Below are 57,125 nucleotides of genomic sequence, written 5' to 3' on the forward strand. Positions count from 1 at the left end.
TCCGCTGATCGAAGGCTACGGACTCACCGAGGCGACCTGCGCGAGCGCGCGCGGATTCCTGGACCTGCGCCGCCCCGGATCGGTCGGACAGCGCCTGCCGTACCAGCGCCTCAGGATCGGGGACGGGCTGCCGCCCGGCGAGATCGGCACCGTCCACATCGGCGGCCCCACCGTGTTCCCCGGCTACGTCGAGGGCCGCGACGCCGACGGCCACCGGATCAGTGCACAGGGCAGGGTGACCGACGGCTGGCTGGACACCGGCGACCTCGGATACCTCGACGAGGACGGCTTCCTCCACCTCACCGGACGCGCGAAGGACCTCATCATCCGCGGCGGCCACAACATCGACCCCCGGGTGATCGAGGACGCGCTGCTCGCGCACCCGGCGGTCACCGGCGCCCAGGCCGTCGGCCAGCCGGACGAGCGGGCGGGCGAGGTGCCGGTGGCGTACGTGACCGTCACCGACCCCACGGTCGGCGAGGACGACCTGCGGGCCTGGGCCGCCGCGCACGTCGGTGAACCCGCCGCCGCCCCCAAGGCCGTCCGCGTCCTCGACACGCTCCCCGTCACCTCGGTCGGCAAGCCGTACAAACTGCCGCTGCGCGCCGACGCCACACGACGGGTGCTGACCGAACTCCTCGCCGACCTCGACGACGTCCAGGACATCCGGACCGAGGCCGACTCGGGCACGGTGACGGCCACGGTCGCCCTGCGCGCCGGAGCCACCACCACGGCCGAAGTGGAGCGCCGCGTAGGCAGGTTCGCGGTGGCCTGCCGCGTCGTCGCACCGTAGCGCGCGCAGGACTGACGTGCCGGTGGCCGCCCTCAGCCGGTGCCGGGCTGGACGAGTCTGAACAGCAGGCGGGCGGCGACGCGGCGGACGGACCGGCGCGGATCGGCCGAGGAGGGCGCCGGGGCGGGCGCCCGGCCCAGGCGCGGGAAGAGCGCCTCGGCGTTGGCGCGGTTGACGGCGGTCAGCGTGGCGGCGTCGAGCTCGGTGTCGAGGCCGCTCGCGAAGTACTGGGCGGCGATCGCGGGGGCGAAGGGCCAGTCGCTGCCGAAGAGGACGTGCCCGGGGCGGGCGAAGGCGAGCAGGCTCGGCAGGGCGGCCGGGCTGGAGGACAGGGCGGTGTCGTAGTAGAAGGACCGGAAGTCGTCCAGGACGTCCAGCGGGCTGCCCCCGGTCTCGCCGGCGATCGCGACGGCCATGCGGTGGGAGGCGTACGGCACGAAGCCGCCCGCGTGGCTGAGGACGAACCGGATGTCCGGGTAGCGGCGGGGGACGCCGTTGCGTACGAGGAGACAGGCAGCCCGGGTGGTGTCGAGGAGGAAGTCCGCCGCAAAGGGCGGGATGTTCTCGACGGGCGGCGCCGGGAGTTCGGCCGGGTGGACGAAGACGACGGCGCGGCGGTCGTTCAGCGTCCGCCACAGCGGATCCTGGCCGTCCGCGCCGAGATAGGTGCCGTGCGTGTTGGCGAGGAGGGTGACGCCGTCGGCGCCCAGGGTGTCCAGGGCCCGTGCCGCCTCGGCCGCGGAGGCCGCGGTGTCGGGCATGGGCAGGGTCGCGAAGTACCCGAAGCGGCCCGGGTGTTCGGCGGCCAGGGACGCGGAGAAGTCGTTGAGCCGCCGGGCCAGGGCGGCGGCCTCGGCCGGGTCGGTGAGGAAGCCGGTGCCCGGGGTGGAGACGGACAGGATCGCGGTGGCCGTGCCGAGCAGGTCCATCAGCTCCAGCGCGCCCTGCGGGCTCCAGTCGGGCAGCGCGCGGCCTCCGGCCTCGGCGATGCCCGCCTTGGCGAGCAGATCGCGGTAGAAGGGCGGGACCAGGTGCTGGTGGACGTCGACCCGGCGGGGTGCGGTGGTCATGAGGAGCTCTCCTGGCGTCGTGAGATCGCCGCGTCGTGGACGAGGCGGGCGTGCAGTTCGAAGAGGGCGACCAGGTCGACGCTGTCGCCGGTGATCTCGCGGTGGACGAACAGCCCGTCGGCGCCCGCGACGGCGTAGGTGGTGAGGGTCCGGACGGCCTCCTCGTCCAGCCCCGGGAACAGCGTCGTGACCACTTCGGCGATCTTCTTCCGGGAGATCTCGCGGACCTGGAGGAAGACGGTGCGGCCGCGGGGTTCGGTGGGCCGTCGTTCCAGGGCGAGCATCAGGCCGAGGCGCAGGAAGTCGGGTGCGTCGATGAGTGAGCGGGCGATGTTGGCGGCCATGAGCGTGACCCGTTCCAGGGGGGTGCCGGCGTCCTCGCCGGGCAGTTCGACGGCTGCCAGCCAGGTCTCGAAGCTGCGCTCGATGACGGCGGCGATCAGGTCGTCCTTGTCCTTGAAGTGCCAGTAGATGGAGCTGGCGGGCAGTCCGCACTTGGCGCTGACGGCCGCGATGGAGGTGCCGTCGTAGCCGCGCTCACCGGCGATCTCCACGGCCGCGTCCAGGATGCGCTGCCGCGACTCCACCCCGTTCGCGCGCTTCCTGCGCGGCGCCTGCGCCCTGGTCATACCGATGTCCCTCCTGCTCTTGACGGCCCTCGACGAGATCCTTACCGTAGCGCTCATTCCAATTGGAGTAAACGCTACAGCAAGAGCCGTGCGACACCCAGGGACGACAGTGAGGTGGCCTGATGAGCGAGATCAGTGCCGGGAAAAGGGCCGACGACGACACCTACGACGTGGCCGTGATCGGCTACGGGCCGACCGGTGTGACCGCAGCGAACCTGCTGGGCGCGACGGGCCTCAGGGTGGTCGTGCTGGAGCGCGACGCCGACGTTTTCGCACGGGCCCGGGCCATCTCGACCGACGAGGAGGTCGTACGGATCTGGCAGCGCGCAGGTCTGGCCGAGCGGCTCAAGCAGGACATGCTGGCCGAGCGCCCGCTGGACTTCGTCGACGCCCGCGGCCGTGCCTTCATCAGCGCCTGCCCCACCCCGCGCGGGCACGGCCATCCGCCGCAGATGTTCATCTACCAGCCGGCCCTGGAACAGGTCCTGCGCGAGGGCGTCGCCCGCTACCCGAACGTGGAGGTGCTGCTGCGCCACGAGTGCCTTCGGCTGCGCCAGGACACCGAGGGCGTGGAGCTGACGGTGCTGGCGGCCCCGGACGACTCCGTACGGCGCCTGCGCGCGAAGTACGTCATCGCCGCCGACGGCGGCTCCAGCCTCACCCGCGCGCAGCTCAACGTGGGCTACGAAGGACGGACGTACGAGGACCGCTGGGTCGTCATCGACACCGAGATGCTCAGGCCCTGGCCCGACCACGACCGGCTGCGCTTCCGCTGCGACCCGGCCCGCCCAGCGGTCGACTGCCCGACCCCGCTCGGCCACCACCGCTGGGAGTTCCCGATCCTGCCGGACGACGACGAGGCGTATCTGACCACCGACGAAGCGATCCTGCGGATGGTGTCCCGGTACGGCATCGGCCGCGACCAGATCAAGATCCTGCGCGCCACCGTCTACAGCCACCACGTCCGCTTCGCCGCCCGCTTCCGGGTGGACCGCGTCTTCCTGGCGGGGGACGCCGCCCACGCGATGCCGCCGTGGATCGGCCAGGGCATGGCGGCCGGGGTGCGCGACGCGGCCAACCTGTGCTGGAAGCTGGCCGCCGTGCTCCGCGGCGAGCTGCCCGGATCGGTGCTCGACAGCTACGAGGCCGAACGCAAACCGCACGTCAAGGAGGTCACCAAACGGGCCGTGTTCGTCGGGCGGATCATCACCGAACGGCGGCGCGCGGTCACCCGGTTCCGTGACTCCGTGGTGCCGGTCCTGACCCGGGTCAAGGGCGTTGCCGACTGGCTCCAGGACTCCAACTGGATCCCCGTCGCCCGCTACGCCGACGGCCTCCAGGCCCGCCCCCGCACCAAGGCCTCCGGCCACCAGATCCCCCAGCCCCGGGTCACCGCACCCGACGGCGAACGCCTGCCGCTGGACGACGTACTCGGCACCCGCTGGCTGCTGCTGCACGCCCGCACCGCCACGGCCCAGCCCGCCTGGGACGTCCCCTCGCTCACCGTCACCCCGGCCGGAACCCGCCCCGCCGAGGGCACCCTCGTCGACAGCGACAACGTCCTGCTGCCCTGGCTCGACCGGCACCACGCGGCCACCCTCGCCCTGCGCCCCGACGGCTACGTCTACGCCGCCGCACCCCAGGGTGCCCAACTCCCCCCGCCGCCCGCCGGATTCGTTCCCGCCCCTGTGAGGACCCGATGAGCACCAACACCGCACTCCCGTCGATGCAGGAGTCACTGCTCGACATCGACGGCAGGACGATCTTCGTCGCGCAGACCGGCGACGGCCCGCCCGTCCTGCTCCTGCACGGCGGCGGCCCCGGCGCCTCCGGCGTCTCCAACTACACCCGGAACATCGGGGCCTTGGCCAAGGAGTACCGGGTCATCGTGCCCGACCTGCCCGGCTACGGCCGCAGCACCAAGGGCGTCGACGGCACCGACCCCTTCGGCCACCTCGCCACCGGCATCCGCGGGCTGATGGACCGACTCGGCGTGGAGCGGGCCCACTTGGTCGGCAACTCCTACGGCGGCGCCTGCGCCCTGCGCCTCGCCCTGGACACCCCGGACCGCGTCGACCGCATGGTCCTGATGGGCCCCGGCGGCATCGGCACCACCCGCGCCCTGCCCACGCCCGGCCTCACCAGCCTGCTCAACTACTACAGGGGGGACGGCCCTTCGCGGCCCAAGCTGGAGAAGTTCATCCGCCAGTACCTGGTCTTCAACGCCGCCGACGTACCGGACAGCGTCATCGACACACGCTACCGGGCCAGCATCGACCCGGAAGTCGTCGCGGCCCCGCCGCTCAGGCGCCCGAAGTCGCTGCGCACCGTGTGGAAGATGGACTTCACCCGCGACCCGCGCCTGTCCCGGCTGCCCGTGCCCACGCTGGTGCTGTGGGGCGCCGCCGACAAGGTCAACCGGCCCTCCGGCGGCCGCATGCTGGCCGAGCGCATGCCCAACTGCGACCTGTACGAGGCCGCCAACACCGGGCACTGGGTCCAGTTCGAACGCGCCGACCTGTTCAACCGCCTGTGCGCCGACTTCCTGACGGGCCGCCGATGAACAGCGACCTCTTCGGCTCGGTCCACCTCGGCCACATCGTCATCGAGACCAACCGCTTCGCCGACTGGCGCCGCTTCGGCACCGACGCCATCGGCATGCACCACGACGCCCTCTCCCGCGACCTGATGCGCTTTCGCCTCGACGACCAGGAGTGCCGCTTCCTGCTGCGGCGCGGCCCCGCCGAGGACGTCGTCGCCACCGGCTGGCACATCGACGACCACGCCTCCTTCGAACAGATCGAGGCCCGCCTCCGCGCCCACGGCGTCCCCGCGGTCCAAGGCACCGCCGAGGAAGCGGAGTTGCGCGGCGTGGAACGCCTGCTGCGTTTCCCCGGCCCCAAGGGCATCACGCAGGAGATCTACACCAACCCCGTGACCTCGGCGAAGCCCCTGCGCATGCTCGCCTCCGGCTGGGTCACAGGCGACTCCGGCCTGGGACACATCGCGCTCACCTCCACCCGGCCGGCGCGGATCCGCGGCTACTTCGACACCGTCTTCGACGCCCGCCTGACCGACTTCATCGACGAGACCATCAGCGGCGTCAAGCTCAAGATCCGCTTCCTGCGCGTCAACGAACGCCACCACTCCCTAGCGATCGCCGCCACCCGGGGCCTGCCGCTCGACCCCGTCCGCACCCGCGTCCAGCACCTCAACATCCAGGCCGCCACCCTCGACGACGTGGCCCGCAGCTACCAGCGCGTGCACGAACTCGGCTTCCGGATGGCCCTGACCGTCGGGCAGCACACCAACGACAAGGAACTCTCCTACTACGCCCGCACCCCCTCCGGCTTCGAGTGGGAGGTCGGCTGGAACCCGATCGTCATCGACGAGAGCACCTGGGAACCGAGCACCCACCAGGGCATCAGCATCTGGGGCCACCTGCCGGTCGGCCGGACCATCGTCGACAAGCTCGACCAGTTCCGCCAAGGCGCCCGCTCCCTGGCCCGCCCGGAGGACACGGTCCCCGCCCTGAGCGGCAGCACTACCCGGAGGTAACCCGCATGCCCCACGCATCCGCCGTGGCCGACGTCCTGGACGAGGCCACCCGCACCGGCATCCCCTGCCCACCGGTGCGCTCCCTCCTGCCCGAGGGGGACATCGAGGCCGCCTACGCCGTACAGCGCCTGTACGTCGAGCGAGGCCTCGCCGCCGGCCGGCGCCCGGTGGGCCGAAAGATCGGCCTGACCTCACCCGCCGTGCAACGCCAACTCGGCGTCGGACAGCCCGACTTCGGGGCCCTGTTCGCCGACATGGCGGTGCCGGAGGGGGAGCGGATCGCCCCCGGCCGGCTGCTGCAGCCGAAGATCGAGGCCGAGGTCGCCCTGGTGCTCGGCGCCGATCTGCCGCACCGGGACCCGACCGTCGCCGACCTGCTTCGGGCCACCGCGTTCGCCCTGCCCGCGCTGGAGATCGTCGACAGCCGCATCGTCGGCTGGGACATCTCCATCGTCGACACCGTCGCCGACAACGCCTCCTGCGGCCTGTTCGTCCTCGGCGGCACCCCCGTACCGCTCGACCGGGTCGACCTGCGCGCCGTAGGGATGACCCTCACCAGGAACGGCGAGACCGTCTCGCGGGGCACCGGCGCCGACTGCCTGGGCAGCCCGCTCACCGCCGCCCTCTGGCTCGCCTCCGCCCTCGCCGGACTCGGCGACCCGCTGCGGGCCGGCGACATCGTGCTGACCGGAGCGCTCGGCCCGATGGCGGTCGCCGCCGAGGGCGACACGTTCACCGCGCACATCGAAGGACTGGGCACGGTCACCACCGTGTTCGGCACGGAAGGAGCCACGGCATGACCACCAAGGTCGCCGTCATCGGGTCGGGCAACATCGGCACCGACCTGATGATCAAAATCCTGCGGCTGTCGGACTCCCTGGAGATTGCCGCCATGGCCGGCATCGACCCCGGCTCGGACGGCCTCGCCCGCGCCCGCCGACTGAAGGTGGCGACGACCCACGAGGGCGTGGACGGCCTGGTGGGGCTGGACGAATTCGCGGACGTGTCCCTCGTCTTCGACGCCACCTCCGCCGGCGCCCATCGCCACCACGACGAGGTCCTGCGCGCTCTTGGCCGCACGGTCGTCGACCTCACCCCGGCCGCGCTCGGCCCCTACGTTGTCCCGCCCGTCAACGGCGACGCCCACCTGGGCGCGCCGAACGTCAACATGGTCACCTGCGGCGGCCAGGCCACCATCCCGATCGTCGCCGCCGTCAACGCCGTGACCCCCGTGCACTACGGCGAGATCGTCGCCTCCATCTCCTCGCGCTCGGCGGGCCCCGGAACCCGGGCCAACATCGACGAGTTCACCGAGACCACCTCCGCCGCCGTCGAGAAGGTCGGCGGCGCCGCCCGCGGCAAGGCGATCATCGTCCTCAACCCCGCCGAACCCCCGCTGCTCATGCGGGACACCGTGCACTGCCTGGTCGGCGACTGCGACGAGGCCGCGGTGACCACCTCGGTGGAGGAGATGGCCGCCCGCGTCCAGGCCTACGTGCCCGGCTACCGCCTCAAGCAGAAGGTGCAGTTCACCCGCGTGGAACCCGACGACCCGCTGCTCAGGGCCGGGGGCACCGTGAAGGTCTCCGTCTTCCTCGAAGTGGAGGGCGCCGCCCACTACTTGCCCGCCTACGCGGGCAACCTCGACATCATGACCTCGGCCGCACTGCGCACCGCGGAACGCATGGCCGCGCACGCCACGGAGGCCATCGCATGACCACGGTGTACGTCCAGGACGTGACCCTCAGGGACGGCATGCACGCCGTCCGCCACCGCTACACCGTCGACCAGGCCCGCACCATCGCCGCCGCCCTCGACACCGCCGGCGTCGCCGCGATCGAGATCGCCCACGGCGACGGCCTGGCCGGCTCCAGCATCACCTACGGCGTCGGCGCGCACACCGACTGGGAGTGGATCGAGGCGGTGGTGGACGTCGTACAGCGGGCGGTCCCGACCACCCTCCTGCTGCCCGGCATCGGCACCGTCCACGACCTCAGACAGGCACACGCCCTCGGCATCCGCTCGGTACGCGTCGCCACGCACTGCACCGAGGCCGACATCTCCGCCCAGCACATCGCGGCGGCACGGGAGTTGGGCATGGACGTGTCCGGCTTCCTGATGATGTCCCACCTGGCCGAACCCGCCGAACTCGCCCGCCAGGCACGCCTGATGGAGTCCTACGGCGCCCAGTGCGTGTACGTCACCGACTCCGGCGGCCGCCTCACCATGGACGGCATCCGCGACCGAGTCCGCGCCTACCGGGACGTCCTGGACCCGGCGACCCGGCTGGGCATCCACGCCCACCACAACCTGGGCCTCGGCGTCGCCAATTCGGTCGTCGCCGTCGAACACGGCGTCACCCGCGTCGACGCCTCCCTGGCCGGCCAGGGCGCGGGCGCCGGCAACTGCCCGCTAGAAGCCTTCGTCGCGGTCGCCGACCTCATGGGCTGGCGGCACGGCTGCGACCTGTTCCCCCTGATGGACACAGCGGACGACGTCGTACGGCCACTGCAGGACCGCGAGGTGCGCGTGGACCGCGAGACCCTCACCCTCGGCTACGCGGGCGTGTACTCCAGCTTCCTCCGGCATGCCGAGACCGCGGCGCTCCGGTACGGGGTCGATGCCCGGGCGATCCTCGTCGAGGTGGGGCGGCGGGGGCTGGTCGGGGGGCAGGAGGACATGATCGCGGACATCGCGCTGGACCTCGTGGGATCCCGGGGGCGGTGAGTCGTCCGGCTCCGGCTCGACGGGGGGCCGTTGGAGCCGGTTCCAGGCCTCGTTCGCCAGGAGGTGCAGGACGTTGACGGTGACGATGGCCGGGGCGACGATGGCCACCGTGCGCGGAAAGGCCGGCTTGAGGGACAGGGCCAGGACGACGGCCGTCACGCCGTTCTGCTGGCCGATCGCCAGGGAGACTCGGTCGAAGTGGTCCAGGTTCCGGGCGATGATCCAGCCCACGATCATCTGCGCGACGAAGGCGGCCACGCCCAGCGCGATGCCGGGTCCTGGCTCCACGCCGTCGACGAGCAGCATGCCCAGGCCCAGCAGCGCCGCGTAGTAGGCGGCGCGCAGCATCCAGTCGAGAGCCGCGAGCAGCACGCGCGGGCGGTAGAACAGACCGACGACCGCCACACCGAGCATCCACCCGTACGCGGTCGCCGCGGCGAGGATGCCGCCGAGCAGCACGAGGGAGGCGCCGGTCCGCCACCAGGAGTCCGCCCGGCCGTCCCGCCGCGGCCGCAGCACGAACCAGGCGAGCGCGGCCACCACGACCAGGCCCGCGTTCCCCACCGTGGTCAGGGCGTACGAGCCTGCCGACACGGGCAGTTCGGAGGAGTCGGCGCCGCTGTCCAGGGCGCTCAGCGCCACCGGCGCCAGATAGGCGGTGAGCAGGACGGTGACCGGATCGTCGAAGGAGGCCCAGACGGACAGCACCGTCTTGCCCCGCTCGGACATCCGGGACCGCGCCCGCAGCGCCGCCACCGAGAGCGGATCGATCTGGGCGACCGTGATCGCCAGCAGGACGTACGCCGGTTCGTCGACGGCGAGCCACAGCACCGGAACGATCAGCGCCGCCTTGGCGAGCACCCCGACGGTGACCGCGAGGAGCAGCGTGCGCAGATCGTGGCGCGCCTCGTCGAGATCGATGCCCGAGGTCGATCCGAACAGGCCGACGGCGAGCAGCGCAGCGATGATCAGCGGATAGGCCGCGGTGTCGGTGAGGGCGTCGAGCCCCGTGACGGCGGACAGGCCCCAGCCGACGCCGAGCACCGCGAGCATGACCCATAAGTGACGCGCGGCTTTCAGCGTGCTGGCCATGGCTCGCTCCGATCCGGCCGACTCCCAACGGCGATGAGCATCCCAGCTGTGGGCGCGCGCCGGGACCGAATGCGCGCGGTTCGCACTTGCGGCATACCCGCGTGAGCGTTTGGTCACCCACGGCGACACAGTTCAGAGGATTTCGTCCGGTTCCTCGCCTGTCGTGGCCGACACGCTGTGCACGAGCCGGTTCATCTGCCGGTCGGCCAGTGCCACTTGGCTCTGGTCCAGGGTGACGCCCAGCAGGAAGTGGCCCTCGTCCCGGTCGACGTAGAACAGGGCACCCTCCTGCACGTCCAGTACGACGCGCTTGAGCTGCCCCGGCATCACCGCGCGCAGGGACTGGTTCAGCCGCGCCACCACATAGTGCAGACGTTCGCCCAGTTCCGCGTAGCGGGTGCGGCGCTCGTCGCGGGTGAGGCCGCCGAAGAACCGGGACAGGTCGGGATGGTTGAAGGAGTCCGCGCTCAGGTGGCCGCTGCCCGGCGCGAAGTAGCCGGCGTAGTGCAGTCCCTGCGCGGACACCGCATCGCGGCAGTGGGTGAGCACGGGGGGATCCGACTCTCCCCACACTCCCTCCCTGACCATGTGCGGCTTCTTGGAGGGGACCCACGGCTCCGTCACCGGAAGGGACGACTCGGTCAGGAAGCCGCCCGGGTTCGGATTGGGGACGCCGATCCGCTCGTTGAACGCGCCCAGGAGGCCGGCCATCGCCCGGTCGCCCGCCTCCACGGCGTCCGCGCCGAGGGAGACACCGGTGAGGTAGTCGTCCGCGCGGAAGTAGTAGTGAAAGACCGCGCCGTCGCCGAACTGGAGCACACTGCGGATGAGCCGGCCGCTGTCCACCGAGCGCAGCACATGGTCCATGCAGCCCAGGATGTAGTGGAGCTGGCGGCCCAGACGGGTGAACATCTCCCGCCGGCCCTCGTTCTCCGTGCCGCCGAACCCGCTGCCCGCGTCCGCGGGCAGCCGGTCCAGGATGTCCGCCGAGTAGTTGAAGACCCCCCAGCGGTACTCGGCGACATGGTGGAGCCCGCTCTCGCTCAGCGCATCGGCGCACAGCCCGATGTACGCGTCGGCGTCGTCGGTCACATGAGCCGCGCGGCGGACCTCCGGCGGCGCCGCGGAAGGCCGTCGTTCCCTGTCATCACTCATCTCGCCCCCATGAGCCGTCGTTCAGAACGTCCGGCCACAGTGCCAGCAACCGCTCGCACAAGGCCTCAAGCAGTGGACTTGCCGTGCGCTCCGGCAGCCGCCCCTGGGCGACGGTGTCGGCGGCGCTCCGGTCGTACGGCAGCCGCATCAGCGCGGGACCGGCCCCGGCGGGGTCGGCCGTCGTGGGCTGCGCGCCGTTCGGGCTGTTGTACACCCAGCCGAGCACCTTGCCGCCGAGGCCGTGTTCCGTCAGCCAGGACACGAGCCGGGCGGTCTCCCCGCCGCCCTCCGGCTCCGACTGGCCGACCACGATGATGTGTTCGAGCCGGCGGCACACCTCCAGCGTGACCGGCGTGCGGTCGGCGCCGCAGTCGACGATCAGACAGCCCTGAATCTCCACGAGCCTGGCGAGGGCGGCACCGACGACCCCCGGGAGGGCCCCGTTGACCAGCGGGAGCTCGCCCGGCCTGCCGTCCGGCCCGAGCGGGAAGAGCGCCATGTCCCGGCGCCGCGGATCACCGGTGTACACATGGCGCATGTACGGGAGCACGGAGCGGTGGGCCAGGCCGATGCGGTCCCGGGCGAATCCCAGCAGACCGTCCACGTCGGTGGTGGACACCGTTTTCCAGAACTGGGTCAGGTCGGTCAGCCCGCCGCCCCCGGTGTCCGCGTCCATCAGGATCACGGACTGCCCGACGCGGCCCACCACGTCGTCAATGAGCAGACCGGCCGCCGCCGTGAGCAGCGTCGCTCCGCTGCCGCGGGTGGTGGAGAGCACCGCCACCTCGTGCGGGACGCCGATGGACTTCGTCCGCGGATGCGACATCGGATCCTCCTTGCGCCGTGCGGTTCCCTCAGATGGAGGGGATGTCCAGTTCGATGCCGATACGGCTGTCCGGGCGCGCCCGGCCGGACGTGCCCTCCCGCAGGCCCAGATGCCCGGCCACGATCAGCGTGAGGGGATGCTCGGGGCCGAACTTCTCCAGCAGGCCTCGGTGCGTGTCCTCGTCGAGCTCCCGCGCCGCCCCTGAATCTCCCGCGAAGACCAGCATGTTGGCGTGACACACGGCCGCCGTCAGGATCAGCGGATGATGCGGGTCGACGGGCAGGATCTCGCGCAGGCCGCGCAGGCCCCGCTCGCTGTACTCGGCTGCGGTCTCGTCATCGGCGTCGCGCAGGCACAGGGCCAGGTTCACCTCGCAGATACGGGCGAAGAGATGGTCCTCGCGCCACTCGCGGTACGCGGTGAGGTTCCGCTGGGCCATCGCCGTCGCGTCGCCGGTCTGGTGCCGGAGTCGCAGGTCGGCGGCGTGCCCCACGCGCGCCTGCAACGCCTCGTGGTGCCCGGCACCGCCGTATGCCTCGAAGCCCTCCGCCGCCCGCAGGTCGTTCATCCGGGCGGACTCCGCCTTGCCTTCCCGCTCGCCCGGGGTGAGCCCGGGAGCGAGCACGGCGATGTGCCGCAGCGTCGAGCCCAGCGCCCGGGCCGTGCGCAGGGTCGTCAGATCGGCCGGGCCGAGGTCGCCGAGTATCCTGATCTGCCGCCTGACCTCCTGCAGACGGCTCAACGACGCCTCGAACAGGCCGACTTCACGCAGCCGGTTGCCCACGTTCACCGAGGAGCGCAGGGTCAGCGGATGCTGCTCGCCGTGTATCCGCAGTCGGCGTTCGTGGCTGTCCTTGTGCTGCTCCAGGGAGTCCTGGGAGAGCCCCACCATGGCCAGGGACAACCCCAGGTTGCTGCCCGCCATGAGCGTGAAGTGGTTGTCCGGGCCGTACTTGGCGCGCAGCACCTCCCGGGTCGCCTGTTCCTCGGCGAGCGCCTCCTGGGGATGCCCCAGGGCGCGCAGCTGGGCCCCCCGCGACAGCGCGCTGCGCAGGGTGAAGTGGCCGTCCAGCCCTTGTTCCAGGCGCAGTTGGTCCAGCGTCGCCCGGTTGATGCGGTCGGCCTCCGGGAACCGTCCGGCGTCGGTGTGGATGTTGGCCAGCTCGATCCGCAGGCGCAGCAGGAGGAGTCTCCGGGGGTCTCCGACGACGTCGGTGGCGGCCGCCCGGGCGGCCCACGCCGGCTCCAGTCGCAGTGCCAGGCCGAGGGCGGCCTCCAGACGCTGGTTGCGCCGCCGGTAGCGGACCTGGTTGACCAGCCAGCGGCCCACTTCCAGGTCGTCGTCCTGCTCCGCTCCCGAGGGTTCGACGTGGCCGTCCAGCTCCGCGTACCGCGGGACCATGTCCTGGTCGTCGACGCGGTCGTCCGGGGGCGCGTACGCGGCCAGGACGCGACGGACACCCGACGCGAGCTCCGCCGTCTGCCGGGGCGTCAGGTCCCGGCGCTGCGCGGCGAGGTTCATCCTGGCCGCAGTCAGCCGCCTGCCGTTGTCGCAGACGCGTGCCTGGGACCGGCTGACGAGCCCGCCGGCCGCGTAGCCGAGCTGCCGCCTGCCCTCCTCGCCCTCGGGCAGCCCCAGGAACTCCAGGGCGGCCGGCGACTCCAGCAGATCCCAGCCCGTTCCCTCTGGGGACAGCACCGACATCATCTTCAGCAGGTCCAGAGAGGCCGGACGCTCCTTGCCCAGGTCCTCGACGACACAGCTCCACACCGCCAGCGCGTCCTCCTGGCCGACGGTCTGCCGGCTCGTGATCGACTGGACGAGCTCGGCCACCACCTCCTCGGGCGGGCGTTCGGTGCTGACCAGGTACGCGGCCAGCTGGTCCAGCAACTGCGGCAGCGGCTCCACCAACTCCACCAGGCGCTCGGCCAGTTCGGGTGACAGTTTGGTGGCCTTGCGGCGCAGGTACTGGACGGCCTCGGCGGTGGACGGCGGCTCGATGTCGATACGGCGGTCCAGTGTGCCCCAGTCCCGATGCTCCGACGTGATCAGCGTGTGCACCAGAGGGGCGGTGACGAGCAGGCTCTCGATCACCCCGGGGTCGCGGACGTCGTCGTAGACGAGGAGCAACCGTTCGTCGAACTCACCCCGCTGTCCCTCCAGCAGCTCGCGCAGGGCCTCGACGGCCTGGGGCGAGGACCGCTGGGCGGCGCCGAGCCGTTCGCTGAGCACCACGAGCTCCCGCTCGACGTGCTCGGCGCTGTCGGCCGGCATCCACCACACGACGTCGTAGTCCGCCCCGAACCGGCGCACATATTCCAGGGCCAGGGTCCGCTTGCCCACGCCCGCCGGTCCGTACAGCACGACCGGATGGGCCGCCTGGCCGGGCGGCAGGGCGTTGCGCAGGCGCCGCAGATATGCCTCGCGGCCCAGGAAGTCCCCTTGGCGCTGTCGCATGCCGTGCCGTTCCCGGGGGTGCCGGCCGGGGAAGCGAGGGCCCTTGTCGTTCCGGTCCGCCCAGGTGTCGGGCCGCCGCTCGGCAGGGACGAAGTGGGTCAGCAGAGCGTTGCGCGCCGACAGCTCGTCCAGGGTGTACAACTTGGGGCCCGGCCGGTCGCGGAGCGCCTCGTGCGCCACGACGTTCTCCAGCCAGGCCACGTCCACCCGCGCACTCATGGCCAGCGTGCCCGATTTCGGCATCTTCCCCACCAGCTCGGTCAGCCGCGGGGAGTTGAGCATCGCGGAGGACATCAGCACCAGGAAGGTGGTCGCCGCGTCGCCGTCGGCCGCAGCGCCGCCGTCCGGGGCGAACTCACAGGGCACCGCGTTCGCGTTCAGCTCCGCGCGGATCCAGTCCGCATACGCCTGGTCCTGCGGCTCGAACAGCAGCTGCACCAGCGGGCCTTGCCCGGGCGACTCGGTGAACGCCCCGACATAGTGGGCCCGGACGGAGTCCGGGACGGGCGCGAAGCGCAGCCCGGGGTCGCCGCTGATCTCCTGGGCGAGCCGTTCGTACGCCTGCTTCTGCAGCGAGGGCTCGTAGTTCTGCAGCGCGAAGGGGATGAGGACTTCCTCGTAGGCGAGGTTCGGCAGGTGTGCCACCTCGACCTCGCGCCAGTACTGCTCCGTGCTGGTGTGCAGGATGGGGCCGATGGCGCCCTCGAACCGGGCGCGGGCCAAGGCCCGGCGGCGTTCGACGCGCTCCTGGTACGAGGTGTCCACCCGCATGGGGACCGGCAGTACCCTGATCCGCTCGCCGGACTGCCGCCGTACGTCGTTGGCGACGGCGGCGGAGCCCTCGATGGACTGGTTGCTGAGGTTGAAGCCGACGACGACCACATCGGGCAGGATCAGCGTGCACAGGCTCGCGTTGTCCGAGTGGCCGGTGCGGCTGTCGATGAGGACGTAGTCGTAGTCGCTGGAGCGCAGGCTCTCCCGGAGCGTCTCCGCGAAGCGCCGACCGCCCTGTTCCCTGTAGAAACGGTTCCACTCGAAGGTCGCGACACGCTCGCTGTAGAGGCTGTCCTGCAGTCCCGGTCCGAGGAAGTCGATACGGCCCTCGGGCCGCGCGAACCGGTACGCGAGCGAGTCTGTGTGATTGCCCGCCTGCGTGTGCCGCTCCAGCAGCTCCGCCAGCCGCGCCCCTGCCTCGGCCCCGGGCAACTCCTGGGCGGCCAGCGCCTCCACGGCCCTGCCGTAGTCCAGGACCATCTCCACCACGCCGGTCGACTCACGCAGTTCGGGGTCGCGCAGGAACGGGCGTAGGAAGCGGCCCAGACCGGGCGACTCCAGGTCCCAGTCGACTACGAGGACCCGGTGCCCCGCATCGGCCAGCAGCCAGGCGACGTTGGCCAGCGCCATGGTCCGCCCGACTCCACCTTTGTACGAGTAGAAGGTGACGACAGTCGCGTGGTTCCGAGCAAATGCGGAACCGGATGGCGCGGCGCTGCTCATCGATGTCGCTCCAACGTCGGTGCGTCAGCTGTGAGGCCCTCGGAGGATCGGCCGCTCGCCGCTGTCCGACGTGGCGAACCATGATCTGTGGGGGGCTGCCTCCCACGGCCGCTCGGGGCGGTGGGACGGTGGTGCGGCGTGCGTAGGCTGCAACGGTACCCGGGCGGACACGAAGTGCCTATCTCCGAAGCAATCGGCTGAGAGCGGAATTCGCGGCATTTCCGAAACGCCCGGGGAAGCTGAGTAATAGAGGTCCTGAGGGGTCATCACGGGAGGCGAGTGGCGGGCGCCGGTGAGGATCCGTTCGACGACCGCCCGCAGCACTCTCAGATAGCCGCCGCGCGCATGCGCGGCCCCCACCAGCCCGGCGAGACCGGCCCTCGTGTAGTCGTCGACCTGCACGGTCACGGTGTCCGGATCCCGGCGCGACGGCAGCCCCTTGGTAGTCCACAGCACCGGTACCAGAGCGGTCGAGCGCTCCCCGGTCTGGTGCTGCTCCCACAGCAGCCGCCGGCGGAACACCGCGAGGTCGCGGAGCGTGCGCGGCTCCTTGTAGTAGCGGTCGGTCAGCAGGGCGAGGAGCGTGCGGCAGCGCATGACCGGCGCCCAGTCCCCCTCCTGCGCCCCCCAGCAGTCGCGGGAGGGATCCGGAAGCAGGCCCGTGTAGCGCGGGTCGGAACCCAGCCGCCGGTGTATCTCGGCCTGGAGGTCGGTGTGGAAGGCCCGCACCCAGGGGTCCGACGGGCCGGGCAGGGCGTGGCTGATGTAGTAGTACGGAGCGCCGGGACTGCGGTGCGCGGTCATGCGCTCAACCCCCTTCGGTCAAGACGCGCGCGCAACGAGCTGACACCATGCGCCAGTTGCTCCCGCACGTGGTCGATCAGGAATCTCAGGTCCTCGCAGTAGCACGAGGGATTGTCGAAGCCGTTGTCCGGGTGGTGGCGATGGGCGCGCAAACCACCTCCGCAGACATCGACGACCGGGCAGGACCGGCACTGCCGGCACAGTCCGGGCGGCCCGGCGCGCTCCGCGGCGAACCCCGGATCGGCGGCGGCGCGGTCGAAGTCATGGGCGCCGATGTGCAGGGGGGAGCGGGCGGCCTGCGTGCTCACCGTCTTCAATACGTCGTTGTAGTCGATCCGCCCGGACGGCTGGATCACCACCACGTCCGCCCCGTAGGGACCCCACATCTCGCTCGTGCTGGTGCCGCCCAGATGCAGGTCGAGCAGGGAGTCGAAGAGCCTGACCGAGGTCTCGCGGCGGGCGGCGCCGAACCAGCGGTCGAACACCGCCGCGAGCCAGCGGCCGTACGGCGCGGCACCGGCGCCCGCGGGCCGGTACGGCGGGAACTGCCAGGTGGCGAGCGGCAGCAGCAGGCCGATGGCGGGTGGTTCGTGCGCGAGCAGTGCCTCGTACGTCGCCACCGGGTCCGCCTCGATGTCCACCACGCACAACAGCCCTCGGTACAGCGGCCGGTAGCGCGGGCCGCGCAGCAGCGACAGCGCGCGCGTCACCTCGGCGTATGTGCCGCGGCCGCGCCGGTCGGGCCGGCGCCGGTCGTGGGACTCCGCGGTGCCGTCGACACTGACGCCGACCGTGATGCCGTAGCGGCGGAACACCTCCAGGAAGGCGTGGTCGAGCAGGGAGGCGTTGGTCTGGATGTGCAGGTTGACCTGGGTGGCCAGGCCGTGGGTGGCGGCGCGCAGGCCGCCGGCGAACTGCTCCAGGGCGAGGGTCCCGGCCAGCAGGGGCTCACCGCCGTGCAAGGTCACCTGCGCCCGTTCCGGGCGGTGGCGGCGCAGATGTTCGGTGATTCTGACGGACAGCCGGCGCATCACCGCGGGGCTCATCACGAGCGGCTCGGCCCGCCAGCCGCGGTCGCGGTGCTCGTAGACGTAGCAGTCGGGGCAGCCGAAGTTGCAGCGGCTGTGGAGCTTGACGACGAACTGGGTGAACATCGCCGCCGGTTCGGCGGGCGGCGAGGTGGCTCGGGGCGCGGTCTCACACCGCACTTTCCCACCTCGGCCGTTCGGGGCCGGAGCTCTGTCCGGCATTGCGCAGCAGGGCCTCTATGAGCGCGCTGCGCGGCAGCCGGCTCAGATCGAGGGCGTCCGGCGGAGCGTGCGGAGGACTTTCCGCGGCTAACGCCAGACCGTGTGCCGTGTGCTGTGCCGCCTCACGTCCCATCGCGCAGGCTCCCCCCGACCCCCGACTGTCCCGGCTCCGCGATACGCGGACTCCGACCAGGACGGTCCGGCCAAGCACTCGGGATTCAGGGGGAGTTGCGTGGTTCCTGATACAGTCCGGGACTCGTGATTCCTCGGGCCGCTCGTCCCCCGCTAGTGAATGCCTCGGTGCGCTTGCCGAACGCTCCTGCCAGACACCTGAGAGTGTATCGACCGGAGCCGAGCAAGCCTATCCTCGGATGTGTTGAGGGAGGGTGAACCGGCCTCAGAGGAGCCGCCGCTGACCGACCGGCCATCTGTTTCGACCGAGTCTGCGCGAATGTCCGTCCTGCCGGACCGTCCGGCGTAGCTTGTGAGGGGCGCGTGGATCCAGCCGCTTTCTTCTATACGAGTTGTGTACGTGCCGACGGCTGGCGCACGCTGACCCGCTTCCACACTGACCTGGAGTACCAGTTGCGGGTCCAGGAAGGGTTCGGGGTCAGCGGCGTCCTCGGTGCGCTCATGGAGCCCGAGTCGGCCCGCGACGGCGATGTGACCAGGGCCGGAGTGATGCTTGCGCTGTACTCGCCCAAGTACTTCAGAGATCGCGGGGCGGGCCTGGAATGGTCCGTCATGCGGCTGCGGATGCGGCACCACGAGGACTCCTCGGGCATGTCGGCGAGCGGCTGTCTGATTCCGCTGTGCTGGAAGCCCATGCGTGAGGGCGATGAAGTGCCGGAATCCGTACGGAACACGGTGGAGCAGCCCAGTCCCTTCGACTGGCTGAGGCAGGACGGACTGGAGTCCCTGCTCGCCGCGACGGAGGCGGAGGCGGACGCCGGAGTACGTTATTACGGTCTCGTCGAGCAGTTGGCCAAGGCCATTGCGGAGGCGGGGCGTACGGAACTCGAACGGCTGGACGTGGCCGACGCACGTACGCTGGAACCCGCCTTCGGCGAGAGTGTGACCGAAGCCGGGCAGCCCGCGGAGACAGGCGCAGAAGGATGGCCTCTCCGTTGGGCCGACATCGCGGGGCCCGAAACCCCGGAACGCGAACGGGGCTCGGTCGCCATCAGTTATGTGGGAGCCGACCAGCCCTGGGCCGACTGGATGTCGGAGGTGCTGAAGGAACGGGGGCACGAGGTCACACTGCGGCGGTGGCGGGTGGCCGGCGAGAGTCTCCGCGAGACGGTCAGGGGGGCGCGTGCCGTGGCAGAGCGCGTGCTGGTCATCTTCTCGCGCAGTTACTTCTCCGCCAGGGAGACGGAGCCCGCGGAGTGGGCCGACGCCTTCCGTGAACCGCCCGACCGGGCGACGCTGCCGGTGTTCGTGCAGATCGACGGGGCGCCCCGGCCGCTGCTCGTCCGGGGCGCGGAGGTCGTCGTACTGGCCGGGGCGGACCTCGCCGAGGCCGAGCAGTTGATCGACGAGGTGCTGCCCGAGGCATCGCAGCGGTCGGAGGAGCGCGGGGGCGGCCGGTGACCCCGCCGAGACGCGCGACAGAGCCGCCGCAGGTGACCAACCTCCCTCCGCTGGCAGCTCCGTTCCTCGGCCGCGACGACGAGATCGAGGACACGCATCGGCTGCTCATGGAGCACCGAGCCGTACTGGTGCATGACCCGAAGAAACGACCGCACGGTTACGGCACTTCACAGCTGGCCCTCGGCTACGGCCTTCGCTACACCCGGCACTACGAGGTGGCGTGGCGTTTTGACTGCGGAGGGGAACCGGAGCCGGAGGAACTGGCGGCTCGCCTTGCGGCGGAACTGGACAGACTGCGGGAGAGGTACGAGGAAGTCCTGAAAGTGCCGCTGGCCGAACCCTCCGTGGCCACCTGGCTCTACATCTACGACAACGTGGCGAAGCCGGACGCCGTCCGGCAGCACTTCCCGGCAGGCAATGCACGCGTTCTGGTCGCCTCGCGGCACACCGGCTCCTGGGATCCCAAGGCCCGGGTCTGCGTGGGGCCGCTCACCCCCGACGACACCGTCGGCCTGCTCCGGCAGGTGGCAGAGCTCGAACCGCCCCAGGCCGAAAGGCTGGCGGGCTTCTTCGAAGGACACCCGAAGCAGATCGTGCGCGTTGGTGAAGCCGTCCGTGCCGGCGTCGCCACCGTGGAACAGTTCGTCGCCCTCACCGGCATCGCCCGGATGGCGCCCCCGCCCGCCGAGCCGTCGCCACCGGTGCCGCAACTGCCGGGCCAGCGCCAGGCCGAGGTCTCCGACCGCACCAGCCTCAGAACCAACATCCTGCAGTCGGTGGTGTGCCTCAACAACGACAGGTTCCGGCGCTGGATCACGGCCCTTCGGGCTCACACGGGCGCCTTGCTGGACGACAAGCTGGTTGTTGAGCTGTCCATGGGTGAGCGAGTGGACCAGGTGCTGGACCTGGCGTTCCAGGAGCCCAAGCCCCTTCTGCTGCGGGCGCTGGCCGACACCCTCATGACGGAGACGGTCGAGTTCGGGGACGGCTGGGACCAAGCCAGTAACGTGCGGCAGATCGTCGACAAGCTGGCGGAGCGCTGGCCCGGTGCCCCGCAGACACCTTCGGCGACACCGGCCGCGGAGGTCTCGTGCTACTTCTTCACCAGCTGGCTCAACCGGGAGTCCTACAGTGCCAAGGTGCGGCGCTTCCACCGGATGGTCGCCCGCCAGGTCGCGGACCGGCTCGGGATACCGGAGGCGGACGCCGGATTCTTCGACCAGACCACGCAGCACGGGGCGCAGTGGCAGCCGCGGATGATCGAGGCGATCCGTACCACGAGAGTGCTGGTTCCCCTGATCACCAAGGACTACTTCCACAGCACGTGGTGCCGGCGCGAGTGGGCCGTCATGAAGCACCGCATCGACAGCGTCAACGCGGCACCGGGCCAGGAACCGGTCGCGATCATGCCGGTGTTCTGGATCAGGCCGACGAGCAGGTCCTGGAAGATACCGAAGGACTTCGAGCCCTACCAACACTTCGTACTGGGGGACGAACAGGAGGCGCTCCGCGCGGACGTCTACGACCTGATGGAGGACCACAAGGCAGAAAAGCTCCAGGACTTCGTGACCCACTTCGCCAAGGCCATGGTCGCCCTGGCCGACACACAGCTGCCTCACCTCGACCGGGACGCGGTACTGGATCTTCCCCTGGCGTTCGCCGACGTCAACCCCCGCGGTCGCTGAGCGCCGCACCCGGCCCGGACGCCTATCGTCGACCCATGAAACCCGATCACCACGACACCGACTGCGTCTTCTGCGGGATCGCCGCCGGCTCCGAACCGGCCCGCATCGTCGCCGACACCCCGGACACCCTCACCTTCCTGCCCCTCAACCCGGTGCACCCCGGGCATGTGCTCGTCGTGCCCCGGCGCCATGTCGGGGACATCTGGGGCCTCGACGAGAAGACGGCGGCGGCGGTCGGGGCCGCGGTGCTCAGGGCCGCCCACGCGGTGCGGGCCGTTCACCGTCCCGAGGGGCTGAACGTCATCCAGTCGTCCGGGGCGGTCGCCACGCAGTCCGTGCCCCATCTGCACGTCCATGTCGTACCGCGCTACGAGGGTGACCGGATGCCGCGGATCTGGCCGGAGAAGGGCGAGGAGGAGCCGGAGCTGCTGGACGACTCGGCGCGGCGGCTGCGCGCGGAGTTGGCGTCACAGCACGAACAGCAGCGCGAACACCTGGGCCAGGACTAGGCCTCCGTAGAAGCAGGACAGGGTGGGGGAGACGGCCGCCTTCAGCAGGCCCTGGGGCTCCTTGCCCGGGGCCGTGTCCATGCTGAACGGCTGGATCGCGTTCGCGGAGTCCCGCACCCTGTCGTACAGGCGCCGGAACAGTCGCTCCTGGTAGAGGAAGTAGCCGTCCAGGAGCCAGAAGGCCAGTACGGGGATGAAGCTCACGACCGCGATCGCGTTCTCGTCGTTCCCGACGGCGTAGGCGAGGAGCGCGCCGGTGACCGTCAGGGACCAGCCCTTGATCAGGAACGAGTTGTTGCCCATCCGGGCCACGATCGTCTGGATCAGCTCCAGATGCCGGATCCGGCCGTCGTCCAGTTCGGACATTGGTCCCCCCAACGCACCGTCAACTCCCCTTCCGGGAAGCTTAGTCAGTTGTGCGGGCCGGTCGCAGGGCGAGAAGCTCCTCCGCGGTGCGCGGCCCGCTCCGGATGTGCTCCAGCAGCGGCTGCGCGATCTTCGCCGGGGCCCTGCTCACGGCTCCAGCTCGACGGTGACGGCGGGTGGCTGCTGAAGGGTGTTGTGGACCGTGCAGTGCGAGGCCACGGCCAGCAGCGCGTCCCGGCGCCGCTCGGGGAGCTCCGGCGGCGGGACGACCACGACGCGCAGCGCGGTGACCCGGGCCGGGCGGTCGGCGGCCATGGTGAATTCCGTACGGACCCGCAGTCCGGTGCGGGGCAGTCCGTGGCGGTGGAGGTAGCGGCCCGCGTAGAAGGCGACGCAGGTGGCCAGCGACGCGGCGAACAGCTCGGTGGGGGTGGGCGCGGTGTCCGTGCCGCCCGCCTCGATCGGCTGGTCGACCCGGAGGTGGTGGCCGCGGATGTCCACGGCGTAGGCGTCGTGCTCGACGTGGGTGACCTCCAGGCGGTGCACTTCGGCGTCGTGCGGCTGGTTCGTGTTCAGCTTCTGCGGTGCGGTGCCGGTCATGGCCGGGCCCTTCTCGTCGACGTCGACCTCTGCCGGATTCCAGTCGACCGCGGACGGGGCTGTGGATCGAGAGGCCGACAGGGTGCGGCGGGGGCCGTTCGGCCCTCGTGTGCGGGGCCCCGCCGATATACCCTGCCGGGTATTCCTCCAGCGGGTTCGTGGCGGATGAGCGGGTTCGTGGAGGGTGATCGGGTTCGCCGTCCTGCCGCGCGGAGTGCGCGGGATCAGACGTCGGCCGGGGTCGTACGGGCGACCCAGGCGCCGTGGCCGCCGAGGAGGTCGGAGACGTCGGTGCGGCCCCGGTGGCGGAGCAGACTGGCGGCGACGGAGGAGCGGTGGCCGCCCGCGCAGTGGACGACCAGGGGCCGGCCGGCCGGGATCTCGTCGGCGCGGCGGGCCAGTTCGGCCAGCGGGATGTGCAACGAGCCGTCGATGCAGCCCTCTTCGCGTTCGGCGGCGTTGCGCACGTCCAGCACGAGCGGAGGCTCCGCGCCGTCCAGCAGCCGGCGCAGCTCGTCCGCGGTCAGGCGGCTCGCCTGGGCCATCTCCCGCGCCAACGCCGGGAAGGCGCCCTCGGGTTCGCGCAAGTAGCCGCCGACCCTGTCGAAGCCGATCCGGGCCAGCCGGGTGACGATTTCCTCCTCCCGGTCCTGCGGCGCGACCACCACGACCTCCTCCTCCGGGCCGACGACCATGCCGGCCTGCTCGGCGAAGCGTCCGTCGGCGGGCACGTTGACCGAGCCGCGCAGATGTCCCGGGGCGAAGTCCTGCGGGGAGCGTGCGTCCAGCACGACCGCTCCGGCCGCGCGCCGCTCCATGAACTCCGCGACGGACAGCGGTCGCGGTGCCGCGGCCGCGTTGAACAGGCCGTGTTCCTTGCGGTTGAGCAGGGCGTCGTAGACGAAATAGGCGGGCGCGGAGGGCTGTCCCGCGGTCACCAGCCCGAGGAACTGCTCCTCGCTCATCGGCCGGCAGGCGTAGTTGGTGGCGCGCTGCTCGCCGATGGTGGACTGCCGCCGCGTGGAGAGGTTCTTGCCGCACGCGGATCCGGCGCCGTGCGCGGGGAACACCCGCACGGCGTCGGGCAGGCCCATCAGCTTGTGCTGGATGCTGTCGTGAAGCATCCGGCCGAGTTCGTCGGCGGTGACGCCGATCGACGCGAGCAGGTCGGGACGGCCCACGTCGCCGATGAACAGCGCGTCTCCGGTGAGGACGCCGTAGGGAACGGTGTCGGCGGCATGCTCGTACACCAGGATGCTGATCGACTCCGGGGTGTGGCCGGGGGTTTCGAGGATCCGGAGGGTGACCTCGCCGAGACGGATCCGCTCGCCGTCGGCCAGCTTGCGGATGGGGTACTCGGCCTCGGCGCGCCGTCCGTAGCCGATCCAGGCGCCGGTGAGGGCGGCCAGTTCCAGATGGCCGGCGAGGAAGTCGGCGTGGAAGTGGGTGTTGAGGACGGCCTCGACGGTGAAACCGTGGGTCTCGGCGTCGGCGAGGTACTCGGAGACGTCACGGCGGGGATCGACGACCACCGCCTTGCCGGTCGTCTCGTCGGCGATCATGTACGACGCCTGGGAGAGGCAGTCGAGGTAGTACTGGGCGAAGAACATCGGGTGACCTCCGCGTCGGAAGAGAGCCGGTTGACGGTTGAATACCCCGGGGGGTATTCAGGAGTCGATGGGCCGCCGAGGGCCTGGTCATGGTGGGGGCGGTGGTCGGCCCGGGCCGGGGGACGCCCGGGCCGACCGGTCAGAGGCGGCCGGTGAGCATGCCGTGCCAGTACACCGGCGGCAGGATGTAGCGCTTGAACACCCACATGTCCCGGCGCTCCTTGAACGTGTCGATCAGCGGGAAGCTGGGCGCGGGCTTGAGGTCGTAGTCGAACTCGGCCAGCAGCATCCGGTCGCGGGCGGTCACCAGCGGGCAGGAGGTGTAGCCGTCGTAACGGCGGGACGGGGAACGGCCGTTCATGACGTCGACCAGGTTGGCGGCCACGACCGGAGCCTGCTTGCGTACGGCCGCGCCGGTCTTGGAGGTGGGCAGGTTCGCCACGTCGCCGACCGCGAAGACGTTGGCGTGGTACGGGTGTTGCAGGGTGCGCTTGTCCGCGGCGACGAACCCCTGCGGGCTGGCGGGGTCGGCGAGCGGGCCCCTTCTGAGCCAGTCGGGTGCGCTCTGCGGCGGGACGGCGTGCAGGAGGTCGTAGCCGAGGGTCTCCTCGGTGCCGGTGGCATGGTCCGTGAGGGTGACCGTGCGTGCGTCGCCGTCGACGGCCGTCATCTCCGAGCGCAGCCGCACCTCGATGCCGTAGCGGGCGGCGACCTTCTCCAGCACCTGCGACCAGGCGGGCACCTTGAACATCACCGGGTCAGGCAGGACGAGGACGATCCGCATCCGGTCGAGGACCTTCTGTTTGCGCCAGTGGTCCGCGGCCAGATACGCGATCTTCTGTGGGGCTCCGCCGCACTTCAGCGGCGTGGCCGGATGCGTGAACACGGCCGTGCCCGAGCGGGTGCGCCGGATGAGGTCCCAGGTCCGCGGGGCGTACTCGGGTGCGTAGTTGCTGCTCACCCCGCCATGACCGACCGCTTCGGCCAGGCCCGGCACACCGGCCCAGTCGAGTTGCAGGCCGGGCGCCAGCACCAGGTATTCGTAGGCCAGTTCACCGCCGCCCGAGAGCGCCACCGTACGGGCCTCGGGGTCAACGGCCAGCGCCCGTCGCCGAATCCAGCGCACGCCGTCGGGAATGACGGACCCCTCGGGACGGCGGGAGGAACGCAGATCCGCCTGACCTCCACCGACCAGGGTCCACAGCGGCTGATACCAATGGGTGCCGGACGGTTCCACGAGCGCGATGCCGGCGACGCCGGCCCGGCGCAGACGTGCGGCGACACTGATGCCGGCGCTCCCGCCGCCGATGACGGCGACGCGGTAACGGCCGGACGGTGGTGCGTCGTTGGGGGAGGGGGTGGCGGCCAAGGCGGATCTCCTTCCTCCTGCCTGATGCGAGCGTCATGCGCGAGGGGGTCGGGTGCCGGCGAACGTCTCCCGTGCCACGTCCCGAGCCGTTCGTTGCCTCCTCAAATACCCCCTGGGGTGTGCTGTCGGCGAGGGTACGGCGATTCCAGAAGGCCCGTCAAATACCCCAGGGGGTATTTGCCTGTCAGGCAAATACCCGGAGGGGGACGCCCCGGGCGAACCTGGCCGAGGTGTCGCTTTCTGCGGCGATCCTGCGCCCTAGAGCCAGTCCCGACGCTTGAAGATCAGGTACAGACTCACGCAAACGACCCCCATCAGCCCGATCGCGAAGGGGTACCCGAAGTGCCAGCCCAGCTCCGGCATGTCGTCGAAGTTCATGCCGTAGATCGTCCCGACCAGCGTCGGCGCGAACAGGATGGCCGCCCATGACGAGATCTTCTTGATCTCCTCGTTCTGTTCGAAGCCCGCCTCCGCCAACGCCCGCATCTCGGCGTTCTGTTGCTGGGTGACCAGGGTGGCGTTGACGGTGAGGATGTCGGTGAGGGCCTGGCGGAAGCCGTCGACGCGTTCGCTGGTGTGGGTGACGTGGTCGGCGACGTCCCTGAGGTAGCGCTGGAGTTCCTCGTCCGTGCCGTACTTCGCGAAGCCCGCCATCAGGCCGTGCAGCATGCCGACCAGGGGACGGGTGGCGCGCTGGAACTCGACCATTTCGCGGGAGAGTTCGTAGATGCGGCGGGAGACCGCGGGGTCGCCGCCGAACACCTCGGTCTCGATCTCGTCGATGTCGTTCTGGACGCCCGCGACGACCGGCGCGTAGCCGTCGACCACCGCGTCGAGGATGGCGTAGAGCACCGCCTCCGGGCCGAGTTTCAGCAGCTCCGGCGTCTCCTCCATACGGCGGCGGACCGCCGACAGGTCGGGGGCCGCGCCGTGCCGGACCGTGATCACGAAGTCGGGGCCGACGAAGACGTGCAGTTCGCCGAAGTCGACCTCCTCCGGCGCGTCGAGGTAGCGGGCCGCGCGCAGGACGACGAAGAGCGTCTCGCCGTAGCGCTCCAGCTTCGGGCGCTGGTGTGCCTCCATCGCGTCCTCGACGGAGAGCGGATGCAGGTCGAACTCGGCGGCCAGGGAGAGGAGTTCGGACTCGGTCGGGCGGGCGAGGCCGATCCATGCCATGCCGGACGGCTGATCGCGCAGCTCGCGGAAGGTCTCGGCGAGGGTGGCGGGGGAGGAGACGCGGACGCCGTCGCGGTAGAGGGCCGCCTGGACGATGCTCATGGGTTCCGGCTCGGCCGTGCGCGCGGCGGCGGGGGGCGCCTCCGACCGCGGTGGTGCGGCCGGTGGGGTCAGGGCGCGGCGCCAGACGGACTTCCTGGCGTTCTTCGCGGAGCCCTTCGCGGCGGGGCGGGCGCGTCGCTCGGACATCGTGGCTGCCTCTCGGCCGACGTCGTGTGATCACGGAGCAGGGTAACGGAGCAGGGTATACGGGGCGAACGGCATCGGGGGCGGAGCGCTCCCGCAACGCATTGCCGAGTTGCGGACAGTGCTCGTCCGCAAGCCCCGCTAGCGTGCGGAGCATGACGAAGACGGACCCCGTGCTCGGCCCCCGAGCCCTGAACCGCGCGACCCTCGAACGGCAACTGCTCCTGCGCCGTGCGGACCTCGACGCGAAGACCGCCGTCGGGCACCTGCTCGGCCTCCAGGCCCAGAACGTCAAGCCGCCGTACTACGCGCTCGCCGCCCGTCTCGACGGCTTCGCCCCCGAGCAGCTGTCGCGGCTGATGGCGGACCGCGAGGTCGTCCGCATCGTCACCATGCGCTCGACCATCCACACCCACACCGCCGACGACTGCCTCACCCTGCGCCCCCTTGTCCAGCCCGCCCGCGAGCGCGAACTCGGCCTCTTCCGCAAGGGCCTCCACGGCGTCGACCTGGAGCGGCTGGCCGGGCTCGCCCGGGAGCTCGTCGAGGCCGAGCCCCGCACCATGAAGCAGCTGCGCGAGGCGCTGCTCGTCGAGTGGCCGGACGCCGACCCGCAGGCCCTCGGCATCGCCGCCCGCTGCCTGCTCCCGCTCGTCCAGGTCACCCCGCGCGGCCTGTGGGGCCGCAGCGGCCAGGTCACCCTGACCACCGCCGAGCACTGGCTGGGCCGGGCGGTCGGGCCGGTTTCCGCGGCCGGTGGCAGTGCGCAGGACGGTCCGACCGAACCGGCGCCCGCGCCCGATGGCAGTGCGCACGCCCAAGCCCCCCACCCCACCCCCACCCCCGACAACACCGTCCTCCGCTACCTCGCCGCCTTCGGCCCGGCCTCCGTCAAGGACATGCAGACCTGGGCGGGGCTGACCCGGCTGCGGGAGGCGTTCGAGCGGCTGCGGCCGCGGCTGGTCACCTTTCGTGACGAGAAGGGGGTGGAGCTCTTCGACCTCCCCGACGCGCCCCGCCCCGACCCGGACACCCCGGCTCCGCCCCGCTTCCTCCCGGAGTTCGACAACCTGCTGCTGTCGCACGCCGACCGCACCCGCGTGGTGCCGCCGGAGTACTGGGGCCGTGCCTGGCAGGGCAACCAGGTCTACTGCACGCTCCTCGTCGACGGCTTCCTGGCCGGGGTGTGGAAGCTCCAGGAACGGACGCTTCTCGTCGAGCCGTTCGGCACCCTGACCAAGGCACAGCGCGCCGAGGTCGCCGCCGAGGGGGAGCGGATGCTGGCCGTGATGCACCCGGGGGACGCGTACGACATCCGGTTCGGGACCGGCGTAAGAAGCTGAGGCCTCGGTTCAGGTGACGCGAACATGGAGAGGGGGCGTTGCGAGCCGCTCGTGGAGGCCCGCAACGCCCCCTGGTTCATTTACCTGAGGGGTGGCTCAGGAGTTCTTCCGGGTTACGAGTTGACCTGCGCGGTCACCAGGCTGGAGAAGGTGGTCAGCCGGGTGTAGACGCCGGGGTAGCCGGCCAGCGCGCAGCCCTCGCCCCAGGAAGTGATCCCTGCCAGGACGCCCCCGACGAGCAGGGGACCGCCGCTGTCGCCCTGGCAGGTGTCGACGCCGCCGGAGGTGTATCCGGCGCAGACCATGTCGGACGCGATGAAGTCCGAACCGTAGGAACCGGCACAGCTGGAGTCGGAGACGATCGGCACGGTCGCCGTCCGCAGCTGGTTGGAGGAGCTGCCGCCCGAGGAGGTGGTGCCCCAGCCGATGATGCGGGCGGTGGTGCCGGCCGCGTACACACCGGTCTGCGAGGAGGAGACGTACGGCGCCGTGGTGTACGGCATGGACGTCGACAGGGTCAGTACGGCCACGTCGTCGCCGTTGGTGGCGTCCGTGTAGCTGGGGTGGATCCAGATGTTGCTGACCCGGCTGACCGTGCCGTTCGTGCCGTTGCGGTACGTGCGGCCGCCGACGACGCGGACGCTGCTGGTGGTCTCGCCGACCATGCAGTGGGCGGCGGTGACGACCTTGGTGGGCGAGACGAGCGTGCCGCCGCAGAACTGGCTCTGGGACGAGTCCGTGATCTGCATCATGAACGGGTACGCGGTCGTCGTGGTCGTGCTGCCGCCGACGATGGGCTGGGGCGCGGCGGTCGCTGTGGGGGCGAGACCGATGAGCGCGGTGGCGGCGGTGGCCGCCAGGGCGACAGCGGTCTTTCTGGCACGGGTGAGCCCGAACATGAGTCTCCTCGATGCGTTGCCGGTGGGGGGTCGCGCGGGTGTGGGGGGTGATGCACGGGTGGGGGTCCCCCCGCTTGAGCGAAGTCGAGAGTGGGGGAGGGACCGACCCCGTGTGCCCGGCGAGCGGCACGCCCCTACGCTAGAACCCGGGACTGCCCTTCCCAATGAGGGAACCCCCTAGGGGAGTTGGGCAGGGAAAACCCTCGGTCGGCCCTGGTCAAACCCCCGGTGCCAGTGAATCCGGCCTCACTTGGGGCGACCCGCCGCCAGTCTGACGATGTCCACCCGCGATCGGATCCCCAACTTGCGGTAGACCCGGGTCAGGGTCGCCTCCACCGTCTTGACGCTGATGAACAGCCGGGCGGCTATCTCCCGGTTGGTGGCGCCCTCCATGACCAGCGCGGCGACCTGACGCTCCATCGAGGCGAGCGAGTCCAGCGCGTCGAGCGCGGCGGCGGGCGTCGGCTCCGGGTCGGCCGGGGGCGCCGCCGCGGCGGCCTCCACCTGGCTCAGCCAGGGCAGCGCCCGGCACCGCCGGAACAGCCGCGCCGCCTCGTCGTACGAGGTGGTCCCCGGCCGCCGGGTGCGCAAGGTCGCCGCGGCGAAGGCGGCCCGCGCCTCCTCCAGGCCGTAGCCGAGCTTGGCGAGCCGGTCCTGCACCGACGTCAGCCGGTCGGCGGCCCGCTCGCGGTCGCCGCGCGCCGCCCGCACCAGAGCCTCCGCCCGGTCCAGCACGGCCAGCACGCTCTCCCGCCCGAGGCGCAGCGCATGTTCGCGGGTGACGTCGACGATGTCCTGCGCCTCGTCCGTCTCGCCGATCCGCACAAGGGCCTCGACGAGGTCGCCGTGCCAGCGGCCGCGGGCCGGGTCGGTGATGCCGAGGCCGAGCTCCAGCTCCCGTACCCGGCGCAGCGAGGCGACCGCCGCGGGCGCGTCGCCGGCCACGAGCTGGGCGTAACCGAGGGCGGCCAGGGCGCGGGAGACGTACATCTGGTCGCCGTTCTCCTCGGCGTGCTCCAGGGCCTCCCGGGCCAGGGCCAGCGCCCGGTCCACGTCTCCGCCCGAGGCCTCCGCGAGCGAGGTGAGCACGGCGGAGGCGACCTCGCCGATCCCGGTGTCCCGGGCCAGCCGCAGGCTCTCCCGGGCCAGGTCGAGGGCGCGGGCGCAGTGCCCGGTGCGCAGCTCGGTCTCGGCGAGACCGCGCAGGAAGTGCACCTCGCTCTCGACCGAGCCGCGCCGCCGCACCTCGCGCAGCAGCGCCGTGACGGTGGCGCGCGCCTCGGGCAGCTGGTCGCTCATGACGAGCCAGCGGAACCGGGCGTAACCGGCGCCGTTGTGATGGCAGGCCACGCGCGGGTCCTGGGGCTCCTTCAGCGCGCGCTTGATGGTCATGGGGGCGTCCGCGTGGCCCATGAGGGTCTCGATCTGGGCCTGGCAGGCGAGCGCCATCAGCTCGGTGTACCGGTCGCCGCCCCGCGCCGCCAGCTCCGCCGAGTAGGCGGCCTCCTCCCGGGCGCGGTCGAAGTCGCCGTCCACCAGCAGGGCCCGCCAGGTGAGCTGGTAGTGGATCAGGGCGAGCAGCTTGGGGTCGTCGCCCGCGTCGGCCAGGGCCTGCGGGAAGACGGCGTCCACCTCGGCCATGGCGTGACCGGCGGTCTCGATCACCGTGATCCAGGCCCGCACCCGGTCCGCGGGCACGGTCGACCGGGACAGCACCTCGCGGGCGATGTCCCGGGCGAGGTCGAGTTCCCCGGCGGTGATGGCGTCCTCGGCTGCCTGAAGCCGCAGGCACTCCGGGCTCGGTCCGCCCTCGCCCGGAGTGTGCCGGGCGGCGAGCACGCCGAGGGAGGCGGCCACCGACGGGGCCCCGCGGTCCCGGGCGAGGGCGGCGGCCTCGGCCAGGGAGGCGGCCACCTCCGGGTCGGTGCCGGTGGTCGCGAGCGCCAGGTGGCGGGCCCGCTCGATCGGGTCGGAGGCCGCCGTGGACAGCGCCGCGTGCGCGGCCCGCCGCTCCTGCGCGGGCGCCTCCGCGTACAGCGCGGCCGAGATCAGCGGGTGCGCGAACCGTACGGCGGGACCCTCCGGCTCCGTGGCGAGCAGGCCGAGTTCGGCGGCCCGGGCCGTCTCCGCCTCGGCGTCCCGGCGGCCGGCCGCGTGCAGCAGGGACAGCGTGGGGCGGGCGCCGGCGCTGGCCACGAGCAGGGTGTGGCGGGCCTCGGGCGAGAGCATCTCCAGCCGGCTGAGGACCAGCGCGCGCAGCGAGGTCGGCACCGGCAGCGGCTCGCCCGGCCGGGGCGGGGTCGGGTTCTCGGCCAGGGCGCGGCCGAGCTCCAGCGCGAACAGCGGATTGCCGCCGCTGGTGCGGTGGATGTCCCGGACGGTGGAGCGGGGCAGGCCGGTGTAGCCGCGGTGGTCCAGCAGTGCGGCGACCTGGGTGCGGGAGAGCGGGCCCAGCCGGACGGCGAGGGTGTCGGGCGGGGCCGCGCGCAGATGGCGGTCGTACTCCTGCTCCTGGGTGCGGGCCGCGCACAGCATCCGCACCGGGGTGTCGCCGAGGCGCCGGGCGGCGAAGCCGAGGAGTTCGGCGCTGGCCGGATCCAGCCACTGGAGGTCGTCGGCGACGACGAGGACGGGGCCCTCGGCGGCGAGGGCGCGCAGCGCGGACAGTACGGCCAGACGCAGCGCGAGGCCGTCGCGCTGGAGGGTGGACTCGCCGCGGCCGGTGAGTGCCGACTCCAGGGCGGTGCGCTGGGCGGCGGGCAGCTTGTCGTAGACCTCGTCCAGGACCAGGCCGAGAAGGTCGGCGAGGGCGAGGAAGGGGAGATGGGATTCGGACTCGGTGGCCGAGCAGCGCAACACGGTCCGTGCCGCCGCGCCGTATTCCGCGGCCAATGACCGCAGGACGGTCGACTTTCCTATTCCGGCGGGGCCGTGCAGCAGGACGCTGCCGCCACGGGCGAGTTGGCCGCGCGCGGCCGTGAACGGTTCCTCCCGGCCGATGACCAGGTCGGGGCGGCATCTTGCAGGCTCCTGGAAGTCCCGTGGCACGGTCACCGCTCCCCTCCGTGTGTCGTGTCCGGGCCAATATTAGGCAATGGGTCTTTGAATTTCGGAGTGCCGGTGTGGTGAGGGAAATAACAACATCGGGCGCATAGGGAAATTCAAGGCACGGGTGAATGAATGAGGCGTCTACGGCGACCTCGCCCGAACGCGGCTCCGGCGCGGCACCGACGCGGCTCCGGCCCGGCGCCGGCGTGGCTACGGCAGCAACCCCGCCCGTCGCGCCGCGGCCACGGCCTGCCCCCGGGTGTGGGCCCCGAGCTTGCGCATGGCCGACCGCAGATACCCCTTCACCGTCTCCGGCCGCAGCCCCAGCCGTTCGGCGGCGACCGCGTTCGTGGCCCCTGCGGCGACACATGCCAGCACGTCCAGCTCGCGCGGGGCCAGGGCCACCGCCGCCGCCCGCCCCTGAGGGGTGAGCAGCCCGCACACGTCCAGCAGCTCCGCCCGCAGCCCGGCGTCCGCGATCCGCGGCGCCAGCGCCCGCAACGCGGCATGCGCCTCGCGCACCTGCTCCCAGGCGGCCCCGGGAGCACGCGACACCGGCTCGGCCGCGGCCGCGGCCAGCGCCTCCCGCGCCGACTCCTCGGCGATCAGCGACTGCTCCACGTCCCGCGCCGCCCCCACGGCCGCGGACAGCGCGCGGTCACCGAGCGGCTGGGCCGTGCGCAGGGCGCCGTACAGGACTCCGCGCACCCGGCGCCGTACCACCACCGGGACGGCGAGCACCGAGCGCAGCCCCTCGGCGGCGACCGGGGCGTCGTACTCGTGGCTGATCCGGCGGGAGGAGGAGTAGTCGGTCACGGCGCACGGGCGGGCGAGCGCGACCGCCTTGCCGCCGAGGCCGTTGCCGGAGGTCACCGCGAGCGCGCGGAGCGACTGGGTCGCGGTGCCGCTCAGTTCGCTGATGCGCACCTGCGGCCGGCCGGCCTCCACCAGCCCGCCGAAGGCGACGGGCAGCCCCGTCGAACGCCGTAGCCGTACCAGCGCGTTCCGGATCTCCGCCGCGTCTGCTGCCACCTCTTCGCCCTTTCACTGCGGCGCACACCCCCGTTCGGGGGTAGTGAGACCTGCATCACGGAGTAAACGATGGCAGAGAGCCGCCCGGCAATGGTCCGGTACCTAGGAGGACACATGACGACGGAGTCGTTCCGCGGCGCGCGGGACTTCCTGCTGCACCATCGCGAGGACTATGCGAGGGCCTACGAGGGTTTCGGCTGGCCCCGGCCCGAGCGCTTCAACTGGGCGCTCGACTGGTTCGACGTCATCGCCCACGGCAACGAGCGGACCGCGCTGCACATCGTCGAGGAGGACGGCCGGGAGACCAAGCTGTCCTTCGGGGAGATGTCGGTCCGCTCCGACCAGGCCGCCAACTGGCTGCGCGCACAGGGCGTGGCCGCCGAGGACCGCATCCTGGTCATGCTCGGCAACCAGGCCGAACTGTGGATCACGGCCCTGGCCGCGATGAAACTGCGCGCCGTCGTCATCCCGGCCACCCCGCTGCTCGGCCCCGCCGACCTGCGCGACCGCGTCGAGCGCGGGCGCGTCCGGCACGTGCTCGTGCGCTCCGAGGACACCGGCAAGTTCGCCGAGGTGCCCGGCGGCTACACGCGCATCGCGGCGGGGGAACCGGTCGAGGGCTGGCTGTCGCTGGACGACCTGTACGAGGCCGACGCCACGTTCACGCCCGACGGCCCCACCCGGCCCGACGACCCCCTGATGCTCTACTTCACCTCGGGCACCACCGCCCGGCCCAAGCTGGTCGAGCACACCCACACCTCGTACCCGGTCGGCCATCTGGCCACCATGTACTGGATCGGCCTCAAGCCCGGCGACGTGCACCTGAACATCTCCTCGCCGGGCTGGGCCAAGCACGCCTGGTCGAACCTGTTCGCGCCGTGGAACGCCGAGGCGACCGTCTTCATCCACAACTACACGCGCTTCGACGCCGCCCGTCTGATGGCGGAGATGGACCGCGCGGGAGTCACCACCTTCTGCGCGCCGCCGACCGTGTGGCGCATGCTCATCCAGGCCGACCTGAGCCAGCTGGGCACGCCCCCGCGCGAGGCCGTGGCGGCGGGGGAGCCCCTGAACCCCGAGGTCATCGAGCAGGTCCGGCGGGCCTGGGGGGTCACCATCCGGGACGGCTTCGGGCAGACCGAGACCGCCGTCCAGGTCTCCAACAGCCCCGGCCAGCCCCTGAAGACGGGCTCCATGGGCCGGCCCAGCCCGGGCTACCGGGTGGAGCTGCTGGACCCGGTCACCGGTGCGCCCGGCGCCGACGAGGGCGAGATCGCGCTCGACCTCTCGGCGCGTCCCGTCGGCCTGATGACCGGCTACCACGGCGACCCGGACCGTACGGCGGAGGCGATGGACGGCGGCTACTACCGCACCGGCGACGTCGCGTCGCGGGACGCGGACGGCTATCTGACGTACATCGGGCGCAGCGACGACGTCTTCAAGGCCTCCGACTACAAGATCAGCCCCTTCGAGCTGGAGAGCGCCCTGCTGGAGCACGAGGCGGTCGCCGAGGCGGCCGTCGTGCCCGCGCCGGACGAGCTGCGCCTCGCCGTGCCCAAGGCGTATGTCGTCCTGGCGGACGGCTGGGAGCCGGGGGCGGACACCGCGAAGGTGCTGTTCGAGCACTCGCGGGAGACCCTGGCGCCCTACAAGCGCATCCGCCGCCTGGAGTTCGCCCCGCTGCCCAAGACCGTCTCCGGCAAGATCCGCCGCATCGAGCTGCGCGAGGCCACGGCCGCCGGCTCGGACGCCGAGTACCGCGAGGAGGACTTCCGGTGAGCTCGTACACGCACGGCACCGGTACGACCCCGCCGCTGAGCTCGTACACGCACGGCACCGGTACGACCCCGCTGCTCGGCGACACCATCGGCGCGAACCTCGACCGGGCGGTGGCGTCCTGGCCGGACCGCGAGGCGCTCGTCGACGTGCCCTCCGGCAGGCGCTGGACCTACGCCCAATTCGCCTCGGACGTCGATGAGTTGGCGTACGCGCTGCTGGCGAGCGGGGTCGCCAAGGGCGACCGGGTGGGCATCTGGGCGGTCAACTGCCCCGAGTGGGTGCTCGTCCAGTACGCCACCGCCCGCATCGGCGCGATCATGGTGAACATCAACCCGGCGTACCGCACCCACGAGGTCGAGTACGTCCTGGGCCAGGCCGGGATCTCCCTCCTCTTCGCCTCCCTCAGCCACAAGACCAGCGACTACCGGGCGATGGTCGAGCAAGCGCGCGGGAAATGCCCGCAGTTGCGGGAGACGGTGTACATCGGCGACCCGAGCTGGCACGCCCTGCTCGCCCGGTCGACGCCCGCCCCGTTCCCGGAACTCTCCTGCGACGAGCCGATCAACATCCAGTACACGTCCGGCACCACGGGCTTCCCCAAGGGCGCCACCCTCTCCCACCACAACATCCTCAACAACGGCTATTTCGTGGGGGAGATGATCGCCTACGGGGAGCAGGACCGGGTGTGCATCCCCGTGCCCTTCTACCACTGCTTCGGCATGGTCATGGGCAACCTCGCCGCCACCTCCCACGGCGCCTGCATGGTCATCCCCGCCCCGTCCTTCGAACCGGCCGCTACCCTCCGCGCCGTCGAGCAGGAGCGCTGCACCTCCCTGTACGGCGTCCCGACCATGTTCATCGCGGAGTTGGACCTCCCCGACTTCGCCTCCTACGACCTCTCCTCCCTGCGCACCGGGATCATGGCGGGCTCACCCTGCCCGGTGGAGGTGATGAAACGGGTCGTCGCCGAGATGAACATGGCCGAGGTGTCGATCTGCTACGGCATGACGGAGACCTCGCCCGTCTCCACGCAGACCCGGCGCGAGGACGACCTGGAACACCGCACGGGCACCGTCGGACGCGTCCTGCCGCACATCGAGGTGAAGGTCGTCGACCCGGTCAGCGGCATCACCCAACCCCGCGGCACGGCGGGCGAGTTGTGCACCCGCGGCTACAGCGTGATGCTCGGCTACTGGAACCAGCCGGAGAAGACCGCCGAGGCGATCGACACCGGCCGCTGGATGCACACCGGCGACCTGGCCGTGATGCGCGACGACGGCTACGTCGAGATCGTCGGCCGCATCAAGGACATGATCATCCGGGGCGGCGAGAACATCTACCCGCGCGAGATCGAGGAGTTCCTCTACGGCCACCCGAAGATCGCCGACGTCCAGGTGGTCGGTGTGCCCCACGAGCGGTACGGCGAGGAGGTCCTGGCCTGTGTCATCGCACGCGACCCGGCCGACCCGCCGACCCTTGAGGACGTACGGGCCTTCTGCGACGGGAAGTTGGCGCACTACAAGATCCCGGCCAGGGTGCAGGTGCTGGACTCCTTCCCGATGACGGTGTCCGGAAAGGTGCGCAAGATCGAGCTGCGGCAGAACCACGCCGTCTGATCCGGCCCCGGGGTGTTCGATCACAGTGGGCCAAGGCCCGTAAGATCGGGTGCCCTTGGGGGTGGTCATGAGCAGGCAGCGTCCCGGCTCGCCGACGCTGGAGCAAGTCGCGGCCCTCGCCGGAGTCGGGCGAGGGACCGTCTCGCGGGTCATCAACAACGCGGCGGGCGTACGGGATTCGACGCGCCGCGCGGTCGAACGGGCCATCGCCGAGCTGGGCTACGTGCCCAATCTGGCGGCCCGCTCCCTGGCCGGGCGGCGCGCGGACGCCGTGGCGCTGGCGATTACGGAGCGGGACTGGCGCCAGTTCGGCGAGCCGTTCTTCTCGGAGATCGTCCGGGCGGTCGGCGACACCCTCGCCGACACCTCGGTGCAGCTGCTGCTCACCCTGGTCCGCACGGACGACGAGCGGCGGCGCTTCGTCGAGTACGCGCGCGGCGGGCGGGTGGACGGCGTCCTGCTGATGTCCGTACGCGCGGAGGACCGGCTGCCGGACATGCTCGCCGAGGCCGGACTGCCCACCGTGCTGCTCGGCCGTCGCTCGGGCGACGAGCACGTGACCTACGTGGACGCGGACAACGTCGGCGGCGCCCGTGACGCGGTCGAACACCTGCTGCGCGGCGGGCGCAGGACGATCGCCGCCGTCACCGGGCCGCTCGACATGTACGTCACCCGGTGCCGGCTGCGCGGATACCGGGAAGCGCTCGCCGCCGCCGGTCTGGAGTCCCCGCCCTCGCTGGTCGTCGAGGGCGACTTCACCGAGGACAGCGGCCGCCGGGCGACGGCCGAGGTGCTCCGGCGCCACCCGGACGTCGACGCCGTCCTCGCCGCCTCGGACACCATGGCCGCCGGAGCGCTCGGCGTGCTGCGGGCGGCCGGCCGCCGTGTGCCCGAGGACGTCGCGGTGATCGGCTTCGACGACTACCCGCTCGCCCGGCACACCGACCCTCCCCTGACGACGGTCCGCCAGCCGCTGGAGGAGATCGGCCGGGCCATGGTGCGGCTGCTGCTGGAGGAGATGGAGCAGCCCGAGGTGGCCTGGCGGCACGTCATCCTGCGCACCCGTCTGGTGGTCCGCGGCTCGGCCTGACCGCTCGGGGCGGCTCCGTTTCGGGAGCGCTCCCAAATCCCTTGGTCCGCCCGGCGGTTGAGTGCCACACCATTGACCTGCGGCTTCGAAATACATTCGACGCGTTCGTGCGCACAGGGTTGTCAGGGACATGGACGGACTTCTACAGTCCGGACCGAACCGGTGGGGTGGGAGCGCTCCCATTCGTGGGGAGTTGGGAGCGCTCCCGTACTGGCACCCCGTCGAGTCCGGATCGACCCCCCGATCACCCCCCAGAGAGGCACCCGCATGCGATCGTTACCGCACCGTCCCCGCACCGCGCGCGGCCTGTTCGCCGCGCTGCTCTCCGCACTCACCGCCGTCGCGGCTCTCCTCGTCGCAACGCCGCCGGCCCAGGCGGACACCACGATCTGCGAAGAGTTCGGATCGACCACGATCCAGGGCCGCTACGTCGTCCAGAACAACCGCTGGGGCACCACCGCCACCCAGTGCGTCACCGCCACCGACACCGGCTTCCGCATCTCCCAGGCCGACGGCTCGGTCCCCACCACCGGCGCCCCCAAGTCGTACCCGTCGGTCTTCAACGGCTGCCACTACACCAACTGCTCGCCGGGCACCGCCCTTCCGGCGCAGCTCAGCACCATCTCCAGCGCGCCCAGCAGCATCTCGTACAGCTATGTGTCCGGAGCGGTGTACAACGCCTCGTACGACATCTGGCTGGACCCGACGCCGCGGACCGACGGGGTGAACCGGACCGAGATCATGATCTGGTTCAACCGGGTCGGCCAGGTCCAGCCGATCGGCTCGCCGGTGGGCACCACCACGGTCGGCGGCCGCACCTGGGAGGTGTGGACCGGCAGCAACGGCACCAACGACGTGATCTCCTTCGTCGCTCCCTCGGCGATCAGCAGCTGGAGCTTCGACGTCATGGACTTCGTCGACCAGGCCGTCAGCCGGGGCCTGGCGCAGAACAACTGGTACCTGACGAGCATCCAGGCCGGGTTCGAGCCGTGGCAGAACGGCGCCGGTCTCGCGGTGAACTCGTTCTCCTCGACCGTGAACACCGGTGGCAGCCCGGGCGACCCGGCCTCGGCCTGCCAGGTCACCTACGCCACCAACGTCTGGCAGGGCGGCTTCACCGCCGACGTCACGGTCAAGAACACCGGTGCCGGCGCCGTCGACAACTGGCAGCTCGGCTTCACCCTGCCCTCCGGTCAGCGCGTCACCAACTCCTGGAACGCCACCCTGTCCGGCTCGTCGGGCGCCCTGACGGCGGGCGCGCTGGCGCACAACGCGCGGATCGCCCCCGGCGGGAGCCAGAGCTTCGGCTTCCAGGGCACCTACAGCGGCACGTTCGCCAAGCCGACCGCCTTCAGCCTGAACGGCACCGCCTGCACGAGCGCGTGATCCGCCCCGCTTCAGCCCGAGGAACCGCCCGCACCAGCGCCTGACCACGCCGGTGCGCCGCACCGCACCGGCCTCCTCCGGGGCCCGCCCCGCTCCCCGCGCCGATGGGGGCGGGCCCCGGGCGCACCTTCCCCGGGGCGTGGCCGAGGGCCGGGCGACCGTTCGCAAGTACCGCGCCGAGTAATTCCCCCACACTCCCTCGCCCCTCCGGAGCGATGCCTTCCCCGGACGGGCGAGGGCTCCACAGCGGACAGCTACGACGAACGAGGAGGCACCATGGCTCGACGCAGAAACCGGCTCCTCTCCTGGGCGGCGGTATTGGCCACCCTGCTCAGCGGGCTGGGCCTCGCCCTGCTCGGCCAGGGCAGTGCGCAGGCGCACGGCGTGGCGATGATGCCCGGATCGCGGACCTACCTCTGCTATCTGGACGCCAGGACCAGCACCGGCGCACTGGACCCGACCAACCCGGCGTGCAAGGCCGCGCTCGCCGAGAGCGGAGCCACGGCGCTGTACAACTGGTTCGCCGTGCTCGACTCCAACGCGGGCGGGCGCGGCCCGGGCTATGTCCCGGACGGCAAACTGTGCAGCGCCGGTGACCGGTCCCCGTACAACTTCACCGGCTACAACGCGGCGCGCGCGGACTGGCCCCGGACGCACCTGACCTCCGGGAAGAGCATGCAGGTCCGGTACAGCAACTGGGCGGCGCACCCGGGCGACTTCCGGGTGTACCTGTCCAAGCCCGGCTACTCGCCCGCCACCGAGCTGGGCTGGGACGACCTGGAGCTGATCCAGACGGTCACCAACCCGCCCCAGTCGGGCTCGCCCGGGAGCGAGTCCGGTCATTACTACTGGAACCTCAACCTGCCGGCGGGCCGCTCGGGCGACGCGGTGCTGTTCATCCAGTGGGTGCGCTCGGACAGCCAGGAGAACTTCTTCTCCTGCTCCGACATCGTCTTCGACGGCGGCAACGGCGAGGTGACCGGCATCCGCGGCTCGGGCGGCACCACCCCCACCCCGACGCCCACGCCGACACCCACCCCGACCCCGACCGATCCGCACACCGGCTGCATGGCCGTGTACTCGGTGACGAACTCCTGGAGCGGCGGTTTCCAGGGTTCCGTCGAGGTGATGAACCACGGCACGGCGGCGATGTCCGGCTGGGCCGTGCGCTGGCAGCCGGGCGACGGCACCCGGATCAACAGTGTCTGGAACGGCGCGCTCAGTACCGGATCCGACGGCACGGTCACGGTCAGGAACGTCGACTACAACCGGACGATCGCGCCGGACGGCAGCGTCACCTTCGGCTTCACGGCCACCTCCACCGGCAACGACCTCCCGGTCGGCTCGATCGGCTGCGTCAACCCCTGACGCGTCCCCTGCAGCGCCGGCTCCCGCACTCCCGGGAGCCGGCGCTCTCGTCAGCTCTTGGGGGAGTCCAGTGCCTCGGCGTGGTCGTTGACCGGCTGCGGGGTGCCGGTGAGGTCCAGGACGAACAGGGGGACGCCGAGGGCATCGGCGCGGACGCGGGCGTCGGTGGCGTATCCGGCGAGGGAGAAGTAGACGCAGTCCGAGGACTCCGTCATGGCGGTCAGCCACAGACACTCCACGTCCCGCACGCCGGCCGGGCGCACGGTCGGGTCCACCTGGGCCAGCAGGCCGTGGGCGGCGAGGCCGATGCCGTGCGGGGGCCGCTGGTCGGCGCGGCGGATCTCCCGGTAGCCGAGCCAGCGCAGGTAGAGGGCGGCGACGGTGACCGCGTCCCGCGCGGTGCGGATCGTCACGGGCTGGAAGGGGGCCCGCTGCCGCGGGGGATCGACGGCCTCGGTGCCGGGGTGCAGCGGGGAGAGCGTTCCCGCCACCGCGACCCGCACCACTGTCCCGCACGAGCACCCCAGCTCCGGCTGCGGCCACTGGCCGCGTCGGCCGCAGGAGGCGCACCGGACGGTGACCCACTCCTCGGCCCAGGCGCGGTGTGTGACGGCCGTCGGTGTCCCACGCGGGTCGAGCGGCGGGGCGACGGGGGCTCCACAGGCGCACGGGTAGGCCGGCGCGGCGTACTGGTGCTCGCGCCGGCAGGCCGGGCAGCGCACCGACACGCTCTGGGGCATGCCCCCATGGTGCTGCAGGAATCCCCCGCTTGTCCGTCTCTTGACTGCCTTCGGCCCGCCACTTACATTGATTCCAGATAGTAGAAGTTAGTTTCCGCAATACGGAAGAGCTCAACCGCGGGGCGCGACGGGAGTGCGAATCCGACAGCCGAAGCAGGAGTACTCGATGGCTCGAATGACCGCTGCCCGTGCGGCAGTTGAGATCCTCAAGCGCGAGGGCGTCAGCAACGCGTTCGGTGTGCCGGGTGCGGCGATCAACCCGTTCTATGCCGCGCTCAAGGCCTCCGGCGGCATCCACCACACCCTCGCAAGGCATGTGGAGGGCGCCTCGCACATGGCCGAGGGCTACACCCGCACCCACCCGGGCAACATCGGGGTCTGCATCGGTACGTCCGGCCCCGCCGGCACCGACATGATCACCGGCCTCTACTCCGCCATCGGCGACTCCATCCCGATCCTGTGCATCACGGGCCAGGCCCCGACCGCCGTGATCCACAAGGAGGACTTCCAGGCCGTCGACATCGCCTCCATCGCCAAGCCGGTCACCAAAATGGCGGTGACCGTCCTGGAGGCCGCGCAGGTTCCCGGAGTCTTCCAGCAGGCCTTCCATCTGATGCGCTCCGGCCGGCCCGGCCCGGTCCTCATCGACCTGCCGATCGATGTGCAGCTCACCGAGATCGAGTTCGACCCGGAGACCTACGAGCCGCTGCCGGTCTACAAGCCGGTCGCGACCCGTGCCCAGGTCGAGAAGGCGATCGGCATGCTGAACGCCGCCGAGCGCCCGCTGCTCGTCGCGGGCGGCGGTGTCATCAACGCGGATGCCTCCGAACTGCTGGTGGAGTTCGCCGAGTTGACCGGCACCCCGGTCGTGCCCACGCTCATGGGCTGGGGCGTGCTGCCCGACGACCACGAGCTGAACGCCGGCATGGTGGGCCTGCAGACCTCGCACCGCTACGGCAACGCGACCTTCCTGGAGTCCGACTTCGTCCTCGGCATCGGCAACCGCTGGGCCAACCGTCACACCGGCAAGCTGGACGTCTACACCGCCGGCCGGAAGTTCGTCCACGTCGACGTCGAGCCGACCCAGATCGGCAAGATCTTCGCCCCGGACTACGGCATCGCCTCCGACGCGAAGGCCGCCCTGGAGCTCTTCGTCGAGGTGGCACGGGAGTTGAAGGCGGCCGGCAAACTGCCCGACCGCTCCGCCTGGGCCGCGTCCGCGCAGGAGAAGAAGGCCACCCTCCAGCGCCGTACGCACTTCGACGACATCCCGATCAAGCCGCAGCGCGTCTACGAGGAGATGAACAAGGCCTTCGGCCCGGAGACCCGGTACGTCTCCACCATCGGCCTCTCGCAGATCGCCGGCGCCCAGATGCTGCACGTGTTCAAACCGCGGCACTGGATCAACTGCGGCCAGGCGGGCCCGCTGGGCTGGACGATCCCGGCCGCGCTGGGCGTGGCCAAGGCCGACCCGGACGCGCAGGTCGTCGCCCTGTCCGGCGACTACGACTTCCAGTTCATGATCGAGGAGCTGGCGGTCGGGGCGCAGCACAAGATCCCGTACGTCCATGTCCTCGTCAACAACTCCTACCTGGGCCTGATCCGCCAGGCGCAGCGGGCGTTCGACATCGACTTCCAGGTCAAGCTGGAGTTCGAGAACATCAACTCGCCCGAGCTGGGCGTCTACGGCGTCGACCACGTCAAGGTCGCCGAGGGCCTCGGTTGCAAGGCGATCCGGGTGACCGACCCGGCGGAGCTGGGCGCGGCCCTTGAGCAGGCCAAGAAGCTCGCCGCCGAGTTCCAGGTGCCGGTCGTCGTGGAGGCGATCCTGGAGCGCGTCACCAACATCTCGATGTCGGGCACCAACGACATCAGCAACGTGGTGGAGTTCGAGGAGCTCGCGACCGAGCCCGGCCACGCGCCGACCTCGATCAAGACGCTGAAGGTCTGACCCGACGGTCGGTCAGGGGCGGCCCAGCCGGGGGGTGGGCCGCCCCTTTGGCATTCCCCCGATGTTCCCCCGTTCTGCGGTGCTTCCCCGGCGTCGGTGCTTCCCCCGTGCTCGGTGCTTCCCCAGGGTGGTGCTTCCCCCGTGCGGAGCCCGCCGCCCCCGTGCCGGCGGGCTCCGTGTGACGGCAATCTGCCCCACCGCGGGGGTGGTTGAAGCCTTCCGGCGCGTGTTCAGAGGATGATTTGAGGGTTCCGTAGCCCGCGTACGCCACGGTGCGTACGCGGGCTCAGGCGTCGTGGTGCTCCGACAGTCCCGGCCAGTCGTCCGGACCGCCGCCCTGCCACTCGACGATGTCGCTCTCCGCCACGTCGGTCACATACAGATCGGCCAGTCTCAGGAACTCGCTGACGTCGTCGATGTGCGAGGCGATGCCCAGGGTCTCGTCGCCCGACGTGACCCGGCGGGAGCCGTCGAGGGCCGGGGCGTGCACCACGATGTGCGGTCCGTCCATGCCTCAAGCCTGCCGCTGGGGGCGTGAGATCGCACGTCGAAGGGGAATGTCGGTGCCGCGGTCCACACTGGCCCGCATGGCGACGCGAAGCGACATGACGCTGGAGTGGCAGCTGCGTGCGGTGGTGAAGGACGCCGGCGACGAGGCCGTGCGGGCGGCCCTGGCCGCCGTCTTCAAGCACATGCACGGGGGCCGCAGCCGCAAGCGGCGCGGCGGGAGGGAGCTGCTGCGGCTGCTGGCCGAGGCGCGGGCCACCGCCGCCGGGGCGGGGGAGTGGCAGATCGTCCGGCAGGTGCACGACGCCGTCGAGTACGCCCAGGGGCGCATCCTCCGGCATGAGTTCGAGGAGCGGTACCGGCTGTTCCAGGACGGGGCCCGCAGCGAGCGGAACCGCGACTTCCTGGGGCGGGTGGTACGGCTGATGCACCAGTGGCTCGTCGACGCGGGCGAGGAGTTCCTCGTGGACCGTCCCGGCGCGAGCGCCCGTGAACTGATGGCGCACTTCGCCGCCCAGGGCGAGGACGCGCTGTTCACGGAGGCTCCCGACGACCGTCCCGGGCGCTACGAGATACCTCGCGGCCGGGCCGAGACGGCGCTGTGGCTGGAGCGGATCCTGCGCGACGGGCGGATCGGCGTCGTGGACACGGCCGAGGAGGCCCGCAGGATCGTCACCTCGCCGGAGGCCTTCCTGGTCCAGGCCGCCCGGCTCCAGCGCCGCGCCGCCGGCCTCGACGCCCTGCGGGCCGTCGTCGAGGACCGCACCGCCACCGAGGCCGATCTCCAGCACGCGCTGGAGGGACAGCACTGGATCTTCGGCGGGCGGTTCGTGGGACAGGCGGCGCAGCGGCGGCTCGTGCCCGGCGACGAGGTGGACCTGCCCCTGATACGCGGCGACGGCAGTCTGCACATCGTCGAGCTGAAGCGCGCCATGAGCCTCAAGGGCCCGCTGGTCAAGCGGTACCGCAACGCCTGGGTGCCGGCGGCGCCGGTGCACGAGGCGGTCGGCCAGGCCGTCAACTACCTGGTCGGGCTGGACGAGCACCGCGAGCGGATCCGCGCGGAGTTCGGCATCGAGACCCGGCGGGCCAGTGCCCTCGTACTGGTCGGCCACCCCGGCCTGCACCCCGGCGTACCGGAGGAGGAGCTCAACGAGGCGCTGCGGACGTTCAATTCGCATGTCACCCGGGTGGAGGTCCTCACGTACAAGGAACTCCTGGACAACGCCGAGCGCTCCCTAGCAGCCGGTCACGACCGGGCATAGGGAGCGCCAGGAGTACGTCTGGGACCGCGGCGGACGGCGACGGAACCGCGGGTCTCCTTCCCTCAGGTCGAAGAAGGGGACCCCGGACCATTACCACCGCACTGGCTCGCACGCCGCCGCGGTCCACACCCTGCCCGTGCCCCGTACCGGGGGACCACCCCTCATCCGGGTCACACGGCGTTCGGGCGCGAACAGGGAGTCTTTCTCAGCCCTCGGCTCAGTCCTCGCGCAGGGCGCGGACCGCCTCCTCCACGCGCTTGCCGTACTCCGGGTCGGCGGCGTGGAAGTGGGCGAGGTTCTTCTCGATCACATCGTCGCGGGAGACCTGGGACAGGCCGCCGGCGATGTTCGCGATCAGCCGGGACTTCTCCTCCGCGGACATCAGCCGGTACAGCTCGCCCGCCTGGTGGAAGTCGTCGTCCTTGGTGTGCTGCGGGGCCTCGTGGGTGCCCGTCCAGCCGTGGACCGCCAGCGGTGCCGACAGCGGGCGGCCGGTCTCCACCGGGCCGTCGTACGAGTTCGGCTCGTAGTTCTTCGCGGCGCGGCCCTGGGCGTTGGCGGCCATGAGGCCGTCCCGGCCGTAGTTCTGCGCGGTCGTCGCCTTCGGGGCGTTCACGGCCAGCAGCGTGTGGTTGACGCCCAGGCGGTAGCGGTGCGCGTCCGCGTAGGCGAACAGGCGGCCCTGGAGCATCTTGTCCGGCGACGGGCCGATGCCCGGGACGAAGTTGTTCGGGGAGAACGCGGCCTGCTCGACCTCGGCGAAGACGTTGTCGGGGTTGCGGTCCAGGACCAGGCGGCCCACGCGCTGCAGCGGGTAGTCCTTGTGCGGCCAGACCTTGGTGAGGTCGAAGGGGTTGAAGCGGTAGTCCGCCGCGTCGGCCGCCGGCATGATCTGCACGTGCAGCGTCCAGGACGGGTTCACGCCCCGCTCGATGGCCTGGAGCAGGTCCGTCTGGTGGGAGTTGGGGTCCTTGCCCGCCGTCTCCGCGGCCTGCTCGCTGCTCAGGCAGCGGATGCCCTGGTTCGTCTTGAAGTGGTACTTGACGAAGAAGGCCTCGCCCTCGGCGTTCGTCCACTGGTAGGTGTGCGAGCCGTAGCCGTTCATGTGGCGGTACGAGGCCGGGATGCCGCGGTCGCCCATCAGCCAGGTCACCTGGTGCGTGGCCTCGGGGGCGTGCGCCCAGAAGTCCCAGACGTTGTCGGGCTCCTGCTTGCCGGTGAACGGGTCGCGCTTCTGCGAGTGGATGAAGTCGGGGAACTTGATCGGGTCCTTGATGAAGAACACCGGGGTGTTGTTGCCGACGAGGTCGTAATTGCCCTCCTCGGTGTAGAACTTGACGGCGAAGCCGCGCGGGTCACGGACCGCGTCCGCGCCGCCGAGGCTGTCGGCCACCGTCGAGAACCGCAGGAACACCTCGGTGCGCTTGCCGATGGTGTTGAGGAAGTCGGCGTGGGTGAAGCCGGTGACGTCGTCGGTCACCTCGAAGTAGCCGTACGCGCCGGAACCGCGGGCGTGCACCACGCGCTCCGGGATGCGCTCACGGTTGAACCGGGCGAGCTTCTCCAGGAGGTGCTGGTCCTGGAGGAGGAGCGGGCCGCCGACGCCGGCGGAGGCGGAGTTCTGGTTGTCGGCGACCGGGGCGCCGGACTCGGTGGTGAGCACGCGCTTCGACATCGTGGACCTTCCGTGCGGGTGTCAGCGGAAACCTGTTTCCGCTTTGTGGAGCCTAGAAGTGGGCGGACTGAGCGTCAACAGTTTGTTGAAGTTGATTCCGGGCGGCGCCACCGCCTGGGCGCGACAGGACAGGTGTCAGCGGCGGCGCCGCCCGGAGGTCTCAGAGCTGCGCGCCGGAGAGGCGCTCGACCGCGCGCAGCAGCGCGGAGTGGTCCAGGCCCCCGTCGCCCTGCGCACGCAGGGACGCGACGAGCTGGGCGACCACGGCGCCGACGGGCAGGGCGGCACCGACATTGCGGGCGGCGTCGGTGACGATGCCCATGTCCTTGTGGTGCAGGTCGATACGGAAGCCCGGCTTGAAGTCGCGCTGCAGGAAGTTGTCCTTCTTGCGGGTCAGCACGGTCGAGCCCGCCAGACCGCCGTTGAGGACGTCCAGGGCGGCCTTCAGGTCCACGCCGGACTTCTCCAGGAAGACCACGGCCTCGGCGCACGCCTGGATGTTCACGGCGACGATCAGCTGGTTGGCGGCCTTCACGGTCTGACCCGAGCCGTGCGGACCGCACAGCACGATGGTCTTGCCGAGGGCCTCCAGGATCGGCTTCGCGATGTCGAAGTCGGCCTGCTCGCCGCCGACCATGATCGACAGTACGGCCTCGATCGCGCCGGCCTCGCCACCCGACACCGGGGCGTCCAGCACGCGGACGCCCTTGTCCTTGGCGGCCTTCGCGAGGTCGACCGAGGTCTGCGGGGTGATCGAGGACATGTCGATCAGCAGGGCGCCGGACTTCGCGTTCTCCAGGATGCCGTCCGGGCCGTAGGCGATGGCCTCGACCTGCGGGGAGGCGGGCACCATCGTGATGACGACGTCGGCGTCCTGCACGGCCTCGGCGATCGAACCGGCGGCCGCGCCGCCGGCCGCGGCCAGGCGGTCCAGCTTGTCCTGCTCCAGGGTGAAGCCGGTGACGTCGTAGCCCGCCTTGATGAGGTTCTCGGACATGGGGGAGCCCATGATGCCGAGGCCGATCCAGGCGATCTTGGGGAGTGCGTTGCTCATAAGGGTGCCTCTCAGTGCAAAAGGGTCAGCGGGACAGCCAGTCGAACGCCTGGGCGCTGGGGCGGTCGCCCGGCTTGTACTCCAGGCCGACCCAGCCGTCGTAACCGGCCTTCTTCAGCTGGTCGAGAAGGTCCTCCAGCGGGAGGGAGCCGGTGCCCGGGGCGCCGCGGCCCGGGTTGTCGGCGATCTGGACGTGGCCGGTCTTCGCCGCGTACTCCTCGATCACCGACGGGAGGTCCTCGCCGTTCATGGACAGGTGGTAGAGGTCCATCAGGAACTTGGCGTTGCCGAGGCCGGTCGCGTCGTTGACCTTGTCGACGATCCCGACGGCGGCCGGGGCCGAGACCAGCGGGTACAGCGGCGACTCGGGCTTGTTCAGGGCCTCGATCAGCAGGATCGCGCCGATCCGGTCGGCGGCCCGCGCCGCGAGCACGAGGTTCTCCAGCGCCAGCGCGTCCTGCTCGGCCGGGTCCACGCCGTCGACGCGGTTGCCGTACAGGGCGTTGAGGGCCTTGCAGCCCAGCGACTCGGCGAAGTCGGCGGCCACGTCGATGTTGGCGCGGAACCGCTCCGACTCCTCGCCGGGTACCGACAGGGCGCCGCGGTCCGGGCCCGGCAGCTGACCGGCGTAGAAGTTCAGGCCGGTGAGCTGGACGCCCGCGTCCTCGATGGCCTTCTTCAGGGCGTCGAGCTCGGACCGCTCGGGGGTCGGGGAGTCGATCCAGGGCCACCACAGCTCGACCGCGGTGAAGCCGGCCGCGGCGGCGGCCGCGGGGCGCTCCAGGAGCGGGAGTTCCGTGAAGAGGATCGACAGGTTGACGTTGAAGCGCTGCTCTGCGAATCCCATGGGGTCCGGCGCTCCCTTCAGTGCTCTGTGGCTATTCCGTATTGCGGAAGTTCGTTTCTGCTTAATGGAAGACTGCCTGTGGGTGGGGAGCGCTGTCAAGAGCCGCGCGCACAAAAATGCCCCCGCGCATCACGCGCGGGGGCAGGCCGAATGGGCTGATCAGAGTGCGTCCACGGCGCTCACCTTCCAGCCCTCGGAGGTGTCGGCCATCGTCATCCGCACCCGGTTCAGATCCAGCCGCGAGCCGGAGACCTGAGTGCTCTCGGTGGCCTGGTTGACGAAGAGCAGCACCACGACCCGGTCCGGGGAGGCCGACACGACGGAGGCCGTGGCCACGGTCGCCCTCACCACCCCGCGGTACTTCTTCGCGGTCGGCCCGACCACGCCGGTCGTGGTCCTGCGGTACTCGTCCCGGAACTTCCCGGTCAGCAGCGCGCGGGCGCGGGCGAAGTCCCGCTCCAGATGCCGGTGGTCGTACGACAGCACGACCGGCGCCGCCTTCCGCGCGGCGGCCATCGCCTCACCGCGCGCGTTCTGCGCCTGTCGCGCCTGCCCGTACTGCCACCCCAGTACACCGGCCGCGACCAGGCCGGTCACGAGCAGCGCGCAGAGGGCCGCGGTGAGCAGCGTCCGGCGGCGGGAGGCACCCCGCCCCTGAGGTGCGGGTTCCTCGTAGGCCTCCGGGGACGGCTCGGGCGGGTCCTGCCAGCCGTCCTTCGGCGCCTCGACGACGACGGTGCGCCCGGAGAGCACGTCGTCGGTGCCTTTTCCGCGCTCCGCACGCTTCGCCGCCGCGCGGGCGGCCGCGTTCAGGGTCCGGGTGGTCGGGTTCGCCATGGTCGTACTCCTCGTGGGTGGTGCGGGTCAGCCGACGAACTCGACGTCCGAGGTCAGCCAGCGGCCGTCGCGGTGCACCAGGTCGAGCTGCAGCCGGTAGGTGCGCGCCTCGCCCCGGGGCACCGCGGTGTTGGTCACCTCGCTGTCGGCGACCACCAGCACACGGGCCGAGCGCTCGTCGGAGCGGACGATGCCCGCCTCCAGGACCTGACCCTCGGAGACCGACTTGTTCTCGGCGACGAGCTTGGTCAGCTGCTCGGTCTGCGCGGCGAACTCCTTCCTGAAGTCGCCGGTGGCGCCCTTGAGCACATGGGCGCTGTCCCGGCCGTAGTGCCGGTAGTCGAGCGAGGTGAAGTTCAGCGCCGAGCGGCGGGCGGCGGCGAGGATGTCCTGGCGCCGCTGCTCCGCCTCGCGCTGTCCGGCGAGCGCGAGGCCCAGCCAGAGCGCCGACGCGGTGGTGAGGACGGTCGCCGCGACGAGTGCCGCCGCCACCGCCCTGGAATGCCTCAGGCCATGGGGCCGACGAGCAGCCATTGCCACGACTCCTTTCCGAACACGGCCTGCTGGCCGCCCGTCGAGCCGATCTCGACGGTCCTTCCGTCCGGGCCGGTGGTGGTACCGGTCTCCGGGTCGTACGCCGTGACGTACGCCGTGCCGCCCGGGCCGGGCGCGTTCTGCGCACCCCGCACCGAGGACTGGCTGCCGCGCGGCAGCGTGCAGCGCGCGTCGGTGTTCGCCTCGCGTGTGCTGGTGTCCGCCGGGTCGCGCCGCGCCGTGCCGTACCCCTGGGTGCAGGGCGGCGGGTCGTCGGCGTTCACCACCAGACCGAAGTGGGTGGTGCCGTCGCCGGGTACGACGGTGTAACTGCCCGACACCGTCAGCGGGAAGGTGACCAGGGCCTGCTCCACGCCGGGCAGCCGGGCGAGCGTGACCCGGCCGCCGCTGATCAGGTTGGCCAGCAGCACCGACAGGCGCGGCTCGACCGACTTCAGCAGCGAGTTGAGCTCGACCGCCGCGGGGCGCGCGTTGCCGACGAGCCTGCGCAGGTCACCGTCGCTCTTGCGCAACTCCTCGGTGAACAGGGCGAGATCGCGGGAGAACGCCTTGACGGACGAGCCCTGGTCGGCCTGTGTCCTGAGCACGGTCCGGGAGTCCTCGATCAGCGCGATCGTCTCGGGCAGCGACTCGGACGCGGACTCCACGAGCGCGTTGCCCGCGTCGACCAGCCGGCTCAGATGCGGACCCGTACCGGAGAACGCCTTGCCCAACTCGTCGACGGTGACCCGCAGATCGTCCTTGCCGACGGAGTTCACCAGCCGGTCCAGGCTGCGGACCAGATCCGTGGTGGGCAGCGGCACACGCGTACTGCGGCGCGGAATCGTGCTGCCCTGGAGCAGGTACGGCCCGCCCGAACCGCGCGGCTGGAGGTCGACGTACTGCTCGCCCACCGCCGAGCGGTTCGCCACCACGGCCAGCGTGTCCGCCGGGATGCGCGGTGCGCCGTCCTCGATGTCGAGCGCGACCGAGACCCCGCCGGCACCGGTCAGCCGCAGCGCGCCGACCCGGCCCACCGGCACCCCGCGGTAGGTGACCTCGGCGCCGGTGAAGATGCCCCCGGAGTCGGCGAAGTCGGCCCGCACGGTGTAGCCGCGGTCCAGCACGCTGTCGACCAGGCCCGTGTACTCGGCGCCGACGTAGGACACCCCGACGGCGGTGACGGTGGCGAAGGCGATCAGCTGCGCCTTGACCGTACGTGTGATCACGGCTGTATCCCCTTCAGCATCAGCTCCGCGAGCGCGAGGTCGATCCCCGGTGGCAGGCCTCGGCCGGTGCCGTGGGCGGCGGTGCACACCGGCGGGCACAGGAGGTCGCCGGTGGCCGGGGCGGAGGGGGTGGGCGTCGGCACGCTCGGCAGGCCGGGGAGTTCGGGGGTGTTGGGGAGGTCCGGGAGATCCGGCGCGTCCGGCAGCTCCGGTGCGTCCGGAGTGTCACCGTCACCCGGCTCCTCCTCCGACAGGTTGCCGTAGAGGCTCGACAGATCCAGGTCCGCCGTGACGGCCAGGTTGACGTAGTCACCCTCGATCGCGTCCACCACATTGCGCGGGAAGGGGTAAGTGGTCAGCAGTTCAAGGGAGTTGGGCAGGTCGTCGCCCGCCTTGTTCAGCTGTCGCAGGATCGGCCGCAGCTGCTTGAGGTTGGCGACCGTGTTGTCGTGCGACGCCCTGACCACCTTCGCGCCGGTGCTGCCCAGCTTCGACAGGGCGGTGAGCATCCGGGTCAGGTCGCGGCGCTGGTCCGCGAGCACCTTGAGCGCGGGCGGCATCGTCTCCACGGCCTTGGCGATCGTCTTCTTCTCCTTCCCGAGCCGCCCCGCGAGCCGGTCGACGGCCTTGAGCGCGCGCACGATGTCCGCGCGCTGGTCGTCCAGGCCGCCGAGGAACGTGTTCAACTCCTTGAGCAGGGACTTGACCCGGTTCTCTCGGCCGGCGAGCGCCTTGTTCAGCTCCACGGTGATCGTCTTGAGCTGGGCCACCCCGCCGCCGTTGAGCAGCGCGGACAGGGCGGACAGCACCTCCTCGATCTCCGGGTTCCGGCCGCTGCGGCCGAGCGGGATGCGGTCGCCGTCGCGGAGGCGGCCCACGGGGTCGGTGCCGGGCGGGGCGGACAGCGCCACGTACTTCTCGCCGAGCATGCTGGTCTGGCGCAGCTCGGCGACCGCGTTGGCGGGCAGCTTCACCGAGTCGGCGACCCGCAGCCGTACGCGCGCGTGCCAGCCCGCCAGCTCCACCTCCTCGACCGCGCCCACCGTCACGTTGTCGACCTTGACGGCCGACTGCGGCACCAGGTCGAGGACATCGCGGAACTCGACGGTGACGCGGTACGCGCGGCCGTCGGAAGCGGCGCCCCCGGGCAGCTCCACGTCGTGCCAGCCGTTGAACTCGCAGCCGGACAGCAGCAGCGAACCGGCCGCCGCCCAGGCGAGGGCACGGCCCTTGCGCGGCCCGCTCATGCCCTGCCCTCCAGGATTCCGCCCAGGGTCCGGTCGACCGTGCCCGAAGCCATGGGCTCGCCCGGTACCTCGGGCAGCGCGGCGAAGAGCTCCTCCAGCTCCGCGCAGTCCGGGTTCTCACCGCCCTCGTCGCCGGTCGTGCGCAGCACGGAGCACAGCAGCGCGGCCGGATCCTGCGGGCCCTGCGGGTTGTTGCGCGTGTCGAGGGTCCCCGAGGAGGCGTTGTAGGCGTTCTGGAGGTTCGACAGACCGGTCGGAGCGACCTCCAACAGCTCTTCCAGCGCGGCACGTTGGGTGACGAGCACCTTGGTCACCTTGCTCAGGCCCTTCACGTTCGAGGTCAGCGCCTTCTTGTTCTTCTTCACGAACGCGGACACGTCGCCGAGCGCCGTGCCGAGGTTGCGCAGCGCCGCCGCGAGGTCCTCACGCTCACCGGCGAGGAGCTCCGCCACCTCGGCGAGGCTCTTGTTGAACGACCGCACGCTCTGGTCGTCCGCCGCCAGCGCCGCCGTGAACACCTGGAGGTTCCGCACGGTGCCGAACAGGTCGCCGCGGCCGTCGGACAGCGTGGTGACCGCCTGCGAGAGGTCCTTCACGGTCTGGTGGATGTTGCCGCCCTGGCCCTGAAGGTTGTCCGCGCTCACCCCCAGCAGCCGAGACAGCGAGCCGTCCTTGTTGGCGCCCTCGGGGCCGAGCGCCTCGGCCGTGGTGTGCAGGCTGTCGAAGATCCGGTCCAGCTCGACCGGCACGGCCGTGCGCGACTCGGGGATGACGGCGCCGTCCCGCAGCACCGGACCCTCGCGGTACACCGGCAGCAGCTGCACGTAACGGTCGCTGACCACCGAGGAGTTGATGATCGCGGCCTGGGCGTCGGCCGGTACCTTCCGCCCCTCGTCGTACACCAGCTCCACCCGCACCCGGCCGCCCTCCGGCGTGATCTCCTCGACCTCGCCGATGCGGACCCCGAGGACACGGACGTCCGAGCCGGGGTAGATGCCGACCGTGCTCGGGAAGTAGGCGGTGACCCGCACCTTCTCCGCGCGGGGCCACAGCACGAACGCGGCCGCCGCGACCAGGGCGAGGGCGACCACCAGCGCCAGACGCCTCTTCATCGTGAACCTCCCGTCCTCGGCACCACCGGGGCGGCCACCAGGTTCTGCACGTAGGAGTCGAACCAGCGGCCGTTGCCGAGGGTGTTGGTGAAGACCCGGACGTAGGGCGCGAGCAGCCGGACGCTGCGGTCCAGACTCGACTGGTTGCGTTCGAGCATCTCGACCACGCCGTTCAGGCCCTTGAGCGCGGGGCCGATCTCCTTGTCGTTGTCCTCGACCAGGCCGGAGAGCTCGACACCGAGCGCGGCGGAGGACTTCAGCAGCCGGTGAATCGCCTTGCGCCGCTTGCTGATCTCCTTGAACAGCAGATCGCCGTCCTCGACCAGGGCGGTGAAGTCCTCGGAGCGCTCGGCCAGGACGCCGGTCACCCCGTCGGCATGGTCGAGGAGCTCGCGCAGCGCCTTGTCGCGCGAGGCGACCGTCCGGGAGATCTTCGACAGGCCCTTGACGGACGCCCGCACCTCGGCGGGGGAGTCCTGGAAGGTGACGGAGATGGTGTCCAGGGCCGTTCCCAGCCGCTCGGTGTCCACCTCCTCGGTCGTCGTGGTCAGATCGCTGAACGCCTGCACCACGTCGTACGCCGGGACCGTCCGCGTCAGCGGGATCTCGCTGCCGGGCTCCAACTGCCCCGACCCCTTGGGGTGCAGCGCCAGGTACTTGGCGCCCAGGATCGTCTTCACCCGGATCGAGGCCCCGGTGGCGGTGCCGAACTCCGGATCGCCCTTGATCTTGAAGGTGACCTTGACGTGGTCGCCGTCCAGGTCGACCTCCTCGACCTTGCCGACCTTGACCCCGGCGATCCGCACCTCGTCGCCGGGCTTGAGGCCGCCCGCCTCCGCGAAGGCGGCGCTGTACGTGTCGCCGCCGCCGATCACCGGCAGGGAGTCGGCGTTGAACGCGGCCACGGTCAGCAGCGCGAGGGCGGTCAGACCGGCGGCGCCGATGACCACCGGGTTGCGGTCACGGAAGGGAGCCAGGCGGGGCAGCCTCGGCGGGTCGATGCGCACCTTGACCAGCGGCGCCCGGCGCTTCCTGCGTGGCAGGCGGATCATCCGGCGCACCTCGCCCTCGCGACGTGCAGCTCGGGAGTGATGGTTTCCTGGCTCCTCGGCAGCACGATCCGGCCGTCGAAGTCGCAGAGGTAGAAGTTGAACCAGGAGCCGTAGGACGCCGTCCCGGTCAGCTCGGTCAGTTTGTCCGGCAGCCGCTTCAGCACGCCCTCCACGGTCTTCTCGTTCCTGTTCAGCGTTCCGGTGAGCTCGGTCAGCTCGGCGATGTCGTCCTTGAGCGGCGGGCGGGCGTCCGCGAGCAGCCCCGAGGTCGCCTCCGTCAGGTCGCCGATGTTCACCAGCGACTCCCCGATGGGCCTGCGGTCGGCGGACAGCCCCGAGACCACCCGGCGCAGCTGCTTCAGCAGTCCGGAGAACCGGGCGCCGCGCTTGTCGAGCGTCCCCAGCACGGTGTTGAGGTTGTCGATCACGGAGCCGATCAGCTCGTCCCGGCCGGCCAGGGTGGTGGTGAGGGACGCCGTGTGCGTCAGCAGGCTGTTGACCGTGCCGCCCTCGCCCTGGAACGTCTTGATGATCTCGGTGGCGAGCTGGTTGACGTCCTTGGGGCTGAGCGCGGCGAACAGCGGCTTGAAGCCGTTCAGCAGCGCGTTGAGGTCCAGCGCGGGCCGCGTCCGCGACAGCGGGATCGTGGCGCCGGGCCGCAGCCGGGTGCCGTCGCCCGCGCCCTCGGTCAGGGCGACGTACCGCTGCCCGACGAGGTTGCGGTAGCGGATGACCGCGCCGGTGCCGGTCAGCAGCGGGCGTTCCTCGGTCACGGTGAAGGTGACCTCGGCCCGGGTCCGGTCCTTGATCCGGATGCCCTCGACCTCGCCGACGCGCACCCCGGCCACCCGGATGTCGTCGCCCTCCTGAAGGCCGGTGACATCGCTGAACACCGCGCGGTAGGTGTCGGTCGGCGTGAAGGAGAGGTTCACGATCGTGGCGGCCAGCAGGGCCGTCGCCAGGATCGTCACCAGCGCGAAGAGACAGAACTTGATGAGGGGAGCGGCGGTCTGCCTCATGCCACACTCACCGCCGTCCCGCGTGCCAGCGGCCCGAACAGCAGCGTCGCCACCGGCGGCACCTCGTCGGCGGGCACGCCCAGCACGGGCGCCACCAGCGAGCCGACGGCACGCTGCTCGGCCCGGGTGCCGGACACGTCCGACGTCCCGTCGTCGAGCTCGGTGTGCGGTGCGGGCACGCTCGGGTGGGGCAGGCCCCGGCAGTTCGGCCCCGACCGCTCGCCGTAGCGGGGCTCCTCACCGGGCTCGTAGGCCGGGCGGTGTCGTACGACTTCGAGGGTGATGCGCATCTTCCCGCCCCGGAACGCCTCCTCGGAGGCCTTCTCCTGCCGGACCAGGCCTTCCAGCAGGCACGGGTACTCGGGGGAGTAGCGGGCGAACAGCTCCAGCGTGGGGCGCGAGACCCGGCCCAGGGTGATCAGGCGGTCGCCGTTCGCGGCGAGGAAGTCGTCCGCCGTGCGGGCGGTGGTCGTGGTCGAGGCGAGGACTGCGGCCAACTGTTCCTTCTTCTCCACAAGGGTGCGGCTGGTGGTCACGGTGTTGCGCAGGATCCGCAGCAGGTCGGGTGCCGCGTCGCCGTACATCTCGGCGACGTCGGCGAACCGCGCGATGTCCGCCTTCAGAGACGGCAGATGCGGGTTGAGCTCGCGCAGATAGGCCTCCACGCGCGTGAGGTTGTCGCCGATCCGGTCGCCACGCCCTTCGAGGGCGGTGGCGAACGCGGAGAGCGTGGCGTTGAGTTCGCCGGGCCGGACGGTCCGCAGCAGCGGCAGCAGGTCGTTCATCAGCTGCTGGAGCTCGATGCCGACGCGGGTGCGGTCCTGGGTGATCACGTCCCCGGCGCGGATCGGCCGCGCGGACGAGCCGGACGGCACGACCAGGTCGACGTACTTCTCGCCGAACAGCGTCTTGGGCAGCAGCCGTGCGTGCACGTCGGCCGGGATGTACGCGACGTGCTCCGGCTTCAGCGCGATGTCGAGCGTCGCCTTCGTGCCGTCCGCGCGCACCCCGCGCACCTCGCCGACCAGCAGCCCGCGCAGCTTGACGTCGGCCCGCCGGTCGAGCTGGCTGCCCAGGCTGTCGGCCTCCAGCGTGATCCGCACGACCGGCGTGAACGCCTGCCGGTAGACCGCCACGGACAGCGACAGCAGCAGCGCGAGCACGGCGAGGAACACCACGCCGTACAACCGCAGCCTCAGCACCCTCATCCGGCTCACCCCGCTATCCGTACGGTCGTGTTGGCGCCCCAGATCGCCAACGACAGGAAGAAGTCGAGAACGTTGATCGCCACGATTGAGGTCCGCACGGCCCGTCCCACCGCGACGCCGACGCCCGCCGGGCCGCCGCTCGCGTAGTAGCCGTGGAAGCAGTGCACGAGGATGATCACGACGGCGAAGACGAGCACCTTGCCGAAGGACCACAGCACGTCGACCGGGGGCAGGTACTGCTGGAAGTAGTGGTCGTAGGTGCCCGCCGACTGCC

47 protein-coding genes (2 of these 47 running past the window's edge) are annotated in these 57,125 nt (G+C 71.3%); 18 read left to right on the forward strand and 29 right to left on the reverse strand.

Annotated features, from left to right (window positions below):
- On the forward strand, positions 1-793 hold the 3' portion of the coding sequence (locus tag AB0Q90_RS29885; protein ID WP_363158563.1) for an AMP-binding protein. The gene continues 1,016 nt to the left of window position 1, outside the view; only the last 793 of its 1,809 coding nucleotides appear in the window; its start codon lies beyond the left edge, outside the window; it ends in the stop codon at positions 791-793.
- Positions 794-825: 32 nt separating this feature from the next.
- Here the strand turns inward: AB0Q90_RS29885 and AB0Q90_RS29890 are convergent, their stop codons facing one another.
- Entirely contained in the window at positions 826-1,863 is a 1,038-nt protein-coding gene (locus AB0Q90_RS29890; protein ID WP_363158562.1) for an amidohydrolase family protein, read from the reverse strand.
- Positions 1,860-2,492, reverse strand: a complete 633-nt coding sequence (locus AB0Q90_RS29895; RefSeq protein WP_363158561.1) for a TetR/AcrR family transcriptional regulator — start codon at positions 2,490-2,492, stop codon at positions 1,860-1,862. Before AB0Q90_RS29895 ends, AB0Q90_RS29890 begins: the two co-directional genes overlap by 4 nt.
- 122 nt (positions 2,493-2,614) lie before the next feature.
- On the opposite strand from AB0Q90_RS29895, the gene AB0Q90_RS29900 reads away from it, so the two are divergent.
- From AB0Q90_RS29900 to dmpG, 6 genes are read left to right on the forward strand one after another with little or no spacing between them, the layout of a single operon-like run.
- Positions 2,615-4,195, forward strand: coding sequence for a bifunctional 3-(3-hydroxy-phenyl)propionate/3-hydroxycinnamic acid hydroxylase (locus AB0Q90_RS29900; RefSeq protein WP_363158560.1), 1,581 nt, complete (start codon positions 2,615-2,617; stop codon positions 4,193-4,195).
- Entirely contained in the window at positions 4,192-5,055 is an 864-nt protein-coding gene (locus AB0Q90_RS29905; RefSeq protein WP_363158559.1) for an alpha/beta fold hydrolase, read from the forward strand. Before AB0Q90_RS29900 ends, AB0Q90_RS29905 begins: the two co-directional genes overlap by 4 nt.
- A complete protein-coding gene (locus AB0Q90_RS29910) occupies positions 5,052-6,050 on the forward strand; it encodes a VOC family protein (protein ID WP_363158558.1) in 999 nt (332 codons plus the stop codon). The genes AB0Q90_RS29905 and AB0Q90_RS29910 overlap by 4 nt, the downstream gene beginning before the upstream one ends.
- Before the next feature lie 5 nt (positions 6,051-6,055).
- Positions 6,056-6,850 (forward strand): fumarylacetoacetate hydrolase family protein, encoded by a 795-nt coding sequence (locus AB0Q90_RS29915; RefSeq protein WP_363158557.1) that lies wholly within the window; start codon positions 6,056-6,058, stop codon positions 6,848-6,850.
- Entirely contained in the window at positions 6,847-7,767 is a 921-nt protein-coding gene (locus tag AB0Q90_RS29920; RefSeq protein ID WP_363158556.1) for an acetaldehyde dehydrogenase (acetylating), read from the forward strand. The genes AB0Q90_RS29915 and AB0Q90_RS29920 overlap by 4 nt, the downstream gene beginning before the upstream one ends.
- Positions 7,764-8,777, forward strand: coding sequence for a 4-hydroxy-2-oxovalerate aldolase (gene dmpG / locus AB0Q90_RS29925; RefSeq protein ID WP_363158555.1), 1,014 nt, complete (start codon positions 7,764-7,766; stop codon positions 8,775-8,777). Before AB0Q90_RS29920 ends, dmpG begins: the two co-directional genes overlap by 4 nt.
- Before the next feature lie 1,224 nt (positions 8,778-10,001).
- Here dmpG and AB0Q90_RS29930 read toward each other — a convergent pair.
- The 5 genes from AB0Q90_RS29930 to AB0Q90_RS29950 are packed head-to-tail and all read right to left on the reverse strand — an operon-like array spanning position 10,002 to position 17,817.
- A complete protein-coding gene (locus tag AB0Q90_RS29930; RefSeq protein WP_363158554.1) occupies positions 10,002-11,024 on the reverse strand; it encodes a hypothetical protein in 1,023 nt (340 codons plus the stop codon).
- The gene (locus AB0Q90_RS29935; protein ID WP_363158553.1) at positions 11,017-11,850 is read right to left on the reverse strand and encodes a hypothetical protein; all 834 of its coding nucleotides are present in this window, start codon (positions 11,848-11,850) and stop codon (positions 11,017-11,019) included. The genes AB0Q90_RS29930 and AB0Q90_RS29935 overlap by 8 nt, the downstream gene beginning before the upstream one ends.
- 28 nt (positions 11,851-11,878) lie before the next feature.
- Positions 11,879-15,805, reverse strand: coding sequence for an FxSxx-COOH system tetratricopeptide repeat protein (gene fxsT / locus AB0Q90_RS29940; protein WP_363158551.1), 3,927 nt, complete (start codon positions 15,803-15,805; stop codon positions 11,879-11,881).
- A gap of 24 nt (positions 15,806-15,829) precedes the next feature.
- Complete coding sequence (locus AB0Q90_RS29945) at positions 15,830-16,609, reverse strand: hypothetical protein (RefSeq protein WP_363158549.1); 780 nt, start codon at positions 16,607-16,609, stop codon at positions 15,830-15,832.
- Positions 16,606-17,817: an FxsB family cyclophane-forming radical SAM/SPASM peptide maturase gene (locus AB0Q90_RS29950; protein WP_363158548.1), complete on the reverse strand. Its 1,212-nt coding sequence runs from the start codon at positions 17,815-17,817 to the stop codon at positions 16,606-16,608. Before AB0Q90_RS29950 ends, AB0Q90_RS29945 begins: the two co-directional genes overlap by 4 nt.
- A 537-nt stretch (positions 17,818-18,354) precedes the next feature.
- Here AB0Q90_RS29950 and AB0Q90_RS29955 point away from each other — a divergent pair.
- From AB0Q90_RS29955 to AB0Q90_RS29965, 3 genes are read left to right on the forward strand one after another with little or no spacing between them, the layout of a single operon-like run.
- Positions 18,355-19,452: a toll/interleukin-1 receptor domain-containing protein gene (locus tag AB0Q90_RS29955; protein WP_363158546.1), complete on the forward strand. Its 1,098-nt coding sequence runs from the start codon at positions 18,355-18,357 to the stop codon at positions 19,450-19,452.
- A 32-nt stretch (positions 19,453-19,484) separates the two neighbouring features.
- Positions 19,485-21,137 carry a toll/interleukin-1 receptor domain-containing protein gene (locus AB0Q90_RS29960; RefSeq protein WP_363158545.1) on the forward strand — a complete coding sequence of 551 codons (1,653 nt, stop codon included), beginning with the start codon at positions 19,485-19,487 and terminating at the stop codon, positions 21,135-21,137.
- Between the two features lie 35 nt (positions 21,138-21,172).
- On the forward strand, positions 21,173-21,646 hold the full coding sequence (locus AB0Q90_RS29965) for an HIT family protein (protein WP_363158544.1): 474 nt from the start codon (positions 21,173-21,175) through the stop codon (positions 21,644-21,646).
- Here the strand turns inward: AB0Q90_RS29965 and AB0Q90_RS29970 are convergent.
- From AB0Q90_RS29970 to AB0Q90_RS29990, 5 genes are all read right to left on the reverse strand, one after another.
- Complete coding sequence (locus AB0Q90_RS29970; RefSeq protein WP_363158543.1) at positions 21,605-22,012, reverse strand: hypothetical protein; 408 nt, start codon at positions 22,010-22,012, stop codon at positions 21,605-21,607. The two genes, AB0Q90_RS29965 and AB0Q90_RS29970, sit on opposite strands and share 42 nt — an antisense overlap.
- A 147-nt stretch (positions 22,013-22,159) precedes the next feature.
- Positions 22,160-22,612, reverse strand: coding sequence for an OsmC family protein (locus AB0Q90_RS29975; protein WP_363158541.1), 453 nt, complete (start codon positions 22,610-22,612; stop codon positions 22,160-22,162).
- Positions 22,613-22,836: 224 nt separating this feature from the next.
- Positions 22,837-24,222, reverse strand: coding sequence for an MBL fold metallo-hydrolase (locus AB0Q90_RS29980; RefSeq protein WP_363158540.1), 1,386 nt, complete (start codon positions 24,220-24,222; stop codon positions 22,837-22,839).
- Positions 24,223-24,361: 139 nt separating this feature from the next.
- Positions 24,362-25,591 carry an FAD/NAD(P)-binding oxidoreductase gene (locus tag AB0Q90_RS29985; protein ID WP_363158539.1) on the reverse strand — a complete coding sequence of 410 codons (1,230 nt, stop codon included), beginning with the start codon at positions 25,589-25,591 and terminating at the stop codon, positions 24,362-24,364.
- Positions 25,592-25,849: 258 nt separating this feature from the next.
- On the reverse strand, positions 25,850-27,016 hold the full coding sequence (locus AB0Q90_RS29990; RefSeq protein ID WP_363158538.1) for a CorA family divalent cation transporter: 1,167 nt from the start codon (positions 27,014-27,016) through the stop codon (positions 25,850-25,852).
- A 152-nt stretch (positions 27,017-27,168) separates the two neighbouring features.
- Between AB0Q90_RS29990 and AB0Q90_RS29995 the strand changes: the two genes are divergently transcribed.
- Entirely contained in the window at positions 27,169-28,356 is a 1,188-nt protein-coding gene (locus AB0Q90_RS29995; protein ID WP_363158537.1) for a winged helix DNA-binding domain-containing protein, read from the forward strand.
- A gap of 113 nt (positions 28,357-28,469) precedes the next feature.
- On the opposite strand, the gene AB0Q90_RS30000 is transcribed toward AB0Q90_RS29995, so the two are convergent.
- The 3 genes from AB0Q90_RS30000 to AB0Q90_RS30010 form a co-directional block, all read right to left on the reverse strand.
- On the reverse strand, positions 28,470-29,255 hold the full coding sequence (locus AB0Q90_RS30000) for a serine protease (protein ID WP_363158536.1): 786 nt from the start codon (positions 29,253-29,255) through the stop codon (positions 28,470-28,472).
- A gap of 246 nt (positions 29,256-29,501) precedes the next feature.
- Positions 29,502-32,309, reverse strand: a complete 2,808-nt coding sequence (locus AB0Q90_RS30005; RefSeq protein ID WP_363158535.1) for an AAA family ATPase — start codon at positions 32,307-32,309, stop codon at positions 29,502-29,504.
- A 204-nt stretch (positions 32,310-32,513) separates the two neighbouring features.
- Positions 32,514-33,335, reverse strand: coding sequence for a helix-turn-helix transcriptional regulator (locus AB0Q90_RS30010; protein WP_363158534.1), 822 nt, complete (start codon positions 33,333-33,335; stop codon positions 32,514-32,516).
- A gap of 114 nt (positions 33,336-33,449) precedes the next feature.
- Here AB0Q90_RS30010 and AB0Q90_RS30015 point away from each other — a divergent pair, with 114 nt between their 5' ends.
- The 5 genes from AB0Q90_RS30015 (at position 33,450) to AB0Q90_RS30035 (ending at position 40,574) form a co-directional block, all read left to right on the forward strand.
- The gene (locus AB0Q90_RS30015) at positions 33,450-35,114 is read left to right on the forward strand and encodes an AMP-binding protein (protein ID WP_363158533.1); all 1,665 of its coding nucleotides are present in this window, start codon (positions 33,450-33,452) and stop codon (positions 35,112-35,114) included.
- A gap of 35 nt (positions 35,115-35,149) precedes the next feature.
- Positions 35,150-36,730, forward strand: coding sequence for an AMP-binding protein (locus AB0Q90_RS30020; protein WP_363158698.1), 1,581 nt, complete (start codon positions 35,150-35,152; stop codon positions 36,728-36,730).
- 67 nt (positions 36,731-36,797) lie between these two features.
- The gene (locus AB0Q90_RS30025; protein WP_363158532.1) at positions 36,798-37,820 is read left to right on the forward strand and encodes a LacI family DNA-binding transcriptional regulator; all 1,023 of its coding nucleotides are present in this window, start codon (positions 36,798-36,800) and stop codon (positions 37,818-37,820) included.
- Positions 37,821-38,087: 267 nt separating this feature from the next.
- Complete coding sequence (locus AB0Q90_RS30030; RefSeq protein ID WP_363158531.1) at positions 38,088-39,206, forward strand: cellulose binding domain-containing protein; 1,119 nt, start codon at positions 38,088-38,090, stop codon at positions 39,204-39,206.
- A 276-nt stretch (positions 39,207-39,482) separates the two neighbouring features.
- Positions 39,483-40,574: a lytic polysaccharide monooxygenase gene (locus AB0Q90_RS30035; RefSeq protein WP_363158530.1), complete on the forward strand. Its 1,092-nt coding sequence runs from the start codon at positions 39,483-39,485 to the stop codon at positions 40,572-40,574.
- A gap of 50 nt (positions 40,575-40,624) precedes the next feature.
- Here the strand turns inward: AB0Q90_RS30035 and AB0Q90_RS30040 are convergent, their stop codons facing one another.
- The gene (locus AB0Q90_RS30040) at positions 40,625-41,314 is read right to left on the reverse strand and encodes a hypothetical protein (protein ID WP_363158529.1); all 690 of its coding nucleotides are present in this window, start codon (positions 41,312-41,314) and stop codon (positions 40,625-40,627) included.
- 166 nt (positions 41,315-41,480) lie between these two features.
- Between AB0Q90_RS30040 and gcl the strand changes: the two genes are divergently transcribed.
- Positions 41,481-43,265, forward strand: a complete 1,785-nt coding sequence (gene gcl, locus AB0Q90_RS30045; RefSeq protein WP_363158528.1) for a glyoxylate carboligase — start codon at positions 41,481-41,483, stop codon at positions 43,263-43,265.
- A gap of 286 nt (positions 43,266-43,551) precedes the next feature.
- Here gcl and AB0Q90_RS30050 read toward each other — a convergent pair whose 3' ends face one another.
- Positions 43,552-43,776, reverse strand: a complete 225-nt coding sequence (locus AB0Q90_RS30050) for a hypothetical protein (RefSeq protein WP_363158527.1) — start codon at positions 43,774-43,776, stop codon at positions 43,552-43,554.
- A gap of 76 nt (positions 43,777-43,852) precedes the next feature.
- Here AB0Q90_RS30050 and AB0Q90_RS30055 point away from each other — a divergent pair, with 76 nt between their 5' ends.
- Entirely contained in the window at positions 43,853-45,037 is a 1,185-nt protein-coding gene (locus AB0Q90_RS30055; RefSeq protein WP_363158526.1) for a Shedu anti-phage system protein SduA domain-containing protein, read from the forward strand.
- A gap of 217 nt (positions 45,038-45,254) precedes the next feature.
- On the opposite strand, the gene AB0Q90_RS30060 is transcribed toward AB0Q90_RS30055, so the two are convergent.
- The 12 genes from AB0Q90_RS30060 to AB0Q90_RS30115 form a co-directional block, all read right to left on the reverse strand.
- On the reverse strand, positions 45,255-46,712 hold the full coding sequence (locus AB0Q90_RS30060) for a catalase (protein ID WP_363158525.1): 1,458 nt from the start codon (positions 46,710-46,712) through the stop codon (positions 45,255-45,257).
- Between the two features lie 160 nt (positions 46,713-46,872).
- Positions 46,873-47,766: a 2-hydroxy-3-oxopropionate reductase gene (locus AB0Q90_RS30065; RefSeq protein WP_363158524.1), complete on the reverse strand. Its 894-nt coding sequence runs from the start codon at positions 47,764-47,766 to the stop codon at positions 46,873-46,875.
- 25 nt (positions 47,767-47,791) lie between these two features.
- On the reverse strand, positions 47,792-48,613 hold the full coding sequence (locus AB0Q90_RS30070; protein WP_363158523.1) for a TIM barrel protein: 822 nt from the start codon (positions 48,611-48,613) through the stop codon (positions 47,792-47,794).
- A gap of 159 nt (positions 48,614-48,772) precedes the next feature.
- Positions 48,773-49,450: a hypothetical protein gene (locus tag AB0Q90_RS30075; protein ID WP_363158522.1), complete on the reverse strand. Its 678-nt coding sequence runs from the start codon at positions 49,448-49,450 to the stop codon at positions 48,773-48,775.
- Positions 49,451-49,477: 27 nt separating this feature from the next.
- Positions 49,478-49,984 carry a hypothetical protein gene (locus AB0Q90_RS30080; protein ID WP_363158521.1) on the reverse strand — a complete coding sequence of 169 codons (507 nt, stop codon included), beginning with the start codon at positions 49,982-49,984 and terminating at the stop codon, positions 49,478-49,480.
- Positions 49,957-51,213 carry an MlaD family protein gene (locus AB0Q90_RS30085; protein ID WP_363158520.1) on the reverse strand — a complete coding sequence of 419 codons (1,257 nt, stop codon included), beginning with the start codon at positions 51,211-51,213 and terminating at the stop codon, positions 49,957-49,959. Before AB0Q90_RS30085 ends, AB0Q90_RS30080 begins: the two co-directional genes overlap by 28 nt.
- Complete coding sequence (locus AB0Q90_RS30090; protein ID WP_363158519.1) at positions 51,210-52,460, reverse strand: MCE family protein; 1,251 nt, start codon at positions 52,458-52,460, stop codon at positions 51,210-51,212. The genes AB0Q90_RS30085 and AB0Q90_RS30090 overlap by 4 nt, the downstream gene beginning before the upstream one ends.
- Positions 52,457-53,572, reverse strand: a complete 1,116-nt coding sequence (locus tag AB0Q90_RS30095) for an MCE family protein (RefSeq protein WP_363158518.1) — start codon at positions 53,570-53,572, stop codon at positions 52,457-52,459. Before AB0Q90_RS30095 ends, AB0Q90_RS30090 begins: the two co-directional genes overlap by 4 nt.
- Positions 53,569-54,549: an MCE family protein gene (locus AB0Q90_RS30100; protein WP_363158697.1), complete on the reverse strand. Its 981-nt coding sequence runs from the start codon at positions 54,547-54,549 to the stop codon at positions 53,569-53,571. Before AB0Q90_RS30100 ends, AB0Q90_RS30095 begins: the two co-directional genes overlap by 4 nt.
- 71 nt (positions 54,550-54,620) lie before the next feature.
- Complete coding sequence (locus AB0Q90_RS30105) at positions 54,621-55,643, reverse strand: MlaD family protein (RefSeq protein WP_363158517.1); 1,023 nt, start codon at positions 55,641-55,643, stop codon at positions 54,621-54,623.
- Positions 55,640-56,851 (reverse strand): MCE family protein, encoded by a 1,212-nt coding sequence (locus AB0Q90_RS30110; RefSeq protein ID WP_363158516.1) that lies wholly within the window; start codon positions 56,849-56,851, stop codon positions 55,640-55,642. The genes AB0Q90_RS30105 and AB0Q90_RS30110 overlap by 4 nt, the downstream gene beginning before the upstream one ends.
- A 5-nt stretch (positions 56,852-56,856) precedes the next feature.
- Positions 56,857-57,125, reverse strand: partial view of an ABC transporter permease gene (locus AB0Q90_RS30115; RefSeq protein WP_363158515.1) — the 3' portion only. Its footprint extends 535 nt past the window's final position; 269 of the gene's 804 nt are visible here — the last part of the coding sequence; its start codon lies beyond the right edge, outside the window; the stop codon is at positions 56,857-56,859.

This window comes from Streptomyces sp. NPDC079141 (assembly GCF_040686775.1).
Lineage (GTDB): Bacteria > Actinomycetota > Actinomycetes > Streptomycetales > Streptomycetaceae > Streptomyces.

Bases quoted from the DNA above. Each gene is read 5' to 3' on its own strand.
- AB0Q90_RS29890 (WP_363158562.1), bottom strand. From the start codon at position 1,863: ATGACCACCGCACCCCGCCGGGTCGACGTCCACCAGCACCTGGTCCCG.
- AB0Q90_RS29895 (WP_363158561.1), bottom strand. From the start codon at position 2,492: ATGACCAGGGCGCAGGCGCCGCGCAGGAAGCGCGCGAACGGGGTGGAG.
- AB0Q90_RS29900 (WP_363158560.1), top strand. From the start codon at position 2,615: ATGAGCGAGATCAGTGCCGGGAAAAGGGCCGACGACGACACCTACGAC.
- AB0Q90_RS29905 (WP_363158559.1), top strand. From the start codon at position 4,192: ATGAGCACCAACACCGCACTCCCGTCGATGCAGGAGTCACTGCTCGAC.
- AB0Q90_RS29910 (WP_363158558.1), top strand. From the start codon at position 5,052: ATGAACAGCGACCTCTTCGGCTCGGTCCACCTCGGCCACATCGTCATC.
- AB0Q90_RS29915 (WP_363158557.1), top strand. From the start codon at position 6,056: ATGCCCCACGCATCCGCCGTGGCCGACGTCCTGGACGAGGCCACCCGC.
- AB0Q90_RS29920 (WP_363158556.1), top strand. From the start codon at position 6,847: ATGACCACCAAGGTCGCCGTCATCGGGTCGGGCAACATCGGCACCGAC.
- dmpG (WP_363158555.1), top strand. From the start codon at position 7,764: ATGACCACGGTGTACGTCCAGGACGTGACCCTCAGGGACGGCATGCAC.
- AB0Q90_RS29930 (WP_363158554.1), bottom strand. From the start codon at position 11,024: ATGAGTGATGACAGGGAACGACGGCCTTCCGCGGCGCCGCCGGAGGTC.
- AB0Q90_RS29935 (WP_363158553.1), bottom strand. From the start codon at position 11,850: ATGTCGCATCCGCGGACGAAGTCCATCGGCGTCCCGCACGAGGTGGCG.
- fxsT (WP_363158551.1), bottom strand. From the start codon at position 15,805: ATGAGCAGCGCCGCGCCATCCGGTTCCGCATTTGCTCGGAACCACGCG.
- AB0Q90_RS29945 (WP_363158549.1), bottom strand. From the start codon at position 16,609: ATGACCGCGCACCGCAGTCCCGGCGCTCCGTACTACTACATCAGCCAC.
- AB0Q90_RS29965 (WP_363158544.1), top strand. From the start codon at position 21,173: ATGAAACCCGATCACCACGACACCGACTGCGTCTTCTGCGGGATCGCC.
- AB0Q90_RS29970 (WP_363158543.1), bottom strand. From the start codon at position 22,012: ATGTCCGAACTGGACGACGGCCGGATCCGGCATCTGGAGCTGATCCAG.
- AB0Q90_RS29975 (WP_363158541.1), bottom strand. From the start codon at position 22,612: ATGACCGGCACCGCACCGCAGAAGCTGAACACGAACCAGCCGCACGAC.
- AB0Q90_RS29980 (WP_363158540.1), bottom strand. From the start codon at position 24,222: ATGTTCTTCGCCCAGTACTACCTCGACTGCCTCTCCCAGGCGTCGTAC.
- AB0Q90_RS29990 (WP_363158538.1), bottom strand. From the start codon at position 27,016: ATGTCCGAGCGACGCGCCCGCCCCGCCGCGAAGGGCTCCGCGAAGAAC.
- AB0Q90_RS29995 (WP_363158537.1), top strand. From the start codon at position 27,169: ATGACGAAGACGGACCCCGTGCTCGGCCCCCGAGCCCTGAACCGCGCG.
- AB0Q90_RS30000 (WP_363158536.1), bottom strand. From the start codon at position 29,255: ATGTTCGGGCTCACCCGTGCCAGAAAGACCGCTGTCGCCCTGGCGGCC.
- AB0Q90_RS30015 (WP_363158533.1), top strand. From the start codon at position 33,450: ATGACGACGGAGTCGTTCCGCGGCGCGCGGGACTTCCTGCTGCACCAT.
- AB0Q90_RS30025 (WP_363158532.1), top strand. From the start codon at position 36,798: ATGAGCAGGCAGCGTCCCGGCTCGCCGACGCTGGAGCAAGTCGCGGCC.
- AB0Q90_RS30030 (WP_363158531.1), top strand. From the start codon at position 38,088: ATGCGATCGTTACCGCACCGTCCCCGCACCGCGCGCGGCCTGTTCGCC.
- AB0Q90_RS30035 (WP_363158530.1), top strand. From the start codon at position 39,483: ATGGCTCGACGCAGAAACCGGCTCCTCTCCTGGGCGGCGGTATTGGCC.
- AB0Q90_RS30040 (WP_363158529.1), bottom strand. From the start codon at position 41,314: ATGCCCCAGAGCGTGTCGGTGCGCTGCCCGGCCTGCCGGCGCGAGCAC.
- gcl (WP_363158528.1), top strand. From the start codon at position 41,481: ATGGCTCGAATGACCGCTGCCCGTGCGGCAGTTGAGATCCTCAAGCGC.
- AB0Q90_RS30050 (WP_363158527.1), bottom strand. From the start codon at position 43,776: ATGGACGGACCGCACATCGTGGTGCACGCCCCGGCCCTCGACGGCTCC.
- AB0Q90_RS30055 (WP_363158526.1), top strand. From the start codon at position 43,853: ATGGCGACGCGAAGCGACATGACGCTGGAGTGGCAGCTGCGTGCGGTG.
- AB0Q90_RS30060 (WP_363158525.1), bottom strand. From the start codon at position 46,712: ATGTCGAAGCGCGTGCTCACCACCGAGTCCGGCGCCCCGGTCGCCGAC.
- AB0Q90_RS30065 (WP_363158524.1), bottom strand. From the start codon at position 47,766: ATGAGCAACGCACTCCCCAAGATCGCCTGGATCGGCCTCGGCATCATG.
- AB0Q90_RS30070 (WP_363158523.1), bottom strand. From the start codon at position 48,613: ATGGGATTCGCAGAGCAGCGCTTCAACGTCAACCTGTCGATCCTCTTC.
- AB0Q90_RS30075 (WP_363158522.1), bottom strand. From the start codon at position 49,450: ATGGCGAACCCGACCACCCGGACCCTGAACGCGGCCGCCCGCGCGGCG.
- AB0Q90_RS30080 (WP_363158521.1), bottom strand. From the start codon at position 49,984: ATGGCTGCTCGTCGGCCCCATGGCCTGAGGCATTCCAGGGCGGTGGCG.
- AB0Q90_RS30090 (WP_363158519.1), bottom strand. From the start codon at position 52,460: ATGAGCGGGCCGCGCAAGGGCCGTGCCCTCGCCTGGGCGGCGGCCGGT.
- AB0Q90_RS30095 (WP_363158518.1), bottom strand. From the start codon at position 53,572: ATGAAGAGGCGTCTGGCGCTGGTGGTCGCCCTCGCCCTGGTCGCGGCG.
- AB0Q90_RS30105 (WP_363158517.1), bottom strand. From the start codon at position 55,643: ATGAGGCAGACCGCCGCTCCCCTCATCAAGTTCTGTCTCTTCGCGCTG.
- AB0Q90_RS30110 (WP_363158516.1), bottom strand. From the start codon at position 56,851: ATGAGGGTGCTGAGGCTGCGGTTGTACGGCGTGGTGTTCCTCGCCGTG.